General features: G+C 42.0%; 52 protein-coding genes and 5 pseudogenes (1 of these 57 cut by a window edge). 54 read left to right on the top strand and 3 right to left on the bottom strand.

Annotated features, from left to right (window positions below):
- From BN1067_RS14795 to BN1067_RS14660, 27 genes and pseudogenes are all read left to right on the top strand, one after another.
- Positions 1-407 carry the final stretch of an ABC transporter permease gene (locus BN1067_RS14795; protein WP_053219643.1) on the top strand. Its footprint begins 547 nt before the window's first position, so 407 of the gene's 954 nt are visible here — the last part of the coding sequence; its start codon lies beyond the left edge, outside the window; its stop codon occupies positions 405-407.
- 142 nt (positions 408-549) lie between these two features.
- The gene (gene yfmF / locus BN1067_RS14790; protein ID WP_053219603.1) at positions 550-1842 is read left to right on the top strand and encodes an EF-P 5-aminopentanol modification-associated protein YfmF; all 1293 of its coding nucleotides are present in this window, start codon (positions 550-552) and stop codon (positions 1840-1842) included.
- Positions 1835-3124, top strand: coding sequence for an EF-P 5-aminopentanol modification-associated protein YfmH (gene yfmH, locus BN1067_RS14785; protein WP_053219602.1), 1290 nt, complete (start codon positions 1835-1837; stop codon positions 3122-3124). The genes yfmF and yfmH overlap by 8 nt, the downstream gene beginning before the upstream one ends.
- Complete coding sequence (gene ymfI / locus BN1067_RS14780; protein WP_234400710.1) at positions 3125-3859, top strand: elongation factor P 5-aminopentanone reductase; 735 nt, start codon at positions 3125-3127, stop codon at positions 3857-3859.
- A gap of 90 nt (positions 3860-3949) precedes the next feature.
- Positions 3950-4210, top strand: a complete 261-nt coding sequence (locus BN1067_RS14775) for a DUF3243 domain-containing protein (protein ID WP_053219601.1) — start codon at positions 3950-3952, stop codon at positions 4208-4210.
- A 315-nt stretch (positions 4211-4525) separates the two neighbouring features.
- Positions 4526-5317 carry a YmfK family protein gene (locus BN1067_RS14770; RefSeq protein ID WP_053219600.1) on the top strand — a complete coding sequence of 264 codons (792 nt, stop codon included), beginning with the start codon at positions 4526-4528 and terminating at the stop codon, positions 5315-5317.
- A 20-nt stretch (positions 5318-5337) separates the two neighbouring features.
- Positions 5338-6267, top strand: a complete 930-nt coding sequence (locus BN1067_RS14765; protein ID WP_053219599.1) for a helix-turn-helix domain-containing protein — start codon at positions 5338-5340, stop codon at positions 6265-6267.
- Between the two features lie 119 nt (positions 6268-6386).
- Positions 6387-6965 carry a CDP-diacylglycerol--glycerol-3-phosphate 3-phosphatidyltransferase gene (gene pgsA / locus BN1067_RS14760; protein WP_053219598.1) on the top strand — a complete coding sequence of 193 codons (579 nt, stop codon included), beginning with the start codon at positions 6387-6389 and terminating at the stop codon, positions 6963-6965.
- Positions 6965-8206, top strand: coding sequence for a competence/damage-inducible protein A (locus BN1067_RS14755; RefSeq protein ID WP_053219597.1), 1242 nt, complete (start codon positions 6965-6967; stop codon positions 8204-8206). Before pgsA ends, BN1067_RS14755 begins: the two co-directional genes overlap by 1 nt.
- A 314-nt stretch (positions 8207-8520) precedes the next feature.
- Positions 8521-9126, top strand: a pseudogene (recA, locus tag BN1067_RS14750) (recombinase RecA); the annotation flags it as partial.
- 353 nt (positions 9127-9479) lie between these two features.
- Positions 9480-9935 (top strand): recombinase RecA family protein, encoded by a 456-nt coding sequence (locus BN1067_RS14740; RefSeq protein ID WP_407701373.1) that lies wholly within the window; start codon positions 9480-9482, stop codon positions 9933-9935.
- Between the two features lie 268 nt (positions 9936-10203).
- The gene (rny, locus tag BN1067_RS14735) at positions 10204-11769 is read left to right on the top strand and encodes a ribonuclease Y (RefSeq protein ID WP_053219595.1); all 1566 of its coding nucleotides are present in this window, start codon (positions 10204-10206) and stop codon (positions 11767-11769) included.
- A 157-nt stretch (positions 11770-11926) separates the two neighbouring features.
- Positions 11927-12724 (top strand): TIGR00282 family metallophosphoesterase, encoded by a 798-nt coding sequence (locus tag BN1067_RS14730; protein WP_053219594.1) that lies wholly within the window; start codon positions 11927-11929, stop codon positions 12722-12724.
- A gap of 107 nt (positions 12725-12831) precedes the next feature.
- Complete coding sequence (locus tag BN1067_RS14725) at positions 12832-13092, top strand: stage V sporulation protein S (RefSeq protein ID WP_026570294.1); 261 nt, start codon at positions 12832-12834, stop codon at positions 13090-13092.
- A 265-nt stretch (positions 13093-13357) separates the two neighbouring features.
- On the top strand, positions 13358-14275 hold the full coding sequence (locus BN1067_RS14720; protein WP_053219593.1) for a dipeptidase: 918 nt from the start codon (positions 13358-13360) through the stop codon (positions 14273-14275).
- Between the two features lie 179 nt (positions 14276-14454).
- A complete protein-coding gene (tdh, locus tag BN1067_RS14715; protein WP_199868536.1) occupies positions 14455-15495 on the top strand; it encodes an L-threonine 3-dehydrogenase in 1041 nt (346 codons plus the stop codon).
- A 21-nt stretch (positions 15496-15516) separates the two neighbouring features.
- Complete coding sequence (locus tag BN1067_RS14710; protein WP_053219591.1) at positions 15517-16695, top strand: glycine C-acetyltransferase; 1179 nt, start codon at positions 15517-15519, stop codon at positions 16693-16695.
- A 418-nt stretch (positions 16696-17113) separates the two neighbouring features.
- The gene (locus BN1067_RS14705) at positions 17114-18229 is read left to right on the top strand and encodes a BioF/Kbl family PLP-dependent acyltransferase (RefSeq protein WP_110943614.1); all 1116 of its coding nucleotides are present in this window, start codon (positions 17114-17116) and stop codon (positions 18227-18229) included.
- Positions 18230-18422: 193 nt separating this feature from the next.
- Positions 18423-20003: a tRNA (N6-isopentenyl adenosine(37)-C2)-methylthiotransferase MiaB gene (miaB, locus tag BN1067_RS14700; RefSeq protein ID WP_053219590.1), complete on the top strand. Its 1581-nt coding sequence runs from the start codon at positions 18423-18425 to the stop codon at positions 20001-20003.
- A 1-nt stretch (position 20004) separates the two neighbouring features.
- Positions 20005-20433 carry a RicAFT regulatory complex protein RicA family protein gene (locus tag BN1067_RS14695; RefSeq protein WP_053219589.1) on the top strand — a complete coding sequence of 143 codons (429 nt, stop codon included), beginning with the start codon at positions 20005-20007 and terminating at the stop codon, positions 20431-20433.
- A gap of 403 nt (positions 20434-20836) precedes the next feature.
- Entirely contained in the window at positions 20837-21400 is a 564-nt protein-coding gene (gene cotE, locus BN1067_RS14690) for an outer spore coat protein CotE (RefSeq protein ID WP_053219641.1), read from the top strand.
- A 173-nt stretch (positions 21401-21573) separates the two neighbouring features.
- Positions 21574-22566, top strand: a pseudogene (locus BN1067_RS14685) (MutS N-terminal domain-containing protein); the annotation flags it as partial.
- Positions 22563-22808: pseudogene (cotE, locus tag BN1067_RS14680) on the top strand (outer spore coat protein CotE); the annotation flags it as partial. The pseudogenes BN1067_RS14685 and cotE (BN1067_RS14680), both read left to right, overlap by 4 nt.
- A gap of 173 nt (positions 22809-22981) precedes the next feature.
- Positions 22982-25594, top strand: a complete 2613-nt coding sequence (gene mutS / locus BN1067_RS14675) for a DNA mismatch repair protein MutS (protein WP_053219587.1) — start codon at positions 22982-22984, stop codon at positions 25592-25594.
- A gap of 18 nt (positions 25595-25612) precedes the next feature.
- Entirely contained in the window at positions 25613-27493 is a 1881-nt protein-coding gene (gene mutL / locus BN1067_RS14670; RefSeq protein ID WP_053219586.1) for a DNA mismatch repair endonuclease MutL, read from the top strand.
- Positions 27494-28271: 778 nt separating this feature from the next.
- On the top strand, positions 28272-28961 hold the full coding sequence (locus BN1067_RS20525; RefSeq protein WP_324777915.1) for a Dps family protein: 690 nt from the start codon (positions 28272-28274) through the stop codon (positions 28959-28961).
- 490 nt (positions 28962-29451) lie between these two features.
- Complete coding sequence (locus BN1067_RS14660; RefSeq protein ID WP_234400708.1) at positions 29452-29943, top strand: Dps family protein; 492 nt, start codon at positions 29452-29454, stop codon at positions 29941-29943.
- 152 nt (positions 29944-30095) lie between these two features.
- Here the strand turns inward: BN1067_RS14660 and BN1067_RS14655 are convergent, their stop codons facing one another.
- Positions 30096-30347 (bottom strand): GlsB/YeaQ/YmgE family stress response membrane protein, encoded by a 252-nt coding sequence (locus tag BN1067_RS14655; RefSeq protein ID WP_053219585.1) that lies wholly within the window; start codon positions 30345-30347, stop codon positions 30096-30098.
- 234 nt (positions 30348-30581) lie between these two features.
- Between BN1067_RS14655 and miaA the strand changes: the two genes are divergently transcribed.
- The 11 genes and pseudogenes from miaA to BN1067_RS14595 all read left to right on the top strand — a co-directional run bounded on the left by miaA (position 30582) and on the right by BN1067_RS14595 (position 41953).
- On the top strand, positions 30582-31517 hold the full coding sequence (gene miaA, locus BN1067_RS14650; RefSeq protein ID WP_053219584.1) for a tRNA (adenosine(37)-N6)-dimethylallyltransferase MiaA: 936 nt from the start codon (positions 30582-30584) through the stop codon (positions 31515-31517).
- A gap of 36 nt (positions 31518-31553) precedes the next feature.
- Complete coding sequence (gene hfq, locus BN1067_RS14645) at positions 31554-31778, top strand: RNA chaperone Hfq (RefSeq protein WP_053219583.1); 225 nt, start codon at positions 31554-31556, stop codon at positions 31776-31778.
- A gap of 143 nt (positions 31779-31921) precedes the next feature.
- The gene (gene spoVK / locus BN1067_RS14640; RefSeq protein ID WP_053219582.1) at positions 31922-32836 is read left to right on the top strand and encodes a stage V sporulation protein K; all 915 of its coding nucleotides are present in this window, start codon (positions 31922-31924) and stop codon (positions 32834-32836) included.
- A gap of 97 nt (positions 32837-32933) precedes the next feature.
- Positions 32934-34181, top strand: a complete 1248-nt coding sequence (gene hflX / locus BN1067_RS14635) for a GTPase HflX (RefSeq protein WP_053219581.1) — start codon at positions 32934-32936, stop codon at positions 34179-34181.
- A pseudogene (locus tag BN1067_RS20740) lies at positions 34178-34870 on the top strand (methionine gamma-lyase family protein); the annotation flags it as partial. The gene hflX (BN1067_RS14635) and the pseudogene BN1067_RS20740, both read left to right, overlap by 4 nt.
- The gene (hflX, locus tag BN1067_RS20735) at positions 34847-35713 is read left to right on the top strand and encodes a GTPase HflX (protein WP_456119742.1); all 867 of its coding nucleotides are present in this window, start codon (positions 34847-34849) and stop codon (positions 35711-35713) included. The pseudogene BN1067_RS20740 and the gene hflX (BN1067_RS20735), both read left to right, overlap by 24 nt.
- Positions 35710-36957 (top strand): methionine gamma-lyase family protein, encoded by a 1248-nt coding sequence (locus BN1067_RS14625; protein WP_053219579.1) that lies wholly within the window; start codon positions 35710-35712, stop codon positions 36955-36957. Before hflX (BN1067_RS20735) ends, BN1067_RS14625 begins: the two co-directional genes overlap by 4 nt.
- 217 nt (positions 36958-37174) lie before the next feature.
- A complete protein-coding gene (locus BN1067_RS14620; RefSeq protein WP_053219578.1) occupies positions 37175-37570 on the top strand; it encodes a MerR family transcriptional regulator in 396 nt (131 codons plus the stop codon).
- Between the two features lie 23 nt (positions 37571-37593).
- The gene (gene glnA / locus BN1067_RS14615; protein WP_053219577.1) at positions 37594-38931 is read left to right on the top strand and encodes a type I glutamate--ammonia ligase; all 1338 of its coding nucleotides are present in this window, start codon (positions 37594-37596) and stop codon (positions 38929-38931) included.
- A gap of 563 nt (positions 38932-39494) precedes the next feature.
- Positions 39495-40337 (top strand): annotated as a pseudogene (glnA, locus tag BN1067_RS14605) (type I glutamate--ammonia ligase); the annotation flags it as partial.
- A 1358-nt stretch (positions 40338-41695) separates the two neighbouring features.
- Positions 41696-41953: a holin gene (locus BN1067_RS14595; RefSeq protein ID WP_053219576.1), complete on the top strand. Its 258-nt coding sequence runs from the start codon at positions 41696-41698 to the stop codon at positions 41951-41953.
- Positions 41954-42379: 426 nt separating this feature from the next.
- Here the strand turns inward: BN1067_RS14595 and lexA are convergent, their stop codons facing one another.
- Complete coding sequence (gene lexA / locus BN1067_RS14590) at positions 42380-43003, bottom strand: transcriptional repressor LexA (RefSeq protein WP_053219575.1); 624 nt, start codon at positions 43001-43003, stop codon at positions 42380-42382.
- Positions 43004-43295: 292 nt separating this feature from the next.
- Between lexA and BN1067_RS14585 the strand changes: the two genes are divergently transcribed.
- The 9 genes from BN1067_RS14585 (at position 43296) to BN1067_RS14545 (ending at position 50041) form a co-directional block, all read left to right on the top strand.
- Positions 43296-43973, top strand: coding sequence for a YneB family resolvase-like protein (locus BN1067_RS14585; RefSeq protein WP_053219574.1), 678 nt, complete (start codon positions 43296-43298; stop codon positions 43971-43973).
- Positions 43974-44073: 100 nt separating this feature from the next.
- On the top strand, positions 44074-44310 hold the full coding sequence (locus BN1067_RS14580; protein ID WP_053219573.1) for a DUF896 domain-containing protein: 237 nt from the start codon (positions 44074-44076) through the stop codon (positions 44308-44310).
- 135 nt (positions 44311-44445) lie between these two features.
- Positions 44446-46452: a transketolase gene (gene tkt / locus BN1067_RS14575; RefSeq protein ID WP_053219572.1), complete on the top strand. Its 2007-nt coding sequence runs from the start codon at positions 44446-44448 to the stop codon at positions 46450-46452.
- A 155-nt stretch (positions 46453-46607) separates the two neighbouring features.
- On the top strand, positions 46608-47066 hold the full coding sequence (sirA, locus tag BN1067_RS14570) for a sporulation inhibitor of replication protein SirA (protein WP_053219571.1): 459 nt from the start codon (positions 46608-46610) through the stop codon (positions 47064-47066).
- Between the two features lie 45 nt (positions 47067-47111).
- A complete protein-coding gene (locus tag BN1067_RS14565) occupies positions 47112-47333 on the top strand; it encodes a YneF family protein (RefSeq protein WP_053219570.1) in 222 nt (73 codons plus the stop codon).
- Between the two features lie 611 nt (positions 47334-47944).
- Positions 47945-48649: a cytochrome c biogenesis CcdA family protein gene (locus BN1067_RS14560; RefSeq protein WP_053219569.1), complete on the top strand. Its 705-nt coding sequence runs from the start codon at positions 47945-47947 to the stop codon at positions 48647-48649.
- Between the two features lie 66 nt (positions 48650-48715).
- Complete coding sequence (locus BN1067_RS14555; RefSeq protein WP_053219568.1) at positions 48716-49144, top strand: Na(+)/H(+) antiporter subunit B; 429 nt, start codon at positions 48716-48718, stop codon at positions 49142-49144.
- Between the two features lie 15 nt (positions 49145-49159).
- Positions 49160-49519 (top strand): response regulator, encoded by a 360-nt coding sequence (locus BN1067_RS14550; RefSeq protein ID WP_053219567.1) that lies wholly within the window; start codon positions 49160-49162, stop codon positions 49517-49519.
- A 45-nt stretch (positions 49520-49564) separates the two neighbouring features.
- Positions 49565-50041 (top strand): CcdC family protein, encoded by a 477-nt coding sequence (locus tag BN1067_RS14545; RefSeq protein WP_053219566.1) that lies wholly within the window; start codon positions 49565-49567, stop codon positions 50039-50041.
- Between the two features lie 18 nt (positions 50042-50059).
- On the opposite strand, the gene BN1067_RS14540 is transcribed toward BN1067_RS14545, so the two are convergent.
- Entirely contained in the window at positions 50060-50536 is a 477-nt protein-coding gene (locus BN1067_RS14540) for a DUF2621 domain-containing protein (protein WP_053219565.1), read from the bottom strand.
- Positions 50537-50864: 328 nt separating this feature from the next.
- On the opposite strand from BN1067_RS14540, the gene BN1067_RS14535 reads away from it, so the two are divergent.
- The 7 genes from BN1067_RS14535 to BN1067_RS14505 form a co-directional block, all read left to right on the top strand.
- A complete protein-coding gene (locus BN1067_RS14535) occupies positions 50865-51998 on the top strand; it encodes an ATP-binding protein (protein WP_234400707.1) in 1134 nt (377 codons plus the stop codon).
- 339 nt (positions 51999-52337) lie between these two features.
- Positions 52338-55052 (top strand): aconitate hydratase AcnA, encoded by a 2715-nt coding sequence (gene acnA / locus BN1067_RS14530; protein WP_053219564.1) that lies wholly within the window; start codon positions 52338-52340, stop codon positions 55050-55052.
- 272 nt (positions 55053-55324) lie between these two features.
- Positions 55325-55879, top strand: a complete 555-nt coding sequence (locus BN1067_RS14525; protein ID WP_053219563.1) for a TlpA family protein disulfide reductase — start codon at positions 55325-55327, stop codon at positions 55877-55879.
- 55 nt (positions 55880-55934) lie between these two features.
- Complete coding sequence (locus BN1067_RS14520; protein WP_234400706.1) at positions 55935-56084, top strand: FbpB family small basic protein; 150 nt, start codon at positions 55935-55937, stop codon at positions 56082-56084.
- Positions 56085-56160: 76 nt separating this feature from the next.
- The gene (locus BN1067_RS14515) at positions 56161-56304 is read left to right on the top strand and encodes an acid-soluble spore protein N (RefSeq protein WP_053219562.1); all 144 of its coding nucleotides are present in this window, start codon (positions 56161-56163) and stop codon (positions 56302-56304) included.
- A 13-nt stretch (positions 56305-56317) separates the two neighbouring features.
- Entirely contained in the window at positions 56318-56551 is a 234-nt protein-coding gene (tlp, locus tag BN1067_RS14510; protein WP_053219561.1) for a small acid-soluble spore protein Tlp, read from the top strand.
- Positions 56552-56683: 132 nt separating this feature from the next.
- Positions 56684-57671: AAA family ATPase (locus BN1067_RS14505; RefSeq protein ID WP_199868534.1), on the top strand; the 988-nt coding region annotated here is incomplete at its 3' end.

Here is a 57671-nt window from a genome sequence, read left to right as displayed (position 1 = left end):
GCGAACATCCGATGGCAGCCGATACGAACGGTATCAACGTCTATGCAATGCGCTACGTGGCTGTTCTGATATCAGGCGCTATGGGAGGATTGGGCGGATCCGTGTTCGCATTGACCATTGCCTTGAACTTCTCTCAGTCCACCATTGTCGGTCAGGGATTTATGTCATTAGCCGCCGTAATATTTGGTAAATGGCATCCGTTAGGAGCAATGGGAGCGGCATTGTTTTTCGGTTTTGCTCAAAGTCTGAGTGTGATCAGCTCCAGTATCCCTTTTCTAGAGGACGTACCGCAAATTTACCTGCTCATAGCTCCTTACGTATTGACGATTTTGGCTCTCGCAGGATTCATCGGCAGGGCAGAAGCACCAAAGGCAAATGGGGTACCATATATAAAAGGAAGCAGATAAAATTTGCAATTTACAAACCTGGTATTTGTTACCGGGTTTGTTTTTCGTTAAACTAACTATTACAGGGGAAATGATACATACGAGGATAGATTAAGGAAATAATCAAATGCTATATCTATATATCGCCAAGGGAGGAAAACGAATGGACAAAATAGAGGAAAAACTCATAGAAAAAAGTGGGTATCGTTTGCATGTCATTCCTAGCAAAAAATATAAGACAACCAATGTCGTTGTAAAATTAAAAGCACCATTGGAAAGGGACACGATAACGAGCAGGGCTTTGCTTCCTTACATTCTCCAGCAAGGAACCAACAAATATCCCAGTGCGCGGAAACTTCGTACGGCATTAGATGATTTATATGGCGCGGTACTCGGAGTGGATGGTGCCAAAAAGGGAGAAAATCATATCATTACGCTACGCCTGGAAACTGCCAATGAAACCTTTTTGGCAACAGAGGAACAAATACTGGAAAGCGCTGTAGAAATGCTTAGCGGTATATTATTCGATCCGAAATCAGATGGGGACAAATTTGACGCATCGATTGTCCAAAGGGAAAAGCAAACGTTGAAACAAAAAATCGACTCGATCATCGATGATAAAATGAGCTATGCAAATATGCGGTTAATCGACGAAATGTGCAAGGATGAGCCATATCGTCTGCACGTCCATGGTTATGCCGAAGATTTATCCGAAATAAATGAGACTTCCCTTTACCGTTATTATCAAAAGATGCTGTCCGAAGATCAAATGGACGTCTATGTCCTCGGTGATGTATCGGCTGAAAAAGCAGAGCGATTGATAGAATCTGCTTTCACAAAAAAACTTGGAGAAAGCAAAATCAATTCTCGGTCAGCGACTAAAAGTAAATCTGTGCAAGATATCAACACCATTGTCGAGGAACAAAATGTGCAACAGGCAAAACTGCATCTGGGATATCGGACGAATATCACTTTTGGCGACCCTTTGTATTATGGCTTGCAAGTATTTAATGGATTGTTCGGCGGTTTCCCAAGTTCTAAATTATTCATGAATGTAAGGGAAAAACACAGCCTCGCTTATTATGCCGCATCCCGATTCGAAAGTCATAAAGGATTGCTGCTCGTTTTCAGTGGAATTGCTCCAAAAGATTATGAACAAGCGAGAGATATTATCAATGAGCAAATGGCGCTGATGAAAGATGGGGAGTTTACGGAAGAACAATTAAAGGATACAAAAGAGCTCGTCGTCAATCAGCTATTGGAAACGATGGATCACCCTCAAGGACTGATTGAGCTTCTTTACCATCAAGTATTGGCTGATACGAGCCTCACACCGGATCAAATGATTGAGAGCGTGAAACAAGTATCCAGACAGGATGTCTTGGAAGTTGGCGAAAAAATAGAACAGGATACGGTTTATTTCTTGACAAGCAAAGGGGGTTACACCAATGAATAAAACTAGCTATGATCAATTAAAAGAAACACTTTATTCTGAGAGACTTGCCAATGGTCTGCAGGTATTCCTTCTGCCAAAGCAGGAAATGGCCAAGACATTCGGTATTTTTTCCACTGATTACGGTTCCATCGATCAGTCGTTCGTTCCGTTAGGTGAGAAAGACTTTATTACTGTCCCGGATGGCATTGCTCATTTTTTGGAGCACAAACTGTTTGAAAAAGAAGACCGGGATGTTTTTCAGGATTTCACCAAACAGGGAGCTTCAGCAAATGCTTTCACTTCTTTTACCAAGACTGCTTACTTATTCTCGGCTACGAGCAATATTAAAGAAAACGTAACGACCTTGCTTGATTTTGTCCAGGATCCTTACTTTTCAGAGCAGTCTGTCGAAAAGGAGAAAGGAATCATCGGCCAGGAAATTGAAATGTACAATGATCAGCCGGACTGGCGCTCATTTTTTGGCACGATACAAAGTTTGTTTAATAATCATCCAGTTCAAATTGATATTGCAGGAACTGTCAAATCAATAAGTGAAATCACGAAAGATGATTTGTACACTTGCTACAATACGTTCTATCATCCTTCCAACATGACTTTTTTCCTTGCCGGTAATTTCGAGCCGGAAGAAATGATGCAATTGATTAAGCAAAATCAAGACAGCAAGCAGTTCGATCCGGCTTCCGAATTGCAGCGGAAGTTTCCAGAGGAACCAGAACATGTCGCGATGAAAGAAAACATCATCGAAATGCCTGTTTCTGTTTCCAAATGCATGATCGGTATAAAGGAACAAGTAGATCGAAGCTCGGATGAAGCTTTCCTGAGAGACGAGTTGTTGACCGAAATGGTGCTTGATTATTACTTTTCTAAAAGTGGTGAATACTACCAGGAGCTTTATAAACAAGACTTAATCGACAACTCTTTTCAATTTGAGACCAATATCGAGCGTTCCTTCGGTTTTTCTGTTATCGGTGGTAATACCGCAAAACCAAAAGAACTTGCTGAAAGAGTCAAACAGATGTTGCTTGGTTTAAAGGAAAATAAATTAACCGAAAAAGAATTTAACACGATGAAACGGAAAAAAATCGGTCAATTCCTTCGGGCGATGAATTCTTTGGAATTTGTATCCAATCAGTTCATCCATTACCATCTGCTAGGCATTGATTTATTCAAAGTACTGCCTGCAATCGAATCACTTACCGTTGAGCAAGCAAACGAATTTATGGAACACTGGGTGGAGGAAGACCGTATTACTGTCTGTCAGATTGTTCCGGAACAAGGTTGAATGGATGATACAATGAGAAAACGGGGAAATTGTCTCATCATTGGAGCAAGTGGAGAAATCGGCAGAGCTATCGCCCAAAGGATGGTAGAAGAGGGATATCAAGTAATCTTGCATTATAACCGTAATCGTCAGGCGGTTGATGAACTTGCATCATCCCTCCCCCAGGAAGCGGTGCTTGCCATCCTTCATGGTGACTTGCAGACCAATGAAGGGATCTCGATATTTATACAAAGACTTGACCTGCATGTCGATGCCTTGGTATTTGCCAGTGGAACGAGTCATATCGGATTGTTCCAGGATACGGAAGAGGGTACGATGGACATCATGCTGACGATGCAAGTGAAGGCATTATGGATGATCAGCAGGCATGTGATACCGTCCATGATTGAAAAACAAACTGGATATATTGTAGTGGTTTCGTCGATCTGGGGAGCAACTGGAGCGAGTTGTGAAGTCGTTTATTCTTCCGTGAAAGGTGCTCAGAACAGTTTTGTGAAATCGCTCGGCAAAGAACTGGCACCAAGTGGGATTAACATCAACGGCATTAGTCCAGGGTTTATCGATACAAGAATGAATCATGGTTTTTCTTCTGAGGAAAGACAATCAATCTTGGAAGAAATACCGGCGGGCCGTGCTGGACATCCTCAGGATGTAGCCAATGCTGTCGCCTTTCTACTTGATCCACGTTCTAGTTATGTTCAAGGTGAAATCATTAACGTGACCGGGGCATGGTAAAGAGCAAAAATTTCTTCTTCATCTGAATGTATAAAGTTCTGCATAAATCAAATGCTAAGCTTGAAAGTTGAGATTGAAGGAGGAAAAAAGATGTCAGTTCTCGATAATTTTGAATCTTGGAAGGATTTTCTTGGTGACCGTCTACACCAGGCTCAAGGCCAGGGTATGGATCAAAATACCATTTCTGATCTTGCTTTTGAAATTGGCGGATACTTATCCAAGCAGGTGGATGCAGAAAATGATCAGGAAGCAGTATTACGCGACTTGTGGAACGCTGCTTCGAAGGATGAACAGCGTGCCATTGCTAATATTATGGTAAAAATGGTCCAAAATGAGGGTACAGGCAGATAAGCAAAAGTTAAGTAATATCAAAAAAGACTCCCGCTCACCAGCGGGAGTCAAAGCTTGTAGAGAAAACATATGTTTTTTTTCTACAAGCTTTTATTTTTTTCCAAAGGGAGAGATGGAGATTAATCGGCCGTTCAGCATGGAAGGTGAACGGATTTGTTTATCCAATATATTAGTTTAGTCTGAAAAAATTGTGGAATTTATACACAGTAAACCGAATAATGTCCTTTTCTAAAAGTGAAAAATCATTTATGATAAGATTAAAGCCATTTATTAACGGATACAACGGCTTCCTGATATAGGTGAAGGAGCTTTTCTATGGAAAAAACAGAATGGTATCTTGAATATGAAATACAGCATAATCGTCCTGGCTTATTAGGGGACATATCTTCTTTACTGGGGATGTTATCTATTAATATCATCTCGATCAATGGGGTGGAGGATTCCCGAAGAGGTATGCTGCTGTTGTCAAGAAAAGATGAACAAATTACCAGGTTGAAATCCATCCTGGATACGATGAAAACCATCAATGTGACCAAAATAAGAAAACCTAAGCTCAGAGACAGGCTGGCGGTCAGACATGGAAGGTACATACATAGTGATATTGACGATAAAAAGACTTTTCGCTTTGTGCGAAATGAACTAGGCCTTCTTGTCGATTTTCTGGCGGAATTATTTAAAAAAGAGGGGCATAAGCTAATAGGCATCAGGGGAATGCCTCGGGTCGGCAAGACAGAGTCGATTGTCGCCTCTAGCGTTTGTGCCAATAAGCGCTGGTTGTTTGTATCGAGCACGTTATTAAAACAAACAATCCGTAGCAAGTTAATCAAGGATGAATACAATGTGGACAATATCTATATCATTGATGGTATTGTCTCGACACAGCGCGCAAGCGAAAAACACTGGGAGCTTGTGCGGGAAATTATGCGGCTTCCCGCAGTGAAGGTAGTCGAACACCCTGATATATTTGTTCAGCAGACAGAATACAGCCTGAATGATTTTGACTACATTATCGAACTAAGGAATGATGAGAACGAAGAAATTAAGTACGAACCAATCGAAAGGTCCAAGTTTGGTGATAACGGGGGCTTTTCTATGTTTGATTTTTAGAATTGGAAGGTGTTTTGATTATGGCAATTGGTGAACGGCTGAAAGAAGCAAGGGAGGCTAAAAATCTCTCCCTGGAAGAAATACAGCAGATGACAAAGATTCAGACCCGTTATCTGCAGGCGATTGAAAAAGAAAATTTCAGTGTGATGCCTGGGAATTTTTACGTGCGGGCTTTTATCAAAGAATATGCTGCAGCTGTAGATTTAGATCCTGATGTACTTATGGAAGAGCACAAAAACGAACTTCCTTCTGCAAGTGATGAAAGTGCAGTACAGTACACAAGGGTGCAACGTAGCAGGAAAGAGAATACCGCTTCTTCTAAAAGTCCGGCTGTCTTTTCCTTTTTGCCGACTGTAATCGTGGCGATACTCGTGATCGGCATTTTGTTTACTGTTTGGTACCTATACCAGCAATCCCAAGAAGGGGATTCGGGGCAAACGAACCAGCAGACTGAGGACCAGGACGAAGTATATGTCGGTGACCCATCTTCCTCTGATACAGAGGAAGATGGCGACAGTAACAATGAAGCCGCTGATGATGAACAGTCAGAAGAAGAGGATCAACAGAATGCCACAGATGAAGAGGAAGAACAGGCAGAGCCTGAACTGAATGTAGTCGACCAAGGTACACAAGGGAATGATCAGGTGACAAATATTGAACTGGTCAATCCAGGAGAAGAGCTCGTTGTGGAAGTCTCTTCGGAAAGCGATCATTGGCTGGAAATAACAGAGGGAGAAGATAACGAATTATATAGTGGTATGTTTGGTGCGAGTAATTCTCCGTTGGAAGAGGATTTATCAGGGGCCGATCAGTTTATGATTCGTTTTGGAAACCCGGATCCGATTGAAATTACCATTGCAGGTGTTCCTTTGGAAATACCTGAGATGTCCGGTAACACTGTGCAGCGTGTCTTCATTGAGGTTGTGGACGAAACAGAACAGCAAGAGTAAGTTTTTTTTGAGTGTCGGGGCTGTTCCCAGTCAATAACTGTCAGTAGGCAGTTGTGGAAGGGAATGGTCCTTATTTTTGACTAAGGATTAAGGTTAAAGTTGAATTGGAGGATACCATTATGAATATACCAAATAAAATTACCATGTCACGCATTTTTTTAATCCCGATTTTCATCCTGTTATTGACGATCCCTTTCGAATGGGGGAGTTGGAATATCGGTAATCAGGAGTTGCCTATTTCCCATTTTACAGCTGGGCTATTGTTCATTCTGGCTTCCACTACAGATTGGATTGATGGTTATTATGCCAGAAAATATAACCTTGTCACCAATTTGGGAAAATTTTTGGATCCTTTGGCAGATAAACTACTTGTAGCTTCTGCTTTAATTCTTTTGGTCGAGATGGGGAGTGCCCCTGCATGGGTGGTCATTGTGATTATCAGCCGAGAGTTCGCTGTAACGGGCCTGCGGCTTGTTGCAGCTGGCGAAGGACTTGTTCTCGCTGCAAGCCAAATGGGGAAATTGAAGACAGTTTTGCAAATTGTCGCCATATCCGCTCTCCTGCTTCACAATTTTCCGTTTGCTTATCTAGGTTTCCCGTTCGGGGTGATTTGTCTGTATGCCGCCATGGTTGTAACGATTATATCTGGTTACGATTATTTCCTTAAAAACTGGCATGTGATGAGGGATTCTAAATAATGAAACAGGTGAACGCAGAAATAGTTGCCGTCGGAACTGAATTGTTATTGGGGCAAATATCGAACACGAACGGACAATGGCTATCTAAACGGCTTGCAGATCATGGTATCCATGTTTACCACCATAGTGTGGTGGGTGATAATTTGAACAGAGTGAAGCAGGTGTTTGCTATTGCCGGCAAACGATCGGATATCGTGATTGTCACCGGAGGACTTGGTCCTACCGAAGACGATATGACGCGCGATGCTTTCCAAGAGATCTATGGAGTAGATGTCAAAATAGATGAAGCTTCCCTTCAAAATATTACTTCCTATTTTGAAAGAAACAACAGGGAAATGACGCCTAACAATCGGAAACAGGCGTTGGTATTTAGCGGTTCGCGGGTTCTGCCTAACCGGGTGGGGATGGCACCCGGAATGGCAATCGAAATGGATGGTGTCACCTGGATTTTTATGCCAGGGGTTCCAAGAGAAATGAAACAAATTGCGGAAGAGCATGTTTTTCCTTATATTAAAGACAAATATGAGTTGGAAACCGTTATTCAATCACGTATGCTGCGATTTATCGGTATTGGAGAATCTCAACTCGAGCATCAGCTGCAGCCTCTCATTTCTGTACAAACAAACCCAACTATTGCCCCGCTTGCATCGGAAGGAGAAGTAGCTGTACGGCTGACAGCTAATGCACCTACCGTACAAGATGCAGAACAATTGATTGATAAAACGGAAAAAGACATTTTGGAAAGAGTCGGAGAATTCTTTTATGGGTATGACGAGGAAACCCTTGAATCAAAAGTCGTGGAGAAGTTAACAGATGGAAAACTCACAGTAGCTGCAGCCGAAAGTTTAACTGGAGGAATGTTCACCAGCAGACTAGTGTCTGTCCCAGGTGCTTCCCACGTCATTACCGGAAGTGTTGTCTGCTATTCCGCTGCTGTTAAACAATCTGCAGTACGGGTAAGTGCTGAGACCATTAACAAATTTGGGACCGTTAGCAGGCAGTGTGCAGAGGAAATGGCTGCTCATATTGCTTCTGAGTTTCATGCTGATGTAGGAATCAGCTTTACCGGTGTCGCTGGTCCGGACGAATCGGAAGGAAATCCCCCTGGCACGGTGTTTATCGGAATCTCTCAAAAGCAAAAAGGAACGTTCGTCTGCCAATATCAGTTCCAGGGAGATCGGGAGGCGATTCGGGCGCGAACCGTCAAAAAAGGATTAGAATTATTGTACCAACTAAAATAGCTATATGGTCATTCCTTCGAATCGAATGATCAACTTGCAGAAAACCTGGTTTTCTGCAAGTTTTTTGTTTTTCTTCAGGAACCTGCTCGCTGGTTCACTAGTACAGGTGAAATCTGGAAGGAAGCATTGCAAAAAATTAAATTTTTGTTTTAAGGTATGCGATTTGATGCAAATTTCCGTTTTATCCTTGGAAAACAACCTATTTAGCGACTAGTTCTTAACAGAAAAAAAGGGAACATTTATTCGCTTTTGACTTGTTAAATCTCATAAAACAAGTTATGATAATAATAGCTTACTATTAAGGAGGAAATAATTTGAGTGATCGTAAACAAGCCTTAGATATGGCGTTGAAACAGATAGAAAAACAATTTGGCAAAGGGTCTATCATGAAACTCGGCGAAAGGGCCGAGCAACAGGTTGCCACTGTACCGAGCGGTTCGTTGGCATTGGATGTGGCTCTTGGTGTTGGTGGCTACCCACGGGGACGCGTCGTAGAGATTTATGGACCGGAATCCTCTGGTAAAACGACTGTCTCCTTGCATGCCATTGCGGAAGCGCAGCGCCAAGGTGGACAAGCTGCATTTATCGATGCGGAACACGCCTTAGATCCCGTTTATGCTAGAAAGCTTGGTGTAAACGTCGATGAGTTGCTTTTATCTCAGCCGGATACTGGAGAGCAGGCATTGGAAATCGCGGAGGCACTAGTGCGGAGTGGAGCGGTTGATATGGTGGTTGTCGACTCGGTTGCGGCCCTTGTGCCAAAAGCGGAAATCGAAGGGGAAATGGGAGATGCACACGTCGGTTTGCAAGCCCGTTTAATGTCCCAGGCGTTGCGAAAGCTTTCAGGCGCCATCAACAAATCTAAAACAACCGCCATTTTCATTAACCAAATAAGAGAAAAAGTAGGAGTCATGTTTGGTGAGAATGCTGCTTAATTACCGGACAGCAGCAGGTGTATAGGCCTGCCGCCCAACCCGGAAAAAAGCAGTTTGCCGTCTGGAAAAGAAATTTTCCAGATTATCAATGCGGAATGAAACGGGGATGCTGAGAAGCAAATCCGAACCGAAGGCTGTAAGTAATATTACAGTCAGGGGCAACGCATAGAAGGTGAACCTGCCGCGGGCAGAATATAATCCTTCCACGAGTCCGCATCATCTTAACGAATAAGTCGAAGATGAAAAGATATGCTGAGCTGGGTCAGAAAGGACTGGCCGTATTCCTGGAAAGGATATGAGGGAAGGAAACCTCCAGAAACAAGAGATAAAAAACTCTTGTGATAACAAAACTGAATCCGGAAACGACTCCTGGCGGGCGTGCTTTGAAATTCTATTCTTCTGTCAGATTAGAAGTGCGCAGAGCTGAAACGTTGAAACAAGGAAATGACATGGTTGGAAACAAAACAAAAATCAAAGTTGTGAAAAACAAGGTAGCCCCGCCGTTTAAGCAAGCAGAGGTAGACATTATGTACGGTGAAGGTATTTCACGTGAAGGTGAATTGCTTGATATCGGTTCAGACTTGGATATTGTACAAAAAAGCGGTGCTTGGTACTCCTATAACGAGGAACGTCTCGGCCAAGGTCGGGAAAATGCGAAGCAGTTTTTGAAAGAGAATGAAGGGATTCGTATGGAAATTTACAATTCTATTCGTGCCCACTATAATATGGATACTGCGGCTCCGGAAGATTCCGAAGAAGCGGAAAACCAGGCAACCTTGGATATGGATATTTAAGAAGGCTTAACCCCCCAGTCACCAACAGGCTGGGGGGTTATCTTACTTGAATTTCGTTCTCAGCTTCATAGTTTGTCCAGTTCACAAAAGATTATGACATAAATTTGACGGTTCCTTGACAATATAAAATTCCAAGATTAAAATTGATATGTATAATTCTTCTTATTATTATACACTTTTTTGTAAACAAGTTATTTTTTTAATGAAAGACACTGTACATGCCGACTAAAAGTGATTGTACAAATTTATAGCAAGAGGAGGTGAACTCATGGAAATAGTTACCTTAATAATCATCTCCATTTTGCTTACCCTTATCGTCGGTATTGTTGTTGGTTATCTGATTCGTAAATCTATTGCTGAGGCAAAGATTTCTAGTGCGGAAGAATTGGCAAAGCAAATAGTAGAAGAAGGTCATCGGAATGCCGATGCAGCTAAAAAAGAGGCGCTTCTTGAAGCGAAAGATGAGAATCACAAGCTTCGTCAGCAGGCGGACCAGGAGCTCCGAGAGCGTAGAGCGGAGCTGCAAAGACAGGAAACTCGCCTGATGCAAAAAGAAGAAAATCTGGACCGAAAAAGTGAAACGCTGGACAAGCGTGAGCTCATGTTAGAAACAAGGGAACAAACGCTGACAGAAAAACAACAACAAATTGAAGAAATGGAAAGCAAAGTGGAAGCTATGTTAAGTGAACAGCAGGCTGAACTTGAGCGCATTTCCGGATACACTACTGACCAGGCGAAACAAGTGATCTTAGAACGAGTCGAGCAAGAAGTCACACACGAATCGGCAATCATGATCAAAGAAGCAGAAAACCGTGCGAAAGAAGAAGCAGATAAAAAGGCTAAAAGTATTTTATCACTCGCTTTACAGCGTTGTGCCGCAGATCATGTGGCAGAAACCACAGTTTCTGTCGTCAACCTGCCGAATGATGAAATGAAGGGCCGGATTATCGGACGTGAAGGTCGAAACATTCGAACGCTTGAAACGTTAACAGGGATTGACCTGATTATTGATGACACCCCAGAAGCTGTCATTCTTTCCGGTTTCGATCCGATTCGAAGAGAAACGGCTAGAATTGCTTTGGAAAAACTTGTTCAGGATGGACGGATTCACCCGGCCAGAATTGAGGAAATGGTTGATAAATCCAGAAGAGAAGTTGATGAGTACATCCGTGAAGTCGGTGAACAGACCACTTTTGAAATCGGAGTACACGGACTGCATCCAGACCTCATCAAAATTCTCGGCCGTTTGAAATATCGTACAAGCTATGGACAGAACGTGTTGAAGCATTCTACGGAAGTCGCGCACCTGTCCGGATTACTAGCGGCAGAGTTGGGTGAGGATGAAACCCTTGCTAAAAGAGCTGGTTTACTTCACGATATCGGAAAAGCTATCGACCATGAGGTGGAAGGCAGTCACGTGGAGATTGGTAAAGAACTGGCTATGAAATACAAGGAAAATGATGTAGTCATTAACTCTATTGCCTCTCACCATGGGGACGAAGAACCGACATCTGTTATTGCTGTTCTCGTTGCGGCGGCGGATGCTTTATCTGCTGCAAGACCTGGTGCAAGAAGCGAAACGCTTGAGAACTACATCAAGCGATTGGAGAAACTCGAAGAAATCTCCGAGTCATATGATGGCGTTGAAAAGTCATTCGCCATTCAAGCAGGTCGTGAAGTTAGGATTATGGTAAAACCGGATGAAATTGATGATCTGGAAGCATTGAAAATCGCAAGAGAAATCAGGAAAAAAATAGAAGACGAACTGGACTACCCGGGCCATATTAAAGTAACGGTAATTCGGGAAACACGTGCAGTTGAATATGCAAAATAAAGCGGCTTTCGGCCGCTTTATTTTTGTTCGTTTTTCTGTGAAACGGGCAGGATAAAGTATACATAAACCATGAAAATTAGCGGTATGAACTATTTTGACATGGATGCATATCTATGTGAAACTGAAACTAACTAACAAGATAGGATGGTTGAAACAAATGAGGATATTATTTATTGGCGACGTGGTTGGATCTCCTGGGAGAGAAATGGTGCGCGATTATTTGCCTCGATTGAAGCAAAAATATCAGCCCCATGTCAGCATAGTGAACGGTGAAAATGCAGCTGCAGGAAAAGGAATTACCGAAAAAATCTACAAACAATTTCTTGAGGCTGGTGCCCAAGCTGTCACTTTGGGGAATCATGCATGGGATAAGAAGGAAATTTTTGAGTTTATTGATGAGGCTGAATATATGGTAAGGCCCGCAAACTTTCCGGAAGGGACACCAGGTAGAGAAATCGTATACGTACGCAGCAACAAGGCTGAAGTGGCTGTCATCAATCTACAGGGAAGAACCTTTTTACCACCACTAGACGATCCATTTCGAAAGGCAGATAAATTGATTGCTGAAGCACGAAAAAGAACCAACCTTATATTTGTTGACTTTCATGCGGAAGCTACCAGCGAAAAACAGGCGATGGGCTGGTATCTTGATGGGAAAGTCAGTGCAGTAGTCGGCACCCATACACATACCCAAACGGCAGATGATCGGATTTTGCCGAAGGGAACGGGCTATATAACGGATGCAGGTATGACCGGTCCTTATGATGGCATTCTGGGTACGGATAAAGAAGCGGTGCTTAATCGTTTTCTTACCAATCTGCCTGTACGTTTTGAAGTGACCAAAACGGGAAGAACACAATTAAACGGTTTTATTGTCGATATTGATGAAAAAAGTGGGCTGGCGAAAAATGTAGAAAGAATTTTAATCAATGATGATCACCCGTATTTTGGATGATTATTTGAATTTTTAGAATAATTACCTCATAATAAAAGGGAATATCTATCATCTCCAAGAATATAGTAAAAGTGGAACAACTTTAGTAAACGAAGGAGGTACTAGGAATGGACATATTAAAAGTTTCAGCTAAATCAAATCCAAATTCAGTAGCAGGTGCACTCGCGAACGTGCTAAGGGAACGCGGTTCTGCAGAGATACAGGCAATCGGTGCTGGTGCATTGAACCAGGCCGTAAAAGCGGTTGCAATTGCCCGAGGATTTGTTGCCCCGAGTGGAGTTGATCTTATTTGTATTCCGGCTTTTACTGATATAATGATTGATAATGAGGAACGGACTGCTATTAAACTGATAATTGAACCTAGATAATCCTTTACCTGTTTGCGATAGCAAGCAGGTTTTTCATTAGAGGAAAAGGAAAATTGGTTCGAGTGGATAGGAGTGAACGACGCTTCTGAGTCCACTAAAGGCTCGCCAAACAGCGGGTTTTCTTTATTTTGACATACTCCGCTAAGGATGAAGGAAGGCATATAAATATGCAGATTGTATCTACAATCCTTATGAAAACCGGCTAATTCTCAGCACGTTGCAAGCATATATCTTTAAAGCTCATAGATACGGGAAGGAGGATAAAATGATCAACGATGCCCATTGTGATGCTCTATATAAGATGTGGAAATACGACCTTTCATTCGAATCAAGTGAACACCTGCAAGTGAATTATCAGAATTGGATAAAAAGCCCGGTCAAAGTGCAGTGCTTTGCTATATTTGTCCCGCCGGAGGTTCCGGAAGAGGCGCAATTCTCAGCAGCATTAAAGATGATCGATTTATTCTACGAACAAATCATCAACCCGTACCACCATATAAAACAAATCACTTCCTACCGCGATATGGAAGAATTAAAGGAACACGAAAAAGGTGCGATGCTAACATTGGAGGGTTGCCACCCAATCGGTTCTGACTTGGAAAAACTTAAAACTTTGTTACGTCTTGGAGTCAAAGCTGTTGGACTTACTTGGAATCAGGCAAATGCAGTTTGCGACGGTATTGAAGAGCCGAGAGGAGCCGGTCTGAGTTCGTTCGGACGAAAAGTAGTCCAATTGCTCAACAAAGAAAAAATATGGACAGACCTTTCTCATTTATCCTACCAGGGTTTTTGGGATGCTATCGATTTAGCTGAATTTCCGATGGCCAGTCACTCAAATGCTATCGCCCTGGCATCACACAGACGAAACTTGGACAAACGGCAAATCCAACAACTGATTAAAAAGAATGCCTGGATTGGCGTCACGTTCGTTCCGGATTTTTTGAATGATAAAATGGAGGCAAGTTATCTGGATGTCCTTCATCACATTACTTATTTTTTAGAGGAAGGCGCGGAGGACTGCCTTGGATTCGGCTCCGATTTTGATGGAACGACTGAATTTGTAAGAGGTCTTTATGATCCGTCGGATTATTATCCTTTTTATCAGCAGCTTTTACATAGATGGCCAAATCATATAGTTTGGAAGATCGCTAGCCAAAATTTTATAAAAAAATTTCCCCGTTAGGAATAGCGTGCTCCATTACCGTATTATCGTCCTGTATAGAACAGGAATCAGAAGGTGCTGCCGACTGTGTTCAAATGTCTATTCCAAGTGGACATAGATGATTGATTAATATTTTTAACATGTTAAAATATGATTATATCAATCTATAATGGATCTTCATGCGAGGAGTTGTGTTCACAGTGAATGGAACAATGAAGGCTTTAGTGAAAAGCAGACAAGATAAAGGAGCAGAAATTCAGCAGGTGGCAATCCCGCCTATCGGGGATCGCGAGGTGTTGATAAAAGTAAAGGCAACCTCTATTTGCGGAACGGATGTCCATATTTATAACTGGGACGAATGGTCGCAAAGCAGGGTCCGGCCACCGTACGTATTCGGTCATGAATTTGCAGGAGAAGTAGTGGAAACGGGAGATAAAGTGACAAAGGTAGCTGTAGGGGATTATGTCAGTGCAGAAACACATATTGTTTGCGGCCATTGTCCTCAATGTCTGACAGGGAAGTATCACATTTGTGAAAACACACAAATCATCGGTGTCGACCGGGATGGTTGTTTTGCTGAGTATGTTGCATTGCCAGAAGATAACTTGTGGAAGAATCCGGAAGATATGCCTGTCGAAATCGCGTCCGTTCAGGAACCGATGGGGAATGCCGTCCACACGGTGTTAAGCGGAGATGTCGCCGGTAAATCAGTCGCTATCATCGGCTGTGGTCCAATCGGGATTATGGCAGTAGGGGTAGCGAAAGCAGCTGGAGCTTCTCAAGTAATTGCCCTCGACTTAAATGATTATCGTCTTGATTTAGCTAATCAAATGGGTGCTACGACAATTATCAATTCTTCAAGAGAGAACCCGGTCGATCGGGTGAAGGAACTGACTCAAGGACATGGAGTGGATGTCGTTTGTGAAATGAGCGGCCATCCGACTGCGATCAACCAAGGTTTTAAAATGGTAACGAACGGAGGAAGAGTATCTATTCTCAGTCTTCCGACAAAACCAGTTGAAATCGATATTACGGATGATATCGTTTTCAAAGGGATCACCGTGCAAGGAATAACCGGTAGAAAGATGTTTGAAACCTGGCAGCAGGTATCCCGCTTGCTTGATTCCAAACAAGTAGACCTAAGTCCTATGATTACCCATCATTTTCCGTTGGAGGATTTTGAAAAGGGCTTTGACCTTATGAATGCAGGTAAGTGTGGTAAAGTGGTATTACACCCATAATATAACAGGGAGGCGTTTTAATTGAAAGGTTTTGAATATCTTCAAGAGCAATTGGAGGATATGAAGGCGGAGGGAACTTTCCGTAACTTGATTCCATTGGAGTCGGCCCAGGGGGCTAGAGTGAAGATAAAAGGGAAAGAGGTCATTCAATTATCTTCCAATAATTATTTGGGATTGACCTCGCATCCAAGAATGCAGCAAGCCGCTGAGGCAGCGATTGAAAAGTATGGTGTGGGTACCGGATCGGTGCGTACGATTGCCGGCACTTTAAAAATGCATGAGGAATATGAAGAAAAACTGGCAACGTTTAAGCATACGGAAGCGGCATTGGTTTTTCAGTCCGGTTTTACAACCAATCAAGGAGTACTGTCTTCGATATTGACTCAAGAGGATGTGGTCATTTCGGATGAACTTAACCATGCCTCCATTATTGATGGCATCCGCTTGACCAAAGCTGGCCGGAAAATATATAAACATGTCGATATGCAGTCGCTTGAACAGGCGTTGAAAGAAACACAGGATTATCGAACAAGGTTGGTTGTTACCGATGGGGTATTTTCCATGGACGGAAACATTGCCCCGTTACCGGAGATCGTCGAGCTGGCCGAAAAGTATGATGCACTAGTCATGGTCGATGATGCCCATGCTAGTGGGGTACTTGGCGAAAATGGCCGTGGCACGGTAAACCATTTCGGTTTAGATGGCCGGGTGCATATTCAAGTCGGAACGTTAAGTAAAGCAATTGGCGTTTTGGGGGGGTATGTCGCAAGTACGCAGACCTTAAAGGATTATTTGATTCATAAAGGCAGACCTTTCTTATTCAGTACGTCCCATCCACCTGCTGTAACAGCAGCCTGTGATGCCTCCATCGACGTATTACTGGAGGAACCTGAACTGATTGATAAACTATGGGAGAATACGAAATTCTTCAAGAACGGATTGAAGGATTTAGGTTTCGATATTGGTATTAGCGAGACACCGATTACTCCGGTAATGGTAGGAGACGATGCTTTAGCCCATCGTTTTTCTGATCAGTTATTTGAGGAAGGGGTTTTTGCGCAAGGCATCGCTTTCCCAACCGTGCAAAAAGGTAAAGCGCGTGTGCGGACAATTGTCACAGCGGAACATTCTCGTGATGATCTCCAGGAAGCATTGCATGCATTTGAAAAAGCAGGAAAAAAATTAGCGATTATTGATTAATGAGACTAGGATGGCGAAAAGGAACCCAAGGTGCTTTTTCGCCATTCGTGTAATTGCTTTTTCGTACAAAAGCTCTTTATTTTTAACCTTAGTAATTGATATAATAAATAAATTGGGGATACCTTTAAGGTCTTGGGTTCCGATAAATACATAAAACGGAACATCAGTTTTTTCAAGGAAGGAGCTTCTGTAAATGAATGAACAGCAGCGGAAAGAAATGAGTCAAATAAATCAGGAGAATCCAGCGGACATAAAATCCGAACAGGAGATGAACCTGTCTCGTTTAAAAAATATGGACTCCGACGAACTGATCGGAAAATATTTTCAGACAACATACGAACCTCCGAATTTAAAGAAGGCCAAGAAACGACGGAGAGAAGATGTCCAGATCCATTATGATTACCAAGTGCCAGAGGATATGCAAAACATCGGTAAAGATAAAAAGTTCTTGATTCGTACCTATGGCTGCCAAATGAATGAACATGATACCGAAGTAATGGCTGGCCTGCTGACGGATATGGGTTATCAAAGTACGGATGAAGCTTCTGAAGCGGATATTATCCTGCTGAACACATGNTCGGTGCGTACGATTGCCGGCACTTTAAAAATGCATGAGGAATATGAAGAAAAACTGGCAACGTTTAAGCATACGGAAGCGGCATTGGTTTTTCAGTCCGGTTTTACAACCAATCAAGGAGTACTGTCTTCGATATTGACTCAAGAGGATGTGGTCATTTCGGATGAACTTAACCATGCCTCCATTATTGATGGCATCCGCTTGACCAAAGCTGGCCGGAAAATATATAAACATGTCGATATGCAGTCGCTTGAACAGGCGTTGAAAGAAACACAGGATTATCGAACAAGGTTGGTTGTTACCGATGGGGTATTTTCCATGGACGGAAACATTGCCCCGTTACCGGAGATCGTCGAGCTGGCCGAAAAGTATGATGCACTAGTCATGGTCGATGATGCCCATGCTAGTGGGGTACTTGGCGAAAATGGCCGTGGCACGGTAAACCATTTCGGTTTAGATGGCCGGGTGCATATTCAAGTCGGAACGTTAAGTAAAGCAATTGGCGTTTTGGGGGGGTATGTCGCAAGTACGCAGACCTTAAAGGATTATTTGATTCATAAAGGCAGACCTTTCTTATTCAGTACGTCCCATCCACCTGCTGTAACAGCAGCCTGTGATGCCTCCATCGACGTATTACTGGAGGAACCTGAACTGATTGATAAACTATGGGAGAATACGAAATTCTTCAAGAACGGATTGAAGGATTTAGGTTTCGATATTGGTATTAGCGAGACACCGATTACTCCGGTAATGGTAGGAGACGATGCTTTAGCCCATCGTTTTTCTGATCAGTTATTTGAGGAAGGGGTTTTTGCGCAAGGCATCGCTTTCCCAACCGTGCAAAAAGGTAAAGCGCGTGTGCGGACAATTGTCACAGCGGAACATTCTCGTGATGATCTCCAGGAAGCATTGCATGCATTTGAAAAAGCAGGAAAAAAATTAGCGATTATTGATTAATGAGACTAGGATGGCGAAAAGGAACCCAAGGTGCTTTTTCGCCATTCGTGTAATTGCTTTTTCGTACAAAAGCTCTTTATTTTTAACCTTAGTAATTGATATAATAAATAAATTGGGGATACCTTTAAGGTCTTGGGTTCCGATAAATACATAAAACGGAACATCAGTTTTTTCAAGGAAGGAGCTTCTGTAAATGAATGAACAGCAGCGGAAAGAAATGAGTCAAATAAATCAGGAGAATCCAGCGGACATAAAATCCGAACAGGAGATGAACCTGTCTCGTTTAAAAAATATGGACTCCGACGAACTGATCGGAAAATATTTTCAGACAACATACGAACCTCCGAATTTAAAGAAGGCCAAGAAACGACGGAGAGAAGATGTCCAGATCCATTATGATTACCAAGTGCCAGAGGATATGCAAAACATCGGTAAAGATAAAAAGTTCTTGATTCGTACCTATGGCTGCCAAATGAATGAACATGATACCGAAGTAATGGCTGGCCTGCTGACGGATATGGGTTATCAAAGTACGGATGAAGCTTCTGAAGCGGATATTATCCTGCTGAACACATGCGCAATCCGGGAAAACGCTGAGAACAAAGTATTTGGCGAAATCGGTCATTTAAAAACATTGAAAACAGAAAACCCGGATGTGATTTTGGGTGTATGCGGTTGTATGTCACAAGAAGAATCGGTCGTGAATCGGATATTGAAAAAACATCCTTTCATCGACATGATCTTCGGCACGCATAATATCCACCGACTTCCGCAATTGCTCAAAGAAGCGATGTTCGGCAAGGAAATGGTTGTCGAAGTATGGTCAAAAGAGGGAGATATCATCGAAAATCTTCCAAAAGTTAGAAAAGGGAAAATTAAGGGCTGGGTTAATATCATGTACGGGTGTGACAAGTTCTGCACCTACTGTATCGTTCCTTACACACGTGGAAAAGAAAGAAGCCGTCGCCCAGAGGATATCATCCAAGAAGTAAGACAACTTGCAGCGCAAGGATACAAGGAAGTCACGCTGCTTGGCCAGAATGTCAATGCTTATGGCAAGGACTTCACAGATATCGAGTATGGTCTTGGAGATTTGATGGATGAAATAAGGAAAATCGACATACCGCGTGTACGTTTCACCACTTCACATCCAAGAGACTTCGATGACCGGTTGATTGAAGTTTTGGCAAAGGGCGGCAACCTTCTCGATCATATCCATCTACCCGTGCAATCCGGTAGCTCGGAAGTGTTGCGAGTTATGGCCCGGAGATATACAAGAGAAAGATATCTTGAATTGGTCGATAAAATTCGGACAGCTATGCCAAACGCAACGCTGACAACCGACATCATTGTCGGATTCCCGAATGAGACGGACGAACAATTTGAAGAGACACTTAGCCTGGTGGAAGAAGTCGGTTTTGAAAGTGCCTATACGTTCATTTACTCTCCGAGGGAAGGCACGCCAGCAGCACGCTGGGAAGACAATATTCCAATGGAAGTGAAGAAGGAGCGACTGCAGCGGTTGAACAAATTGATCAACAAGCAATCAGCAGAAGCGATGAAGAAGTATGAAGGGCAAATCGTCGATGTGCTTGTCGAAGGGGAAAGCAAGAAAAATCCAGAGGTGCTGGCAGGATACACCGAACGCAATAAATTGGTCAATTTCAAAGCGCCTAAGTCTGCAATCGGCAAGATTGTCAAGGTAAAAATAACAAATGCGAAAACCTGGTCTCTTGATGGAGAAATGGTTGAAGAAACTGCAGAGGTGAAATAATTTGGCTCAATATACAAAAAAACAAGTGTTGGAAGAAGCAAATAAACTAGCCCAAATGATGGCTAACACAGAAGAAATAGATCGTTTCAAACAGTTGGAGGCAAAGCTTAACGAGAATCAAAAGGTACAGATATTGATCAAAAAATTGAAAGCAATGCAAAAGCAAGTCGTGAACTTGCAAGCATACGGAAAAGAAGAAGCCCAAAAGAAAGCAGAGGCAGAATTAGAGAGAATCGAAAAAGAAATCGATGAAATCCCGATTGTACAGGAGTTCAAGGATTCTCAATTAGTGATCAACGACATTTTGCAGCTTGTTTCCAATACTATCGCCAGAGAAGTAACCAATGAAGTGATCCGTTCAACAGGCGGTGATTTGCTGGCAGGAGAGACTGGATCCAAAGTAGGTAATGGCTCTTCTTGCAGCCATTAAATCGGGAAAGGGCTATTCCGTAATCGGAATGGTCCTTTTTCGTTGCGGCGAAATGGAAACATTTCAAGGCCGAATATTTTCAAAGCACCAAACGATGGTGGGTCATCGGAAGTTTTTCTATCACCGGTCTACGGATTTTTCATACTGTACTGTTATGAGGTAAAGTGTTCGGTTATCCTTCTGAAATGGGAAGCATTTTATCGAATAGGAATGTACTAAGAAAAAGCCCGAAGGGACAGCATGGGACTTCCTCTTTTGGTTTATGTACATTTTAATGGGCGTCTGCATAGGATGTTGTAGAGCCTATCATGTCAGTCACCGATGAATCAATCGGAAAAAGGATGCACTATAGGTGATTGTCATGCATAAACTGACTATGAAAAAAGAGGAGGTTTTAGTTCTTATGTCATTTCTGGATCAGGAATATAGGGAAATCATAACAAAAGCCGTCATCGGAAAAGGCCGGAAATTCATCCAGGATACCAACACGATCACCCCTTCACATAGACCCTCCAGTATTCTAGGCTGCTGGGTGATTAACCACTTATATAACGCCCGGAAAAAAGGTGAAGAAACAGTAGAAATCAACGGCAGTTATGACGTGAATATTTGGTATTCCTACAACGATAATACCAAAACAGAAGTTGTAACCGAACGGATCACTTATTGTGATTTGATAAAGCTGTCCGTTAAAGACGACCAAACCTTAAATGACGATTACGAAGTGTTCGCGAAGGTTATCCAACAGCCTAATTGTCTAGAATGCAAAATTTCCAGTCACGACCATAAAATCCTGGTGGAAGTGGAACGGGAATTCTTGGTGGAAGTTATCGGGGAAACGAAGGTTTGCGTAAAAGTGGATCCAAATGGATATGTAGCTGACGATGATGATTGGGATTACGAGTTATCGGATGACGAATTCAAAGATATAAATCCAGACTTTTTAGCGACCGAAGAAGAAGAATAAATGGAAAACGAGGGAGAAATCTCTCGTTTTTTGTTTTGGAAAACGCACCAAATTGTTCCTGTTTCACCGTGCAATAAGGGCTGCCCGGATCATTTTCAGCTGCCTCTGGTTAAGGTGGGAAGGTGTATTGTGATATAATAATAGATAGATTTTGTAGTTGTGGGGGAAGAAATATGTCGACATATACACCAATGATACAGCAATATTTGAAGATAAAAGCTCAATATAAGGATTGTTTTTTGTTTTTCCGTTTAGGAGATTTTTATGAAATGTTTTTTGAGGATGCGCTCGCTGCATCCAGGGAGCTTGAAATCACCTTGACCAGCAGGGATGGGGGAGCTGAGGAAAGAATACCAATGTGCGGAATTCCTTACCATTCTGCGGAAAATTACATAAAAAACTTGGTTGAAAAAGGATTTAAAGTCGCCATTTGTGAGCAAGTAGAAGACCCTAAAACGGCAAAGGGTGTTGTGAAAAGAGATGTCGTACAGTTGATCACTCCGGGAACGGTGATGGAGGGATCGATGCTGGAAGAAAAAGAAAACAATTTTTTAGCCAGTATCAGTGAATTTCCAGGTCAAACGTTTGTCATTACCTATAACGATTTATCAACGGGGGAAACAAGCGTCGCCCGTGTGACATCTGGTTGGGAGTCGGTGTTAAGCGAGTTGTTTAATCAGCCCGTAAAAGAAATCGTTGTGTCACCGGACCTGCCGGAAAACTATCAAACCGATTTACAGCAAAGATTGCAAATCACTGTATCCTACCAGCTGGAATGCGGTGTGGACAACAGTTTTGCTAGTTTGACGGAACATATATGGGAGGACAATCAGCTGTTAGAAGGATTCGGAAGAATGCTCAACTATCTGCAAAATACCCAAAAGCGTTCCTTGGATCATTTGCAGCCGGCTAGGATCATTCAGTTACAAGAATACATGTCCCTAGACATGTTTTCGAAACGTAACTTAGAACTGACCCAGACGATTCTGCGGAAAGGGAAACAGGGAAGTCTGCTTTGGGTGCTGGATCAGACGGTGACTGCAATGGGAGCGCGAATGCTGAAAAAATGGCTGGAACGCCCGTTACTGAACAAAAAAGCAATAGAGCAACGTTTTGCCGTAGTGGAAGCATTTTTAGAACAGTATTTTGAACGGGAATCCANGAAGTGTTCGCGAAGGTTATCCAACAGCCTAATTGTCTAGAATGCAAAATTTCCAGTCACGACCATAAAATCCTGGTGGAAGTGGAACGGGAATTCTTGGTGGAAGTTATCGGGGAAACGAAGGTTTGCGTAAAAGTGGATCCAAATGGATATGTAGCTGACGATGATGATTGGGATTACGAGTTATCGGATGACGAATTCAAAGATATAAATCCAGACTTTTTAGCGACCGAAGAAGAAGAATAAATGGAAAACGAGGGAGAAATCTCTCGTTTTTTGTTTTGGAAAACGCACCAAATTGTTCCTGTTTCACCGTGCAATAAGGGCTGCCCGGATCATTTTCAGCTGCCTCTGGTTAAGGTGGGAAGGTGTATTGTGATATAATAATAGATAGATTTTGTAGTTGTGGGGGAAGAAATATGTCGACATATACACCAATGATACAGCAATATTTGAAGATAAAAGCTCAATATAAGGATTGTTTTTTGTTTTTCCGTTTAGGAGATTTTTATGAAATGTTTTTTGAGGATGCGCTCGCTGCATCCAGGGAGCTTGAAATCACCTTGACCAGCAGGGATGGGGGAGCTGAGGAAAGAATACCAATGTGCGGAATTCCTTACCATTCTGCGGAAAATTACATAAAAAACTTGGTTGAAAAAGGATTTAAAGTCGCCATTTGTGAGCAAGTAGAAGACCCTAAAACGGCAAAGGGTGTTGTGAAAAGAGATGTCGTACAGTTGATCACTCCGGGAACGGTGATGGAGGGATCGATGCTGGAAGAAAAAGAAAACAATTTTTTAGCCAGTATCAGTGAATTTCCAGGTCAAACGTTTGTCATTACCTATAACGATTTATCAACGGGGGAAACAAGCGTCGCCCGTGTGACATCTGGTTGGGAGTCGGTGTTAAGCGAGTTGTTTAATCAGCCCGTAAAAGAAATCGTTGTGTCACCGGACCTGCCGGAAAACTATCAAACCGATTTACAGCAAAGATTGCAAATCACTGTATCCTACCAGCTGGAATGCGGTGTGGACAACAGTTTTGCTAGTTTGACGGAACATATATGGGAGGACAATCAGCTGTTAGAAGGATTCGGAAGAATGCTCAACTATCTGCAAAATACCCAAAAGCGTTCCTTGGATCATTTGCAGCCGGCTAGGATCATTCAGTTACAAGAATACATGTCCCTAGACATGTTTTCGAAACGTAACTTAGAACTGACCCAGACGATTCTGCGGAAAGGGAAACAGGGAAGTCTGCTTTGGGTGCTGGATCAGACGGTGACTGCAATGGGAGCGCGAATGCTGAAAAAATGGCTGGAACGCCCGTTACTGAACAAAAAAGCAATAGAGCAACGTTTTGCCGTAGTGGAAGCATTTTTAGAACAGTATTTTGAACGGGAATCCATCCGGGATGCATTGAAATCAGTATATGATTTAGAGCGTCTGTCAGGAAGGGTTTCTTACGGCAATGTCAATGCCAGAGATTTGATTCAGGTGAAACACTCCCTTCAAAAGATACCGGTAATCAAACAGCTTTTATCCCAATTTAAAAGCGAGAGTGTCCGTTCTTTGGCGGAGGGAATTGACGACCTGCAGGAATTGGCGGCCTTGTTGGATGAAAGCATAAAAGAAGACGCACCACTGACGATTAAAGAAGGGGGAATCATCAAAGACGGCTTTAATCGTACGTTGGACGACTATCGGGATGCTTCAAGAAATGGGAAAAAGTGGATTACAGAATTAGAGCAGCGCGAAAAACAGGAGACGAATATTAAATCATTAAAAATCGGATATAACCGGGTGTTCGGATATTATATAGAAGTTACCCGGGCCAACCTGCATTTATTGCCTGAAGGCAAGTATGAGCGAAAACAGACATTGACAAATGCGGAGCGGTTTATCACGCCTGAATTGAAAGAAAAAGAATCACTTATCCTCGAAGCCGAGGAAAAAAGTGTTGATTTGGAATATCAATTATTTGTCGAGCTGCGGGAAAAAGTGAAACAATTTATTCCGGACTTACAGGCGCTGGCCGAAAAAATCAGTAATCTGGATGTGTTGCAGAGCTTTGCGACGATCAGTGAAATAAATAACTATGTAAAGCCTTCTTTCAATGAAAAAAGAGAAATCTCGATCGAGAAGGGAAGACATCCGGTCGTTGAAAAGGTAATGAAAAATGAATCATTTGTGCCAAACGACGTTAAGATGGATGAAGCTTCGGAAGTACTGTTGATCACGGGTCCTAATATGTCAGGAAAAAGCACGTACATGCGTCAGCTTGCTCTTACAGCGATCATGGCGCAAATCGGCTGCTTTGTACCATGCGAAAAAGCGGAGTTACCCGTTTTTGACCAGATATTTACTAGAATAGGGGCTGCAGATGATCTCGTTTCCGGCCAGAGCACGTTTATGGTCGAAATGCTGGAAGCAAGACACGCCATTACCCGGGCAACCGAAAACAGTTTGATTTTGCTGGATGAAATCGGCAGAGGGACAAGCACCTATGACGGAATGGCCCTGGCGCAGGCTATTATCGAATATGTACATGAGCATGTGAAAGCTAAAACATTGTTTTCCACTCACTATCATGAGCTGACAAGCTTGGAAAATACGTTGAAGTCTGTAAAAAATGTGCATGTTCGTGCTGAAGAGTACAACGGAAATGTCGTGTTTTTGCATCAAATCCAGCCTGGGGCAGCAGATGAAAGCTATGGGATTCATGTAGCGAAATTGGCAGAACTTCCTGATGAATTGATTACCAGGGCCTCCGAGATTTTAAAACAGCTGGAAACTGGACAAAATCAGGCAACTTTGCCAGAAAAATCGGAGCCTGTACATCAGGTAGCGAAAGAACCCGAACAACAGATGTCTTTTTTCGAAGTGAAAGAACAACGCCCTTCCAGTGACAAGCATCGATCAACCGAGGAAGGAGCACTTGTCAGGGAGCTAAGACATCTTAATATTTTGGAAATGACCCCGTTAGAAGCAATGAATGCACTTTATGAGCTGCAAAAGAAAGCGAAAAAGTAAGGGGAAAGGAGGAATAACATGGCTATCCAACTAATGCCGGATTCGCTAGCCAACAAAATAGCGGCGGGAGAAGTTGTCGAACGCCCGGCTTCTGTTGTAAAGGAACTAGTCGAAAACAGCATCGATGCGAACAGTAGTTTCATCAAAATAGAGGTATCGGAAGCTGGTTTGGAAAAGATAAAAATTACCGATAACGGAGACGGCATGAGTGAAACAGACTGTGAACGGTCCATTCTTCGACATGCTACAAGTAAAATCACGAGTGAAAACGATTTGTTTCATGTCCGCACACTTGGATTCCGCGGGGAAGCACTTGCCAGTGTGGCAGCGGTAAGCAGGCTGACAATCAAATCGTCGACAGGAGATGAGGCTGGTACGCTGCTCGAGCTTGAAGGGGGAAAGCTGATTAATAAAGCAAAAAGTGATGCCAGGCAAGGAACAGAGATCCTGGTGGAAAATTTGTTTTATAATACACCTGCCCGATTGAAATATATGAAGACAATCCATACCGAACTGGGCCATATTTCGGATGTAATCAACCGGATGGCCTTATCTCATCCGAATATCCGTTTTGAAGTGTACCATAATGAAAAACAGTTGTTTCGATCACCCGGCAGGGGGGATTTACTGCAAATCATTGCTCAGGTGTATGGTATAAATGTGGCCAAAAAAATGGTTCCAGTCGAACACACTACCCTTGACTTCTCCATTAAAGGATATATTGCCAAACCAGAAGTAACAAGAGCTTCGAGAAATTACATTTCGACAATCGTAAACGGAAGGTATATCCGAAGTGTGCCTTTGAGCAAGGCTATTGCCAAAGGTTATCATACGTTGTTGCCAATCGGAAGGAACCCTTTAGTCGTGTTGACGATTGACATGGATCCGATCCTTGTGGATGTAAATGTACATCCAGCCAAACTGGAGGTGCGCTTCAGTAAGGAGAAAGAGTTGTTTGAAGCGATTGAAGCTACTATAAGAGAGGCTTTTCGAAAAGAAACACTCATACCGGAAGCAAGTCAGCCTAAACCGAATCGTCCGCAAAGTGTCCAGAACAGCTTCGATTTTTACGAGCCTGCACCTCGTCCAGTGGTCAAAGAAAATCCTAACCATTTGTTTGAACCGCCACGACCTAATCCTGCTTATGAACAATTGGTCAGGACAGCAGAAGAAACAGCTGATATTTCTATGGAAGAGCGGTTGAAGGAATCTGCTGGGCTGGATGACCCGAATCAATACGAAAACGAAGACGAAAATACCAAGGACTGGGATGAAGCAGTTACTGTTATTGAGGAAGAGGAGAAAGAAGAGAAGGATCGGCTGCCTGTCATGTACCCGATCGGGCAGCATCATGGAACCTATATACTTGCGCAAAATGAAAATGGCTTGTATATTATCGACCAGCATGCTGCTCAGGAACGGATAAAATACGAATTTTTTAAAGAGAAAATCGGCGAGGTTCCGAATGAAGTGCAAGAGCTCCTGATGCCTTTGACCTTTGACTTTTCCAGGCAGGAGGCCTTGCTGATTGAACAGTACCAGGATGAATTCCGGAAAATCGGTTTATTCTTCGAACCGTTTGGGGAGCAAAGTTATGCTATTAGGTCGCACCCCCAATGGTTCCCGAAAGGTTTTGAGGAAGAAGTAATTCAGGAAATTGTCGAACAAGTAATTGCTGAAGAAAAAGTGAATATAAAAAAAATCAGGGAAGAAGCAGCGATTTTAATGTCCTGTAAACGGTCGATCAAAGCAAACCATTACCTGAACCATGATGATATGTTCCGGCTGCTTGAAGATTTGAGGAAATCGACCGATCCGTTCACTTGTCCTCACGGCCGCCCGATAATCGCCCATTTTTCCGCTTACGATATGGAAAAAATGTTCAAGCGTGTTATGTAATGAGTGGATAAGCGAGTGTAAGCTTGTAGAAAAAGTATTTTCTACAAGCTTTTTATTTACGGCCATTTTCTTACACATAAAGCACATTCTGCGACTGGAACAGAAGCATCGTCACCGGCGCCTTGCCTCCGTTGTTGGAAATACTTTCTCCGGCCTGGTTTCTGTGTTGTCAATTGCCGTTACAGGTCGAAAGTGAAGCCACATGAAAACGAGGAGAACTTCTTTATCCTTTTTATGCTGTTGGTGCGCCCCTGCCAATTCCGAAGAATAAAGTCACTCTTATGTTGATTTTACGTCTTCATTACTGTTTGGTATCAGTCAATAGAAAAATACGGTTCTATTCATCTGCTTGATCATGTGGAAATCAGACCAGGAAAACGTAGTGAAGGCAAGATACGGAGACTCCGACGAGAACAGCACGAGCTGAAAATCCCGCGGTTGGTGCTTTCTGAGGAAGTTGAAGGCGTGCCCGTGGAAAGCATAGTATCTTGCCGCGGCGATACGAACCACTTATCAAACAGGCTATGCTTTTGTCCCGGCCTCTTTTTTCTTCCGGCGGATTCGATTGTTAGCAGTCGCTTGGTTGTGCCTGATTGGTTATCTGCCTGAAGGTCTTTATGTTCCTTAAAAAGAATGACCTCTTTTTTGCTTGCACCCCTTTGACAGGTTAGGCCATGTTTGTTTTCCGAACTGGAAGGGTATTTGGTTAACAGCTAACTATTATGTATAATTCGCATACATAATAAAAAAATAAGCCTATAGAAAGGTGTGAAGCAACATGGCGGAAAAATTGAATGTACATGTAAATGAAAACATGCCGGAAAATCAGCGGTTGATCAATTTTTTAAATCAAGAACTTTCCAACTTTGCTGTATTGTATATTAAACTTCATCGCTACCACTGGTTTGTCACTGGCAAGCACTTCTTTAAACTGCACGAGGTTTTTGAAGAGCTTTATAACGAAGCGGCAGAGGACATCGACAACATTGCCGAGAGGATTCTTGCTATCGGGGGCAGACCTTTAGCAACCATGCATAAATATATTAAGGAAGCAACAATCCACGAGGCACAGGCGGACGACACGGAAGATGAGATCGTCACACAGCTTTCCCGCGATTACCAGACGATAATCGATGAAATCAAAGAAAAAGGCGGAAAACTAGCAGAAGAAGTAAACGACCAGCCGACGCTTGATATGTNAGCTTGTAGAAAAAGTATTTTCTACAAGCTTTTTATTTACGGCCATTTTCTTACACATAAAGCACATTCTGCGACTGGAACAGAAGCATCGTCACCGGCGCCTTGCCTCCGTTGTTGGAAATACTTTCTCCGGCCTGGTTTCTGTGTTGTCAATTGCCGTTACAGGTCGAAAGTGAAGCCACATGAAAACGAGGAGAACTTCTTTATCCTTTTTATGCTGTTGGTGCGCCCCTGCCAATTCCGAAGAATAAAGTCACTCTTATGTTGATTTTACGTCTTCATTACTGTTTGGTATCAGTCAATAGAAAAATACGGTTCTATTCATCTGCTTGATCATGTGGAAATCAGACCAGGAAAACGTAGTGAAGGCAAGATACGGAGACTCCGACGAGAACAGCACGAGCTGAAAATCCCGCGGTTGGTGCTTTCTGAGGAAGTTGAAGGCGTGCCCGTGGAAAGCATAGTATCTTGCCGCGGCGATACGAACCACTTATCAAACAGGCTATGCTTTTGTCCCGGCCTCTTTTTTCTTCCGGCGGATTCGATTGTTAGCAGTCGCTTGGTTGTGCCTGATTGGTTATCTGCCTGAAGGTCTTTATGTTCCTTAAAAAGAATGACCTCTTTTTTGCTTGCACCCCTTTGACAGGTTAGGCCATGTTTGTTTTCCGAACTGGAAGGGTATTTGGTTAACAGCTAACTATTATGTATAATTCGCATACATAATAAAAAAATAAGCCTATAGAAAGGTGTGAAGCAACATGGCGGAAAAATTGAATGTACATGTAAATGAAAACATGCCGGAAAATCAGCGGTTGATCAATTTTTTAAATCAAGAACTTTCCAACTTTGCTGTATTGTATATTAAACTTCATCGCTACCACTGGTTTGTCACTGGCAAGCACTTCTTTAAACTGCACGAGGTTTTTGAAGAGCTTTATAACGAAGCGGCAGAGGACATCGACAACATTGCCGAGAGGATTCTTGCTATCGGGGGCAGACCTTTAGCAACCATGCATAAATATATTAAGGAAGCAACAATCCACGAGGCACAGGCGGACGACACGGAAGATGAGATCGTCACACAGCTTTCCCGCGATTACCAGACGATAATCGATGAAATCAAAGAAAAAGGCGGAAAACTAGCAGAAGAAGTAAACGACCAGCCGACGCTTGATATGTTGAACGAACTGCAGGGGCGTTTAGAGAAGCACGTTTGGATGCTAACCGCATTTGAAGGACATCTTAAATAGACAGATTGCAAACACCGATAAATTAAGATAACTACTTAACTTGCAGAAAACAAATCGTTTTTCTGCAAGTTTTTTTGTATCTACGGTATTTCGTGATCGCCATCTTAAAGTGAAAGTAAAAGAGACGCCGCTCAAGCGGCGTCTCTTGTTTGTTATTTTCTTCTGACTGCGCGGATAATGAGGCTCAAGATTAGTACGAAAATAATGGCGCCAATTAAAGCAGGAATCAAATAAATTCCGCCTAATTGTGGACCCCATTCTCCGAACAGTTCACCACCTAACCATGCTCCGATGATACCGGCAATTATGTTACCGAAAATGCCTGCAGGTAAATCTTTTCCGACAATCAAACCGGCTAGCCAGCCGATAAGTCCTCCCACGATTAAATAAATGATAAATCCCATTTTCATAACCTCCTTGTATCTTTTCGCTATTTTGCTTATTGTGTAGAAAACATCAGCATTTTATTTACTGTGTTTACAAAGCATGTACCCGTACAAGTTAAAAACCAAACGTTTGCTTGTCTAAATCGTACAAGGTGGAGATTGCGAAATATTACAATTCATGTATAATGGTTTATCAAAAGGATGTTATAGTTGGAAGTTTAAACTATAAATTATACGTGTAGGAGTAAATGCATGAAACCAGTCGTAGTAGCAGTTGTCGGGCCGACAGCTGTCGGAAAGACCAGCTTGAGTGTGGAAATAGCCAGGCGTTTTGCTGGCGAGGTAATCAGCGGTGACTCGATGCAGATTTATCGAGGAATGGATATCGGGACAGCGAAAATAACCGACGAAGAAACAAGAGGAATTCCTCATCATTTGATTGATATAAAGCAGCCAGACGAGAGTTTCTCCGCTGCTGAATTTCAACAAAGGGTAGCAGACTGTGTAAGCACGATTACGGAACGTAACCATCTACCGGTTATTGCTGGAGGAACGGGCTTATATATTCAAGCTGCCTTGAACGGATATAATTTTGCTGATCAGAAACGGGATGATGCCTTTCACGAACAGCTTGAAAAAGAAATCAGTCAGGATGGAATTGCTGCCTTATATGCCCGGTTAGAAAAAGTGGACCCGGAACAAGCTGCAAAAATCCACCCGAATAATAAGCGCAGAGTTATCCGCGCGTTAGAGGTATTCGAAAAAACAGGTAAAACGATGAGTGAATACCAAGATGCCCAGCAGATAGAATCTCCTTATCGCCCCATTCTCATTGGTTTGGAAATGGAAAGGGAACAGCTTTACCAGCGGATAAACGATCGCGTGGATGAAATGATCAAAACAGGATTGGTAGAGGAAGTAAGAAATTTATACAACAAAGGCTTTGCAAATACCCAGTCCATGAAAGCGATTGGGTACAAAGAAATGATTCCCTATATTAAAGGGGAAATGGATTTAGATGAAGCAGTCGATTTGTTAAAACGCAATTCACGACGGTTTGCCAAGCGTCAACTCACATGGTTTAAGAATAAGATGAATGTTGACTGGTACACCATTACCCCCGAGCAAAAGGATAAACAATTTGAAACAATTTTAAATGACTTGGCAGGAATGCTGGAGAAAAAATAGAATTACATAGTACAGATAAAAAGAGGAGGAAATATTATGTCTCAATCGGTAAATATTCAAGATCAATATTTGAACCAGCTACGGAAAGAACGGATTCAAGTCACCGTTTTTTTGCTTAATGGTTTTCAACTGAGGGGAACCGTGAAAGCTTTTGATAATTTCACCGTTTTATTTGATACGGACGGTAAGCAGCAGCTGATTTTCAAACATGCCATTTCAACTTTTGCACCGGTTAAGAATGTCACGTTGGATAAGGAATGATTCCAAAGGCAAGAATGCAGCAATAAATTAGACAAAGGCGTTCAATCCGAACGCCTTTTTTTATTCCTGAACATGACTGAGTTGGGCGAATGTCACACTCCATCCCCCTTTTACGTATAATATCGTGAATAAGGGGTGGTAATGTGGAATCTCAGGTATCATTAAAACGAAATGGCCAAATAAATATTATTTTAAATGAAAGAGAAAAATTCTCAACCGCCAAAGAAACGAGTGAACAGAGGAGCTACGATCCTTTTGCAGACATCGACCATCAATTCTCCTCCTTTATCGGTTTAGACAATCTGAAGGATACGATGAAAGAAATATATGCTTCTATTACGATTAATCAAAAAAGGGAAAAAGCTGGTTTGAAGACGGAAAAACAAGTACTGCATATGCTATTTAAAGGGAATCCCGGAACTGGAAAAACCACCGTGGCAAGGCAGCTTGCCAAAACATTATTTGAGCTGAATGTTTTATCAAAAGGACATTTCATTGAGGCGGAAAGAGCAGACCTGGTCGGAGAATACATCGGACATACCGCCCAGAAAACGAGAGATTTGATCGAAAAGGCACGAGGCGGTATATTGTTTATTGATGAAGCCTATTCCCTGGGTCGTGGCGGTGATAAGGATTTTGGAAAAGAAGCGATCGATACGTTGGTTAAGCATATGGAAGATAGCCACAATGAATTTATTTTGATTTTGGCAGGCTATCCAAACGAGATGGAATATTTCCTTTCGCTAAACCCTGGATTGGTTTCCCGTTTTCCGATTGTCCTGGAGTTTGAAGATTACTCCATCAGCCAATTAATTGAAATCGCTAAGCAGATGGCTTCTGAAAGGGAATATCAATTTACAAAGGAAGCGGAATGGAAACTGCAGGATTATTTAATGAAGCAAAAGCAGAGTCGAAATGGTGATTTCTCCAACGCACGTTTGATCCGTAACCTCTTAGAAAAATCGATTCGGAAACATGCCGTCCGATTGATGAGAAAACAATCCTTTACTTCGAAGGATTTGATTACGATAACCAAAAGTGATTTACAGTTGGATTAAAATGGCGACTAGAACCTTGCTAAGGCTGGGTTCTAGTTTTTATTTGCCGGATATATCTGATATGATGAAAGCAGAATCAGAGAAAGAGGTTAAATAGATGCAGGAAAAAGTGCTAATCATTGCTGTCAAGCAACCAAAACAAGACGAGGAACGATTCCAATCCTCTCTCAGTGAATTACAGTCGCTCACTGAAACCGCACAGGGAAATGTCTTGAAAATCGTCACCCAGAATCGTGAAAAGGTACATCCTGCTCTTTATGTGGGAGAAGGAAAGGTACAGGAGCTGGATGAGTTCGTCAATGAAATGGACATTGACCTCGTGATTTCCAACGATGAACTTTCTCCCAGCCAGGCAAAAAACTTAAACGATCGGCTTGGTGTTCGCATAATTGACCGAAGTCAATTGATCCTTGATATCTTTGCCCAGCGGGCTAATACGAAAGAAGGAAAACTGCAGGTTGAACTGGCGCAGCTGGAATATATGCTGCCGCGTCTTCATGGCCAAGGAAAGTCATTATCACGTCTTGCGGGTGGCATTGGAACCAGAGGTCCAGGGGAAACGAAATTGGAATCAGACCGCAGGCATATCAGACGAAGAATCGACGACATAAAAGCAAAATTACAGGCAGTTGTGAACCAACGTGTCCAATACAGAAGCAGAAGAAAAGAAAATCAGGCATTCCAAATAGCGATTGTCGGTTATACGAATGCCGGGAAGTCGACCTTTTTTAATCGGATTACGAAAAGCGAATCGATGGAAAAGGACCAACTGTTCGCTACGTTGGATCCAATGACAAGACAAATCCAGCTTCCTTCAGGGTTTGCTGCGTTGATTACTGACACGGTGGGTTTTATCCAGGATCTTCCGACAACGTTGATTGCCGCTTTCCGGTCCACTTTGGAAGAGGTAACGGAGGCTGACTTTATCCTCCACATGGTAGATGTTTCCCATCCGGCTCTCGAGAATCACCAACGAACAGTCAATAGACTGCTGAAGGAGTTGGGGGCTGATAGTCTCCCTACATTAACTGTTTACAACAAAAAAGATATTTTGCAGGAGGACTACATTCCAGGTGTTCATCCTTCCGTGACAATCAGCGCTCATGATCCTATCGATCTGAAGCGGGTTTTGCATGAGGTAGAACAGATGCTAATCGAACAATGGGAAGCATACCGGACATTTATTCCGCCCAATGAAGGGAAATTGTTGCAGTCGTTGAGGAGAAGGACGATTATTACGGATCGTTATTATGATGAAGAAGCTGATGGTTACCGAGTCAGTGGTTATATTAGCCCGGACCATCCATTAAAATACAGGGTGAAGGAGCAGCACGAATCAGAATGATTGAATCAACCATCAAAGAAGTAGAGAAAGAGATAGAAAAACAGCTGAAAAGGGCAAATGAGATATCCGAAGAGAACCAAAGGAGAGTGCTGCACGCATTCCGTAACCAGCGTGTTAGTGATAGTCATTTCAATCCTACTACAGGCTATGGATACGATGACCTCGGTAGAGATGTATTGGAAGCAGTCTATGCCGAAGTTTTCGGGGGAGAGGATGCGTTGGTAAGACCGCAAATCGTTTCAGGAACCCATGCAATCACCACAGCCTTGTTCGGTATGCTGCGGCCAGGAGAAGAGCTTCTATATATAACTGGTAAACCATATGATACGCTGGAGGAAGTTGTCGGCAGCCGTGGAAGTACTGACAACGGCAGTCTTAAAGATTTTGGGATCGGATACAGCGCGGTAGAACTGACGGGTAATGGGATGATTGATTGGAATGAGGTAAAGCAATCAATTAAGGAAAATACGAAAGTGATAGCTATTCAACGGTCGAAGGGTTACCACGAACGTCCATCTTTTTCTATTGACGAAATAAAAGAAATGGTTCAATTTGTTAAGAACATAGACAAGCACTTACACGTTTTCGTCGATAATTGTTATGGCGAATTCGTGGAAACAAAAGAACCGCTTCATGTAGGTGCAGATTTAATAGCGGGTTCGTTAATCAAAAATCCAGGTGGCGGAATCGTAANAAAGTCATTATCACGTCTTGCGGGTGGCATTGGAACCAGAGGTCCAGGGGAAACGAAATTGGAATCAGACCGCAGGCATATCAGACGAAGAATCGACGACATAAAAGCAAAATTACAGGCAGTTGTGAACCAACGTGTCCAATACAGAAGCAGAAGAAAAGAAAATCAGGCATTCCAAATAGCGATTGTCGGTTATACGAATGCCGGGAAGTCGACCTTTTTTAATCGGATTACGAAAAGCGAATCGATGGAAAAGGACCAACTGTTCGCTACGTTGGATCCAATGACAAGACAAATCCAGCTTCCTTCAGGGTTTGCTGCGTTGATTACTGACACGGTGGGTTTTATCCAGGATCTTCCGACAACGTTGATTGCCGCTTTCCGGTCCACTTTGGAAGAGGTAACGGAGGCTGACTTTATCCTCCACATGGTAGATGTTTCCCATCCGGCTCTCGAGAATCACCAACGAACAGTCAATAGACTGCTGAAGGAGTTGGGGGCTGATAGTCTCCCTACATTAACTGTTTACAACAAAAAAGATATTTTGCAGGAGGACTACATTCCAGGTGTTCATCCTTCCGTGACAATCAGCGCTCATGATCCTATCGATCTGAAGCGGGTTTTGCATGAGGTAGAACAGATGCTAATCGAACAATGGGAAGCATACCGGACATTTATTCCGCCCAATGAAGGGAAATTGTTGCAGTCGTTGAGGAGAAGGACGATTATTACGGATCGTTATTATGATGAAGAAGCTGATGGTTACCGAGTCAGTGGTTATATTAGCCCGGACCATCCATTAAAATACAGGGTGAAGGAGCAGCACGAATCAGAATGATTGAATCAACCATCAAAGAAGTAGAGAAAGAGATAGAAAAACAGCTGAAAAGGGCAAATGAGATATCCGAAGAGAACCAAAGGAGAGTGCTGCACGCATTCCGTAACCAGCGTGTTAGTGATAGTCATTTCAATCCTACTACAGGCTATGGATACGATGACCTCGGTAGAGATGTATTGGAAGCAGTCTATGCCGAAGTTTTCGGGGGAGAGGATGCGTTGGTAAGACCGCAAATCGTTTCAGGAACCCATGCAATCACCACAGCCTTGTTCGGTATGCTGCGGCCAGGAGAAGAGCTTCTATATATAACTGGTAAACCATATGATACGCTGGAGGAAGTTGTCGGCAGCCGTGGAAGTACTGACAACGGCAGTCTTAAAGATTTTGGGATCGGATACAGCGCGGTAGAACTGACGGGTAATGGGATGATTGATTGGAATGAGGTAAAGCAATCAATTAAGGAAAATACGAAAGTGATAGCTATTCAACGGTCGAAGGGTTACCACGAACGTCCATCTTTTTCTATTGACGAAATAAAAGAAATGGTTCAATTTGTTAAGAACATAGACAAGCACTTACACGTTTTCGTCGATAATTGTTATGGCGAATTCGTGGAAACAAAAGAACCGCTTCATGTAGGTGCAGATTTAATAGCGGGTTCGTTAATCAAAAATCCAGGTGGCGGAATCGTAAGAACTGGCGGGTATATTGCCGGTAAACAGGAATTAGTCGAAAAGTGCGCCAATCGTTTGACTGCGCCTGGTCTCGGGAAGGAAACCGGAGCGAGTCTCGGCATGCTGCAGGAAATGTTCCAAGGACTGTTTTTGGCTCCTCATATCGTAGGTGAAGCTGTTAAAGGCGCTGTGTTTACTTCCCTCTTCCTGGAAAAGACCGGTTTTGAAACCAAGCCGGATTATCAAGCGAAGAGAACAGATTTAATACAGTCCGTGAATTTTGCAACAGCTGAGCAAATGGTAGCTTTTTGCCAGGCTGTTCAACAAGCATCTCCCGTCAATTCCTATGTGATACCGTATCCTTCTTCGATGCCTGGCTACGATAGTGAAGTGATTATGGCAGCAGGAACTTTTATTCAGGGAGCAAGCCTCGAACTTACGGCTGACGGTCCGATCCGACCTCCGTATACTGCGTATGTTCAAGGCGGTCTCACGTATGCGCATGTGAAAATTGCGGTGACGGAAGCCGTAAAATCCCTTGAGCAAAAAGGCTTTTTGCCAAAAATGTGATAAGAAGATCAGCTGCAAAATTAGGCGGCTGGTCTTTTTTTAATCCGTTTCCTTTTTCGGGAATCAACAGATAATACGGAGATGACACATAATCATTAATAGAAAATTCGAGCAGTTTTCATTTTTTTGATGTAAAGAAAGCTAACATACCTTGACAATAATTGTGCCGAATGTATAATGGGATTATGGAAAATTAATCGGAGAAAGGGGTTATAACATGAGTGACCTGGACAGACGTTCCATGCCGTTATTTTCCATAGGTATAGTGAAGTCCTTGACAGATTTGACAGCAAGGCAAATTCGTTATTACGAAGAACATAATCTGGTTCACCCTGCTAGAACAAACGGAAATCAACGACTGTTTTCCTTCAACGATGTCGATCGGTTGTTGGAAATCAAGGAATTGATTGAAAAGGGGATAAACCTGGCAGGAATTAAACAAGTACTTAACATTAAGGACCTTCCAACTACTAAACAGTTGAAGGAAAATGAAAAAGCCCCGGAACTGTCTGAAAAAGAATTGCGGAAAATGCTCCAAAAAGAACTGTACAGTACCGGCCGCATGGGAAAAACTTCGTTGCGCCAGGGAGAATTATCACGATTCTTCCATTAAATATATAGGAGGAGAGGAAATTAATGGCTGCTAAATTTACAAAAGAAGAGATAATGCAGAAAATCAAGGAGGAAAATGTTCGGTTTATTCGCTTGCAATTTACCGACATGCTCGGAACCATCAAAAATGTCGAAATTCCTCTGAGCCAATTGGAGAAAGCATTTGATAACGAAATGATGTTCGACGGATCTTCTATCGAAGGTTTTGTACGAATCGAAGAATCTGATATGAAATTGTATCCTGATCTTGATACGTTCGTCGTTTTCCCATGGACCTCTGAAAAAGGAAAAGTAGCCCGCTTTATTTGCGATATTTACAATCCGGACGGCACTCCGTTCGAAGGGGATCCACGTTATAACCTGAAGCGTAACCTGAAGAAAATGGAGGAACTTGGTTTTTCTGCGTTCAACATTGGTACAGAACCAGAGTTTTTCCTTTTCAAATTGGATGAAAAAGGAGAACCATCCCTTGAACTGAATGATAAAGGTGGTTACTTCGACCTTGCTCCGACAGATTTAGGGGAAAACTGCCGACGCGATATCGTACTGGAGCTGGAAGAAATGGGCTTTGAAATCGAAGCTTCCCATCACGAGGTAGCGCCTGGTCAGCATGAAATCGACTTTAAATATTCCGATGCACTGAAGCATTGTGATGATATTCAAACGTTTAAATTGGTTGTTAAAACCATTGCGCGGAAACACGGATTGCATGCAACCTTCATGCCAAAGCCATTATTCGGTGTGAACGGCTCCGGAATGCATTCCAATATGTCTCTATTCAAAGACGGTAAAAACTCTTTCTATGATCCGTCTGGAGAGTTGGAACTTAGTGAAACTGCTTATCAATTTATTGCTGGAATCATCAAGCATGCGACCAACTTTACGGCAGTGACAAACCCGACCATCAATTCCTACAAGCGTCTTGTACCTGGTTATGAAGCGCCATGCTATGTAGCTTGGTCAGGATTGAACCGAAGCCCGCTTATCCGTGTACCGTCTTCAAGAGGTTTAAGCACGCGTGTTGAGGTGCGAAGTGTTGATCCGGCCGCAAACCCTTATTTGGCTATGTCAGTCATGCTTGCTGCTGGACTTGACGGAATCAAAAACAAAATGGAAGCTCCAACAGCGGTTGACCGCAATATTTACGTCATGGATAAAGAAGAAAGAGAAGAAAACGGCGTGCAAGACTTGCCAGCCACTCTTTACAATGCTGTGGAACTGTTGAAAAAAGACGAAATCATTGTAGAAGCTCTTGGAGAGCATCTTTTCGAACATTTCGTTGAAGCAAAAGAAATCGAGTGGGATATGTTTAGAACCCAAGTACACCCTTGGGAACGCGAACAGTATCTGCAAACTTATTAATTTTTAATTCCCTTGGCGCTCTAGCGTCAGGGGAATTATTTATTTCTGTGTAATAAAAGGAATGATACTTTTTGGCTCTATACTGAATGTGGTGGTGTCCCCTGTTGTGATGGGTGTTCCTGCAGTGTGCAAAAAATACACTCATTCCCTCTCTTTGTTACCTTAAAGTTGCTGACACCAAAGGAAAAAGAGAGGACTGAGGGTTTGGAACCTTTCTCCTTCTACATCTCCTTTGAAGGAATGACCACCAACCGGTTACTCCGATTGTTTGATCAACAACAGCTAAAAACAAGAAAGGTTCTTCCTCGGGCAATAGCTATTGTTTAATAATGGGTATATTGAGGGGATAATCAATACGATAAAGGTTTTAAAACGAGATTCCTTATTAAAGCATTTATGGCAGCAAGCGGTTAAAAAGGCTCTGTAGAACGAAATAGCGTAGCAGAGGAAACAAGCAAGACTCCTGCGGAAAAACGGGCGGCCGAGACCCCACAGCGGGCTTTGCGAGGAGGCTCGGGCGTTCGTCCGCGGAAAGCGAGTTTATTTCCTCTGCGGTCTGANTAGGGGAAAACTGCCGACGCGATATCGTACTGGAGCTGGAAGAAATGGGCTTTGAAATCGAAGCTTCCCATCACGAGGTAGCGCCTGGTCAGCATGAAATCGACTTTAAATATTCCGATGCACTGAAGCATTGTGATGATATTCAAACGTTTAAATTGGTTGTTAAAACCATTGCGCGGAAACACGGATTGCATGCAACCTTCATGCCAAAGCCATTATTCGGTGTGAACGGCTCCGGAATGCATTCCAATATGTCTCTATTCAAAGACGGTAAAAACTCTTTCTATGATCCGTCTGGAGAGTTGGAACTTAGTGAAACTGCTTATCAATTTATTGCTGGAATCATCAAGCATGCGACCAACTTTACGGCAGTGACAAACCCGACCATCAATTCCTACAAGCGTCTTGTACCTGGTTATGAAGCGCCATGCTATGTAGCTTGGTCAGGATTGAACCGAAGCCCGCTTATCCGTGTACCGTCTTCAAGAGGTTTAAGCACGCGTGTTGAGGTGCGAAGTGTTGATCCGGCCGCAAACCCTTATTTGGCTATGTCAGTCATGCTTGCTGCTGGACTTGACGGAATCAAAAACAAAATGGAAGCTCCAACAGCGGTTGACCGCAATATTTACGTCATGGATAAAGAAGAAAGAGAAGAAAACGGCGTGCAAGACTTGCCAGCCACTCTTTACAATGCTGTGGAACTGTTGAAAAAAGACGAAATCATTGTAGAAGCTCTTGGAGAGCATCTTTTCGAACATTTCGTTGAAGCAAAAGAAATCGAGTGGGATATGTTTAGAACCCAAGTACACCCTTGGGAACGCGAACAGTATCTGCAAACTTATTAATTTTTAATTCCCTTGGCGCTCTAGCGTCAGGGGAATTATTTATTTCTGTGTAATAAAAGGAATGATACTTTTTGGCTCTATACTGAATGTGGTGGTGTCCCCTGTTGTGATGGGTGTTCCTGCAGTGTGCAAAAAATACACTCATTCCCTCTCTTTGTTACCTTAAAGTTGCTGACACCAAAGGAAAAAGAGAGGACTGAGGGTTTGGAACCTTTCTCCTTCTACATCTCCTTTGAAGGAATGACCACCAACCGGTTACTCCGATTGTTTGATCAACAACAGCTAAAAACAAGAAAGGTTCTTCCTCGGGCAATAGCTATTGTTTAATAATGGGTATATTGAGGGGATAATCAATACGATAAAGGTTTTAAAACGAGATTCCTTATTAAAGCATTTATGGCAGCAAGCGGTTAAAAAGGCTCTGTAGAACGAAATAGCGTAGCAGAGGAAACAAGCAAGACTCCTGCGGAAAAACGGGCGGCCGAGACCCCACAGCGGGCTTTGCGAGGAGGCTCGGGCGTTCGTCCGCGGAAAGCGAGTTTATTTCCTCTGCGGTCTGAGTAAAATAGCTGTTTTTAGAATGAGCCTTTCGATAAAGAGAGGGGGGAAGAAAAATCGCACCACCACATTTGACAGAGAACCTACTTTTTGAGCGAAACTTCCCCGATTTCGCGCCCCAAAAATACGTTTACCAGATAGAATTCAAACCTTTCCTTGTATTTTTCCTATATTATTTTTGAAACGTCATAGGTGATGGATCTAATCCCCATCTATACTTGCCTTTTTAGGAAAACCAAAACGATATACTTCAATATATAAAAAGTTTTCTAAATCAAAAAATTTGATTATGCAAGCAGCCTTAATAGGCACTAAAAATTACCTGTCTTGAAAGCATAACAAGAATGGCTATCCAATAAGCAGGCTTCACCGACTACGAAATAAAAAAATCGATACCTGGAGAGAATGCATCTTATGTATTTTTTGCATGTTTAAACACTTCTTTGAAGGTTTACACCTCATTTCATTTTTCGTTACAAAATCAACGTTCAATCTTTGAATAGCTGTTATAACAGAAAGAGACGGTTATATATTTTCTTGTTCAAGTTATAAAAAATACGATACAGATTATTGTTGTTTCCAAACATTCTTTTTCCGGATCTATTATTTTTTCTCATAACTTAAGTTTGACACAATTTGAATGGCGGTTTCATTAAAACCTCTAAAAAACTGTTAGAACAAAGTCGTTAAACCATATCCCTCAAAAGTACAGAGATGGAAAAACAGAACCCCTCCTTTAAATCCCATTTATTCTTCTAAAATCAAGATAAAGTCATACATATGATAATGGGGTGTATTTATTGGAAAATGTATTGATGTTTGCTACTGTTCTGTTTCCGATTGTCTCCGCATTGGTTGAGTTAGTGAAAAAGACCTTCAAGCTGCCTAAAAATATTATTCCTTCTATAAGCTTACTGATCGGAATGATAATCGGAACAATCGCTTATCCTTTTACGGAAATGGATGTGATATTACGGCTTTGGGCCGGGGGTATAGCCGGACTGGCAGGAACAGGGCTTTTTGAATTAGTGAAAAAAAGAGAAGGGAACACCAAATAAGACGCTCATGGAGCGTCTTATTTGGTGTTCCCTATTTTACATAGGCCTCCCACTCACAAAAGTGCTCAGTATTGATTTAGGAGTATGAAAGCAAGGGACAAAACAGGAAAAAACTTTGGACATTTGCTAAGAAATTTAATAAAATTATCAATGGGGAGGTGTTAGTTATCAAGTATGTAGGTTTTGTACTGATAGCCGCATTGGTTTTGGCCGTCACTAATAATTTTCAAGAAATATACGATTTTTCATCCATATGGTTATTCGTTTTGAATGTTTTATTGCTAGGGTATTTCGCATTCTTGGTAGTATTTCCGCTCCCTGAGAGCAAAAAGCGAAACACTGCAAACTAATATGATGGATAAAGTACGAAACATATAAATGAAAGATCAAAAAAACCAAATCTGATGATTTGGTTTTTTATTATATTTACTGTATATGCCGATAAAGACCTGCCACTTTTCCTAAAATGGAAACATTATTTAGAATAATCGGTTCCATTGTAGCATTTTCCGGCTGCAAACGGATGTGGTCTTTTTCCTTAAAGAAGCGTTTGACAGTAGCCTCTCCTTCTTCCGTCATCGCCACTACGATCTCTCCGTTTTGAGCTGTCTGCTGTTGTTTGACAATGACCATGTCCCCATCCAGTATTCCTGCTTCTACCATACTTTCCCCTTCGATAACCAAGACGAAAATATTTTCATCCGGGCCGGCTATTGTGCTTGGAAGCGGTACGTATTCCTCTATATTTTCAACTGCTGTAATAGGGATCCCCGCAGTTACTTTACCAATAACCGGAGCAAATGTCGCCTCGCCTGCAGGAATTTCGTTCGCTTCTTCTAAATCAAGCACCTCAATGGCCCGTGGTTTAGTAGGATCCCTTCTTATAAATCCCTTTTTTTCCAGTCGGGACAAATGACCATGTACAGTTGAGCTCGAAGCAAGCCCGACCGCTTCTCCTATTTCCCGGACAGAAGGGGGATAACCTTTATCTACTACTTGTTCTTTAATATATTCTAAAATTGCCTGCTGCCTTTTTGATAGTTTTGTCATTAATGTAACACCTCGGACATAGTATTTATTGTGAATATTATACCATGGTTGGCATACATATACAAACACTCGTTCGAAAAAAACCGTTGACAGGAACGAATGTTCGTATATAATGGAATTTAGAAATACGAACACAGGTTCTAATTTATTAGGAGGCGTGTAGAATGTTTCAAAAACTCTCAAAACTAGATTTTTTCTATTTAACCCTGTTTATTTTGACTTTAGGTTTAATGTATTATTCAATGGTCACTATATAAAAAATGAGAATCAGTAGCATAAGAGGTGTCAGCAAGTGGAGACGACAACACAGCAAAATGCAGTTATTTATTGCAGGGTGAGTACGGCTAAGGAAGAGCAGGAGACTTCACTGCAACGGCAAAGACTGGAATTAACCGAAATGGCCGCCGATCAGGGCTTCGAAATTGTAAAAGTGATAGAAGAGCAAAAAAGTGGCTATGAAATAGATCGGGAGGGCGTTTTTCAAATGCTCGATCTTTTTTCATCAAAGCAAGCCGACTGTCTGCTCATACAAGATGAAACACGTCTCGGAAGGGGCAATACGAAGATCGCGTTGTTTCATCAGCTCAACAAATTGCAGATTCCTGTTTATTCTTTAACGCACCAGGGGCGGTTGCAATTGTCTGAATCAGACTCCATGGTTCTGCAAATCGTCGGTATTGTCGAAGAATACCAAAGAAAAATCCATAATCTGAAGATTAAGCGGGGAATGCGGAAAGCAATGGAACGCGGCTATGACCCGAGTCAAAATTTAGCTAATCAGCATCATGCATCGGGGAGAGAGAGAATTGACTTTCCGATTGACGAGGTAGTCAGACTGCGAGCTAACAAGCTGACATTTGAAGAAATAGCGGCTACTTTGAAAGGGCTTGGTTATCCGGTTTCAAAAGCTACTGTCCACAGAAGGTTTCAAGAGTATGTTTCGCTTGATTCCGATTCAAACAAACGATAAGATAAAGACGAAGACAAGTTCGAACCTGTCAGAACTTGTTTTTTTGTTTCCTAATTATTAGCATGAAACCATTAGGAAAAAATAAATAAAGGAGTATTTTATGCTTTCAAAAGATAAGCTGAACCGAATAAATATTCTTGCCAAAAAAGCAAAAGCAGAAGGATTGTCTGCAAAGGAAAAGCAGGAACAGGCAGCCTTGAGGGAAGAATACCTGAAAAATGTAAGAAAATCTTTTAAAAACCAATTTAAAAGTATGACGGTGGTAGACCCTGAAGGGAAAGATGTAACACCACAGAAGGTAAAAGACTTAAAACACCGTGAGAAAAATAACCACTAACTAAATGAGACCTTTTGACAAGCATTCCAGCATGAATTTATAATGGACGTGCTGGAATGCTTGTTTATTTTATGTTTTTTTTATAGGATATGGATAATGATTCATATCCTAATCAGAAAGGGGTTACATAAATACATGGTAAACCAAACAGAAAAACTATCCATTAATACAATACGTACATTATCAATCGATGCTATTGAAAATGCCAATTCCGGACATCCTGGACTCCCGATGGGGGCAGCTCCGATGGCCTATGCATTGTGGACAGACTTCATGACGCATAACCCGAAAAACGCTCATTGGTTCAACCGGGACAGATTCGTTCTTTCCGCTGGTCATGGATCCATGCTGCTGTACAGCTTGCTCCATCTTTCCGGATATGGGCTGTCCATCGACGATTTAAAAGGATTTCGTCAATGGGGATCTAAAACTCCCGGCCACCCGGAAGTGCATCATACCGAAGGGGTGGAAGCAACTACCGGGCCCCTTGGACAAGGTTTAGCTATGACTGTTGGGATGGCAATGGCAGAAAGGCACCTGGCTGCTAAATATAATAAAGAAGGCTATCCGGTTATTGACCACCATTCATTCGCTCTTGTCAGTGACGGGGATTTAATGGAAGGAATCTCGCACGAGGCAGCTTCTCTTGCAGGTCACTTAAGACTTGGTAAACTGATTGCTTTGTATGATTCTAACGATATTTCTTTGGATGGAGAACTGTCACAATCATTCTCTGAAAATGTGGAAGACAGGTTCAAGGCGTATGGCTGGCAGGTAATCAGGGTAGAAGACGGCAATGATTTGTCCGCTATCCGAAATGCCATTAAAGAAGCTAAAGCCAATACAGACCAGCCCACCTTGATCGAAGTGAAAACGGTCATTGGTTACGGCTCACCGAACAAATCTGCTTCATCAGCATCGCATGGTGCTCCACTTGGTGCAGATGAGATCGTCTTAACCAAACAGGCGTATGAGTGGGAGCATGAAGAATTTCATGTACCAGATGAAGTATACCAGGATTTCGAACAAAAGATCGTACAACAAGGCAAGCGTGCAGAAAGTGAATGGAATGCATTGTTTGAAAAGTATAAATCGGAATACCCGGAACTAGGCAAAGAACTGGAAGAGGCCATTTCAGGAGAATTACCTGCTAATTGGACCGATGAGCTTCCGGTTTATGAGCCGGAAAAAGATAAACTGGCAACTCGTGCTTCTTCCGGAGAAGTTATTAATGCTATTTCCAAAAAAGTTCCTTATTTCTTTGGTGGAAGTGCAGATTTAGCAGGCTCCAATAAAACGGCTGTAAAAGAAGCTGGTGATTTCTCAAGAGATAATTATGCAGGCAGAAATATTTGGTTTGGTGTGCGTGAGTTTGCCATGGCGGCTGCACTGAACGGAATGGGACTTCACGGCGGATTAAAGGTTTATGCTGGGACTTTCTTCGTATTTAGCGATTATCTGCGCCCTGCGGTAAGATTATCCGCGCTCATGAATCTTCCGGTCACGTATGTTTTGACGCATGATTCCATTGCGGTGGGAGAAGACGGACCAACGCATGAACCTATCGAACAGCTTGCCTCTCTTCGTGCTATGCCAAATTTATCTGTCATTCGCCCTGCTGATGGAAATGAAACGAGTGCCGCCTGGAGGTTGGCATTGGAGTCAACCAAAACACCAACAGCGCTTGTTTTAACCAGACAGGGACTTCCTACTTTGCCTGGTACAAAAGAGCATGCATATGAAGGAGTTAAAAAAGGAGCGTATATCATCAGCCCTGCTGATGGCGAATTACCAGACGGTCTTCTTCTAGCTACAGGCTCTGAAGTACAACTGGCTGTCAGAGCGCAAAAGGAATTGAAGAACAAGGGAATCGATGTAAGTGTTGTCAGCATGCCTTCTTGGGATCGCTTTAAACAACAAGATAAATCCTATCAGGAAAAAGTTCTTCCTTCTTCTGTCAAAAAACGCCTGGCAATAGAAATGGCTTCTCCTTTCGGTTGGGAACGATATGTAGGAGATGAAGGTAAAGTGATGGGTATTGATACCTTTGGAGCTTCGGCGAACGGAGACAAGATTTTGGAAGAGTATGGTTATACTGTGGAAAATGTAGTCAAGCAGGCAGAGAACCTAATAAAAGGTTAATTGTCCATCCCCCCAGCCAATATAAACGGCCGGGGGGTCAATTTTGGATTTGGAAATTGCGTCTTCGACAATATTCGTGTTTTTCACTCCTACCGTTTGACAATCGTTTCATTTGGCATGGTGTATAATTGTTCCAAGCAAGGAGGGACAAGCCAATGCCTAATTACTCCATTTTTTTAGTGAACAGTGAATTTGCGAGTCATTACTTTTATCGTTCTGAAATTTTATATCGTTTTTTAAGCAAGTATGATGTTTATCCAATTGATAGTGTTGCATATAAACAATCCAGGTACGTAACGGCTGAAATTCCTGTTCAACAATTAATGGACTATCTGGCATTTTGCCATCCCGGAGAAAATACCTTTCAGACAGGCACGAATAAATTGCGACTCGAAACGCAATCGGATTTTGCGGAGCTATTGATAGATAGGTCTTGCTTGCAAGGGAGATCTTCGAGCTTTGCGGGAGCGGAAAATGTTTTGTTTCAATACTTGAGGCGGTTTGATAGCCGTTTTTTCATTATTGAATACGAATCAGAAAAATATGGATGGATCTCTCCGATAGGTAAACGAAATAAAGACTTGAACAAGCAGCTATTGTATTCTCTATTATGATTTACTATACTGTATGAGAGACAACTTGAAGGAGGAAAACGTGACATGGGCACGATTTGGGTAGTATTGATTGCTATTTTAGCATTAATTGCCGGTGTTGCTTTAGGTTTTTTCATTGCAAGGAAATATATGATGAATTACCTTAAGAAGAACCCGCCGATTAATGAACAGATGCTTCGTACATTGATGATGCAAATGGGACAAAAACCGTCACAGAAGAAAATCAATCAAATGATGCGGGCAATGAACAACCAGCAGACAAAATAATGGATGAATCCAACTCATTAGTCTTCGATAGAATTTGTTATAGATTCTATTTGATAACTATACATATAAATCCCTTGCCGCTCAAGTGGCAAGGGATTTATATGTAAGGAAATAGTAAGGGATCAATAATGGTTTTATACCAAATGTCGTGGTCCCCCTGTCGTAACCTGAGTTCGTCCAGCGTGCTTTGTGAGGAGTACCGGGCATTTTTCCGAGGACTAAGCGCCTGATTTTAATCGCTTTTTTTCGGGATGAGTCTTTCAATAAAGGGTTGACGAAGTGAAAATCAACCTGCTACATAACGCAGAGAACTAAAAATTCACTCCATTGTCACAATGACGCTTTTATATTTTGCTACACTTAAATAGATGATTTCGCGACCTGCTTTCGGTATATAACAAAAGAATAGCCCTAGAGAGTTAGGTCATGCATTAACAGATTTTAATGGAATGGGAATTATTCTTTTAGTTTGTCGTACTTCTTATGGACGCTTTTCCTTACTTGAAAGCGGGTAAGCAAAAGCGCGAGAAGCAATTATTGTAGCTGCGACAGTGAACAAGCCATAAAGGGAAAGATATTAAATGAAATGATTGATTGAAGGAGGGAAAAAGATGGCGGAGTTAAATATATTCATTGCATTCGGGGCGGGTTTCTTATCGTTTATCTCTCCATGTGTTTTACCCTTATACCCGGCATTTTTATCCTACATAACCGGGATGAGTGTGAACGATATTAAAGAAGAAAACGGAATGCTTAATAGCAAAAGTATTATCCATACGATTTTGTTTTTGCTTGGATTTTCGAGTGTGTTTGTTTTGCTCGGTTTTTTCACTACATTTATTGGTGAGTTTTTGTATACCTGGCAAGATGCAATTCGGCAGTTAGGGGCAATCTTAATTGTATTTTTCGGATTGGTTATCATAGGAGTATTCAATTTTCAATTTTTAATGAAGGATCATAAAATTGTTTTTCGAAACAGACCAAGTGGATTCATTGGATCCTTTATCATTGGAATGGCGTTTTCAATGGGCTGGACGCCATGTACAGGTCCGATACTGGGAGCGGTCATCTCCTTATCAGCAGACCAGCCGGATTTGGGTGTCGTCATGATGAGTGCTTATTCACTGGGATTCTCTGTTCCCTTCCTAATCCTTTCCTTTTTTGTGGGGAAATTGAAATGGATAAAGCGAAATGGGCCAAGGCTGGTGAAAATCGGCGGCTATGTGATGATCTTGATGGGGATTGCTTTGTTCTTCGACTGGATGACAGCATTAACATCCTATCTTGCAGGCTGGTTTAACTTTTACGGGTTTTAACCAATGGAAATCCCATGTTATTTATATTATGATAGAATTACGCACAATGAAAAGGAGTTACAGAAAATGCATGGCACAAATGACTTAATTTTTAGAACGGCGACTGTATTGATATCTTTCATTTTGTTCGCCTTTTCCATTTATTTATTTTTGGCAGGCCATAACGCTCCTGGCGGTGGATTTGTCGGCGGGTTGATGACTGCTTCAGCAATCGTGCTAATGTACATGGCATATGGTGAGCGAGCTGTCAGTAAGATTATCCCAGTGAATTTTCGTTTCCTTATACCGGCTGGACTTATGATTGCATTGTTGACAGGGGTAGGATCATTTATTTTTGGCGAGCCTTTTTTAAATCAAACTTTTGGCCATTTCCACATTCCTTTGCTTGGAGATAAAGAATTGGCCACTGCACTTTTATTTGATTTGGGTGTGTATTTAACGGTCGTAGGGGTAACCATGACGATTATTCTTTCCATTGCGGGTGACCGTGACTAGTAAGGGGGAAATTTGATGGCAAATATTTTGGTGGTCGATGATGCAAAGTTTATTCGAGTAACACTAGCGGGGATTTTGGAACAAGGCGGCCATACCGTTATAGGGGAAGCGGAAAATGGAGAACAGGCAGTCAATGTGTACAAGCGGCTTTCACCAGACTTAGTCACCATGGATATTACCATGCCGGAGAAAAATGGCATGGATGCGCTTGAAGAGATTAAAGCTTATGACAGTCAGGCAAAAGTGATCATGTGTTCTGCTATGGGGCAACAAAAGCTGGTAGTTCAAGCTATTGAAAAGGGTGCAAAAGATTTTATTGTAAAACCATTTGATGAAAACAGGGTGCTTGAAGCGGTTAATCGGGTGCTAAGTTAAGTAACATCAATACATACATTTAGACAAGATGGAAGAGTTGATAATATGCTGATCACGGCAACTACAATCCTAGGAATTCTGATGGCAGTGACCATGGTTTTTATCCGTATGAAGGCTTCAAGGAGACCGGCAAGCAAAGCAAGAATTATTTTGCCGCCCTTATTTATGAGTACCGGTGCTTTTATGTTTTTCGTGCCTGCTTTTCAGGTTTCCTGGCAGCAAGTACTGGAAGCCTTCTCTGTCGGAGTGATTTTTTCTATCTTTTTAATCAAAAGCTCCAATTTTGAAGTGAGAAACGGAAATATTTATTTAATTCCTTCAAAAGCATTTATTTTTATTTTATTTGGATTATTGATCGTTCGGATTATTCTTAAGCTCATCATAGGAAAGACCATTTCTCTGGGAGAAACGAGCGGCATGTTTTTTTTACTTGCTTTCGGGATGATATTATCATGGAGGATTGCCATGTTGTGGAAATTTTCGAGGATTGAAAAACGCGTAAATGACTCGTTAACCTCTTGATTAAACAACCCGCAGCCGTTATAAAGGGCTGCGGGTTGTTTTTTTATGTTCCGGCGAAGAAACTTTATCCACTTCAAACAAGTCAGCATACGGTTGCATATCAATCTGTTTTTCATTAAGCTTTTTCTTTAAAAATTTATGGTCACGTTTAGGGGTAGCAATAATGTATCCTTCGATCAAGATATCCTGTGTAATTTTTTTTCGTTTCTTTTCAAGAGCAAGTTCCCCAATTTTTCCCGCAATCTTTTGACGTGCAATGTCTCGAAATAATTCCGGGACTGGAGAAACGAGTTCTTCCAATAAATTCAATTCTTTTTTTCCCCACATGTGACGGGTTCTATTTACATAATATTCTTCCCAGTCAAGAGTGGACTTGCCGTCTTCTTTAGGAAGTCTCTTAAGAAATTTTCGAAACATAAAGAAGCCACCGATAGCCATCAGTGCTACCAGTAAAAACACCCAGGCAACGATAAAATAAGCAAAAACACCTGTCATGCTCATCACCTATCTTTCCGATTTTGTCATAATATTTAACAAAAGAAATATCGTATAGTTAGAGAAATAATAGTGGAAAAGTTTAATTTTTTTGATATTTATAGTAATATTACTAATAATTGTTTAATGAATTTGGAGACCGAAAAAAGAGCAGGGCTGATTCCGAATTTATTCGAAATCAGCCAATAAGCTCAGCAATAATTATTATAAAAGGATATGATTATAAATACAAGTTTCCTGCTATATATAGGAAAAAGATAGAAGAAAGGCGGACTTTTTGAGATAATTATTTTAGTAGTAAGGTTTATGAGATAGGGGGACTAAAGGAATGGATTCAGAGCAAAGAAATAAAGAGACAAATATCCATCTCACGCATACTACGGAATTAAGCGATCATCATCATCCTGCTATTGATTTTATGCTGACCAGCCTTCCGGATAACATGCTCAAATGGATTGAAGAGAACGGATACGATTTAATTACGGTATGCAATTTAGATGGCCGCGTTCTATATATTTCAAAATCAGTACAAGATATGCTTGGGTATAATGCAGAAGAATTGATTGGAATTTCTGCTTTAGAACTTATATCACCATACGATCAAAGCATGCTTAAAACAAAATTCAGTAATTACTCCGATGAATCGCAAAAGTTTCATTTGAGCATCCGCAATAAGGAAGGAAAATATATTTGGGCGGAAAGCGTAATCGGCTTTTTGCGGGATGAAGAGAATGCTGTCGATTTTTTGGTTTCTGTCACAAAGGATATCCAGGACAAAAAGGAAGCGGAAGAAATGATGATCCGCTCTGAAAAAATGTCGATAGCTGGACAGTTGGCTGCCGGGGTAGCGCATGAAATCCGCAATCCTCTTACATCGATCAAAGGGTTTCTGCAATTACTGCAGGCTGGTATTGATCGGAAGGAAGAGTATTATAAAATCATGGTGGATGAAATAGAAAAAATAGAAACCATCACCTCTGAGTTACTGTTTATTTCGAAGCCGATGACCGATGACAAGAAAATGGAGCTGATTTCAGAACTGTTGAACGATGTCGTGGTCCTGCTCCGTTCACAGGCAAAGCTAAAAAACGTCGATATTTATATCGATTTAGATAAAGAACAGTATATATTTTGTGACCGGTCCCAAATTAAACAAGTTTTTATTAATTTGATTAAAAATGCAGTGGAAGCGATGAAAGACGGTGGAAATGTCTATGTGAAAGGGAGAACAACGAATGGATCGGTAGAAATTGATATCATCGACGATGGTCCGGGCATTCCGGAAAACATCCTGCATAAATTAAAAGAACCTTTTTTCACGACAAAAAAGGATGGAACAGGGCTTGGATTGATGATATCCAACCAAATCGTCGAAAAACATCATGGCAGATTGGAAATCTATTCAAATCCTGATAAAGGAAGTACATTCTGTGTCATCCTACCAATTGGTAAAGACCGTTAAACAAGGCATCGAATTCCTGTAGAAAGTATGTGTTTGATCAAAGATTGGTGACTTTCTACAGGAGGTCCAGGATAACAGACGTTCTCAGGATAGTAGATAAAATTGTGAACTATTGAACGTCATGATGTCCCTACCTATCTATCCCTCCGAAATTTTCTAACAATCTTCAAAACTTAAAACCTTTTCTAAAAATATGTTCAAATGTTTTACTTATAAATCGATTTCATTTAAAATAAATGATGGATTCAATCACTAGATTTTGTCGAGGGTTGTATTAAAAAGGGGATTGGAGAACCCTTCGGCGATTCATAATCTTTAAAGGGGGTAACATAAAGTCTTATGGTAGCAAACAATACTTATAACGCAAAAAAGCAGTTTGAACTGAATGGTAAAACGTATAACTATTACCAATTGAAAGCCCTGGAAGATGCAGGGCTAGGTGAAATTACCCGCCTTCCTTTTTCTATCCGTGTGTTGCTTGAATCCTTGGTTAGACAACACGATGGCTTCGTGATTAAGGATGAGCATGTTGAAAGCCTTGCAAAATGGGGGGAAACCGAAGGGAAAGACGTTCCTTTCAAGCCTTCTCGCGTTATTTTGCAGGACTTCACCGGGGTACCCGCAGTAGTTGACCTGGCTTCTTTACGGAAAGCGATGGTGGACATGGGAGGAACTCCTGACAAAATCAATCCTGAAGTTCCAGTTGACCTTGTCATCGACCATTCTGTCCAGGTAGATAAATATGGTACACCTAATGCGCTAAAAGCCAATATGGATTTGGAATTTGAACGGAACATAGAACGTTACGAATTTTTAAACTGGGCTCAAAAAGCATTCGATAACTATCGCGCTGTTCCGCCTGCGACGGGTATCGTCCATCAGGTGAACCTTGAATATATTGCGAATGTCGTTCATGCACTCGAAAATGAAAGCGGTGAATATGATGCATTCCCGGATACGTTAGTAGGAACCGACTCTCACACAACCATGATTAATGGTTTAGGCGTACTTGGCTGGGGAGTTGGCGGTATCGAAGCGGAAGCAGGAATGCTGGGGCAGCCTTCTTATTTCCCTGCACCTGATGTTATCGGTGTCAAATTCACTGGAAGTTTCCCGAATGGGACAACAGCAACCGATTTGGCATTGAAGGTGACACAAGTATTAAGAGAACGGAATGTAGTAGGCAAATTTGTGGAATATTTCGGGCCAGGATTGAAAGACATGCCTTTGGCTGACCGAGCCACTATTTCCAATATGGCTCCTGAATATGGTGCTACTTGCGGATTTTTCCCTGTTGATGAAGAAGCGTTAAATTACTTGCGTTTGACAGGTAGAAGCGAAGAACATATCGCTTTAGTAGAAAAATATTGCAAAGAAAACAACCTTTGGTACTCTCCTGATCAACCGGATCCTGAATTCACCGAATTGGTTGAAATCGACCTGTCTGAACTGGAACCGAATTTGTCTGGTCCAAAACGTCCACAGGATTTAATACCGCTTTCCAAAATGAAACAATCGTTTAACGAGGCGGTTACTGCACCAGCAGGCAACCAGGGCTTTGGCTTGGACGAAAAAGAATTTGAAAAAGAAGCGGTAATTGACCATCCGGAAGGAAAATCCTCCGTGATGAAAACTGGGGCTGTGGCCATTGCAGCGATCACTTCCTGCACCAATACTTCCAATCCATATGTCATGCTTGGAGCCGGTCTATTGGCGAAGAAGGCTGTGGAGAAAGGTCTTGAAGTTCCGGCTTATGTCAAAACTTCCCTTGCACCAGGCTCCAAAGTAGTTACCCGTTATCTGGAGGATGCCGGGTTGATGACTTATCTGGAGAAATTAGGGTTTAGTCTAGTGGGATATGGCTGTACAACTTGTATTGGTAACTCTGGTCCATTATCACCGGAAATCGAGGATGCAATCGTTAACAATGACTTGACAGTATCTTCGGTACTCTCCGGAAACCGTAACTTTGAAGGCCGTATTCACCCACTCGTTAAAGCGAATTATTTGGCATCCCCACCTCTGGTAGTTGCCTATGCACTAGCAGGCAGTGTCGATGTGGATCTATACAATGATCCAATCGGCAAAGACCAAGATGGAAATGCTGTTTATTTCAATGATATTTGGCCATCGATTGATGAAATCAAAGAAGAAGTAGCGAAAGTAGTAACACCGGAAATCTTCCGTAAAGAATATGAAAAAGTATTTGATTCCAATGAGAAATGGAATGCTATTGATACTACAGACCAACCTTTATATGAGTGGAACGAGGAATCTACTTATATCGCAAACCCGCCATTCTTCGAGGGATTATCTAAGGAAGCGGGAGAGGTGCGCCAGCTAAATAACTTGCGCGCTATCGGAAAATTTGGCGATTCTGTAACTACCGACCATATTTCTCCTGCTGGTGCGATTGCTAAAGATATGCCAGCTGGGAAGTATTTGCAGGAAAAGGGTGTTTCTCCAAGAAACTTCAACTCCTACGGATCACGTCGTGGTAACCACGAGGTGATGATGCGGGGAACATTCGCCAACATCCGTATCCGTAACCTTCTCGCTCCTGGTACGGAAGGTGGATACACAACATACTGGCCAACAGAAGAAGTAATGCCGATTTATGATGCGGCAATGAAATACCAACAAGATGAAACCGGCTTGCTCGTCATTGCTGGTAAAGATTATGGCATGGGAAGCTCTCGTGACTGGGCTGCAAAGGGTACAAACCTGTTAGGGATCAAAACAGTTATTGCAGAAAGCTTTGAACGAATCCACCGTTCTAACCTAGTCATGATGGGCGTACTACCTTTACAATTTGCCAAAGGCGACAGTGCTGAATCCCTAGGATTGACAGGTAAAGAAACATTCGATGTAGAAATCGATGAGTCTGTCAAACCGCATGATCTGGTAAAAGTGACAGCAACTGATGAACAGGGCAATAAAACAGAATTTGAAGCAATCGCTCGTTTCGATAGCGAGGTTGAAATTGACTATTATCGTCACGGCGGTATTTTACAAATGGTGCTTCGTAATAAGCTTAAATCAAATGAATCTTAATCAAAACAGCCCGGTAATCCCGGGCTGTTTTTTAGTTTTCCGGATTTTTTGGCAAAAGAGCGTATAGGTAGTTGCTAAGATTCCATAAAGCGAGCTTTCTTTTCTTGCCTTTCCTGAAAAGAAAGTTATCTAACAATAGTATGAACAATTTACCATAATTCTTTACATCTTATTAGAAACAAATTAAGATTACAGAGTAATCAGAGCTACTAAATCACGGGATTCTTACATAAACATAAACAAGCTGTAAATATATCCAAGGAATGGTGAATATGATTAAAAAAGTGACCGCCTCCATTTTGTTGCTAACCTTAATTGTGGTTTTCATCTATAATGTGACGGCTCCCGAACAAGAAAACGAAATGGAGCAAGTGGCCAATGAAGCTGCATCTGCAAACAGTTTGAAAGCAGGACAGGCTGCTCCTGATTTGTCATTGCCAACACTGGATGGAAAGGAAATAAGTTTGTCGGAGTTAAAAGGAAAAAAAGTATTATTGAATTTTTGGGCAACGTGGTGCGGACCATGCAAAGAAGAAATCCCAGCCTTGGAGAAGTTACACCAGGAGTACGGAGAAGAAGTGGAAATTTTGGCGGTCAATGCTACTGCGACAGAATTGGATGGCGTTGAAAAAGTAAAGTCGTTTAAAGAACAGGCAAATGTGTCCTTCAGTATTCTGTTGGACAAAGAGTCGAGTGCGGTGGAATCCTACCGTGTCTTGAACATTCCGGCATCTTACTTTATTGGGAGCGACGGAATAATCAAACAATCGATAACAGGACCGATGTCTTATGAATTCATGGAAAACACCATAAAGTCGATGCGTTAGCTTATATTTTTTGAAAAGTTTGGCAATCCTCCTATTAATGATATAGGAGGAGGGATTGACCATTTCCTTGAGAAAGCGTAAGTCGCTGGAAGATTTAATTAAAGAAAACAGGGAAGCAATTTTAAATGACAGTAAATTGCTGGATCAAATCGAAGCCAGGATTGACAGTAGAAGGAACAGTTTTTTGGCAAAACAGGGTGACTAGCTTCGGTCCCCTGTTTTCGTATAACCGCCATTATTTAGCCAATAATAACTGTATCCTTTTGAAAGGGGGACTCGAAATGGGTAATCCCAAAAGGGACAGTAAACATTTTAGGCCGAGACAACTAGGTACACAGCCTCTGGAAGCCGGTGGAAACAAAGGGAAACAAATGCAAGTGAAAGGTGACCGAAAGCCTCAAGTGATTCAAACAAAAGGCGAATAGGAGGACTTGTAAAATGACGAAACATCAACCACAACCGAATCCAGATGATCGTTCCGACAACGTGGAAAAGCTTCAGGATATGGTTCAAAATACAATTGCCAATCTAGAGGCAGCTCATGAAACCATGAAATTTGCATCTGGAGAAGAAAAGGAACAAATAAAGGCGAAGAATGCTCGCAGGGAAGAATCAATCCGCGGTTTGCGGGAGGAAATAAAAGACGAATACCGAGACAGACAGCAACACTAAGAAAAGAAGCCCTTACAGGGCTTCTTTTTATTGGAACGATTATTTTGGCCTATAAACAGTGAAGGCGTGAAAATCAACAAGCAAGAATCGCCTGTGTTAAAATGAAGTTTGGATAGAAGGGAGCAGATCGAATTGGCATATATCGAGAAAGATAATAGATCAATTACCCAACAACTAGAACAATGGACAACGATCAGTCAACCGCCCCCATTTACTGAAGTAGAGGTACTTCGAATCATAAATGATTGGCAGCAGGGAGAGCAGGAGATTTCAACATATCATAAAGCAATTGCTTATATGAATGTTGCCTATTATCGTTTGCAACGGAATAAGGAAGATGATCACATTGTCGATCTTCTTCTGAAAGAAACAGCTTCAGTAAATGAGCAGCCACAGGTTTTGTATGAATTAAAAAATATCAAAGCCTATTTGAATTTTCATGCAGAGTTGGAAAAACTTCCTTTGGCGGAGTGGGCTATTCGGGAAACCGATTTTGATCCCGCCAAATTAAAAAAGATACGCGAACTCGAAGAGAACATAGAAGAATTTTTGGAAACAAGTCGTTCGATTCAGGAGAAAAATGATGGGGAATCTTTTCAGCAGATTGGATCACAAATCGTGGAGCGATTACAGCAATTGCTGGACATGCTAAAAGAGTCCGGGTATGCGATTGAAAATAAAAAAACCGGTCTTCCGGTTCATCAATTAAACCAGCAAGTGAAAGAGATTGTTGAATGGAGGATAGAGTTATCCACCCATTTTCCTGATGTCTTTAAAAGGGATAAGCAACAGGATCCCTTGAAAATACTGGATGATTTAATTGGGTTGAAAGAAATAAAACGATATATTCACCAATATTATCATTATTTAAAATACCAAAAAGAGCGAAAACAGCTTGGCTTCCATATGGTAGATGAACCGGGTTTGCATATGATCATTAGTGGAAATCCGGGAACTGGCAAGACAACAATCGCCAGACTTCTGGCGGCAATATATCATGAACTGGGATTGCTGGAAACAAACCATGTCACAGAAGTAAACAGAGCACATCTGGTCGGTTCCTATGTCGGACAAAGCGAGGAAAATACAATCAATTATGTACGTCAATCGATAGGCGGGG

This window comes from Virgibacillus senegalensis (assembly GCF_000821245.2).
Classification (GTDB): domain Bacteria; phylum Bacillota; class Bacilli; order Bacillales; family Amphibacillaceae; genus Sediminibacillus; species Sediminibacillus senegalensis.
Note: the sequence above shows the minus strand (reverse complement) of the source record. Positions and strands in the feature narration are given on the sequence as shown.

Excerpts from the sequence above, each read along its gene's own strand:
- yfmF (WP_053219603.1), top strand. The coding sequence starts at position 550 with ATGGACAAAATAGAGGAAAAACTCATAGAAAAAAGTGGGTATCGTTTG.
- yfmH (WP_053219602.1), top strand. The coding sequence starts at position 1,835 with ATGAATAAAACTAGCTATGATCAATTAAAAGAAACACTTTATTCTGAG.
- ymfI (WP_234400710.1), top strand. The coding sequence starts at position 3,125 with ATGGATGATACAATGAGAAAACGGGGAAATTGTCTCATCATTGGAGCA.
- BN1067_RS14775 (WP_053219601.1), top strand. The coding sequence starts at position 3,950 with ATGTCAGTTCTCGATAATTTTGAATCTTGGAAGGATTTTCTTGGTGAC.
- BN1067_RS14770 (WP_053219600.1), top strand. The coding sequence starts at position 4,526 with ATGGAAAAAACAGAATGGTATCTTGAATATGAAATACAGCATAATCGT.
- BN1067_RS14765 (WP_053219599.1), top strand. The coding sequence starts at position 5,338 with ATGGCAATTGGTGAACGGCTGAAAGAAGCAAGGGAGGCTAAAAATCTC.
- pgsA (WP_053219598.1), top strand. The coding sequence starts at position 6,387 with ATGAATATACCAAATAAAATTACCATGTCACGCATTTTTTTAATCCCG.
- BN1067_RS14755 (WP_053219597.1), top strand. The coding sequence starts at position 6,965 with ATGAAACAGGTGAACGCAGAAATAGTTGCCGTCGGAACTGAATTGTTA.
- rny (WP_053219595.1), top strand. The coding sequence starts at position 10,204 with ATGGAAATAGTTACCTTAATAATCATCTCCATTTTGCTTACCCTTATC.
- BN1067_RS14730 (WP_053219594.1), top strand. The coding sequence starts at position 11,927 with ATGAGGATATTATTTATTGGCGACGTGGTTGGATCTCCTGGGAGAGAA.
- BN1067_RS14725 (WP_026570294.1), top strand. The coding sequence starts at position 12,832 with ATGGACATATTAAAAGTTTCAGCTAAATCAAATCCAAATTCAGTAGCA.
- BN1067_RS14720 (WP_053219593.1), top strand. The coding sequence starts at position 13,358 with ATGATCAACGATGCCCATTGTGATGCTCTATATAAGATGTGGAAATAC.
- miaB (WP_053219590.1), top strand. The coding sequence starts at position 18,423 with ATGAATGAACAGCAGCGGAAAGAAATGAGTCAAATAAATCAGGAGAAT.
- cotE (WP_053219641.1), top strand. The coding sequence starts at position 20,837 with ATGTCATTTCTGGATCAGGAATATAGGGAAATCATAACAAAAGCCGTC.
- mutS (WP_053219587.1), top strand. The coding sequence starts at position 22,982 with ATGTCGACATATACACCAATGATACAGCAATATTTGAAGATAAAAGCT.
- mutL (WP_053219586.1), top strand. The coding sequence starts at position 25,613 with ATGGCTATCCAACTAATGCCGGATTCGCTAGCCAACAAAATAGCGGCG.
- BN1067_RS14660 (WP_234400708.1), top strand. The coding sequence starts at position 29,452 with ATGGCGGAAAAATTGAATGTACATGTAAATGAAAACATGCCGGAAAAT.
- BN1067_RS14655 (WP_053219585.1), bottom strand. The coding sequence starts at position 30,347 with ATGGGATTTATCATTTATTTAATCGTGGGAGGACTTATCGGCTGGCTA.
- miaA (WP_053219584.1), top strand. The coding sequence starts at position 30,582 with ATGAAACCAGTCGTAGTAGCAGTTGTCGGGCCGACAGCTGTCGGAAAG.
- hfq (WP_053219583.1), top strand. The coding sequence starts at position 31,554 with ATGTCTCAATCGGTAAATATTCAAGATCAATATTTGAACCAGCTACGG.
- hflX (WP_053219581.1), top strand. The coding sequence starts at position 32,934 with ATGCAGGAAAAAGTGCTAATCATTGCTGTCAAGCAACCAAAACAAGAC.
- BN1067_RS14625 (WP_053219579.1), top strand. The coding sequence starts at position 35,710 with ATGATTGAATCAACCATCAAAGAAGTAGAGAAAGAGATAGAAAAACAG.
- BN1067_RS14620 (WP_053219578.1), top strand. The coding sequence starts at position 37,175 with ATGAGTGACCTGGACAGACGTTCCATGCCGTTATTTTCCATAGGTATA.
- glnA (WP_053219577.1), top strand. The coding sequence starts at position 37,594 with ATGGCTGCTAAATTTACAAAAGAAGAGATAATGCAGAAAATCAAGGAG.
- lexA (WP_053219575.1), bottom strand. The coding sequence starts at position 43,003 with ATGACAAAACTATCAAAAAGGCAGCAGGCAATTTTAGAATATATTAAA.
- BN1067_RS14580 (WP_053219573.1), top strand. The coding sequence starts at position 44,074 with ATGCTTTCAAAAGATAAGCTGAACCGAATAAATATTCTTGCCAAAAAA.
- tkt (WP_053219572.1), top strand. The coding sequence starts at position 44,446 with ATGGTAAACCAAACAGAAAAACTATCCATTAATACAATACGTACATTA.
- sirA (WP_053219571.1), top strand. The coding sequence starts at position 46,608 with ATGCCTAATTACTCCATTTTTTTAGTGAACAGTGAATTTGCGAGTCAT.
- BN1067_RS14565 (WP_053219570.1), top strand. The coding sequence starts at position 47,112 with ATGGGCACGATTTGGGTAGTATTGATTGCTATTTTAGCATTAATTGCC.
- BN1067_RS14560 (WP_053219569.1), top strand. The coding sequence starts at position 47,945 with ATGGCGGAGTTAAATATATTCATTGCATTCGGGGCGGGTTTCTTATCG.
- BN1067_RS14555 (WP_053219568.1), top strand. The coding sequence starts at position 48,716 with ATGCATGGCACAAATGACTTAATTTTTAGAACGGCGACTGTATTGATA.
- BN1067_RS14550 (WP_053219567.1), top strand. The coding sequence starts at position 49,160 with ATGGCAAATATTTTGGTGGTCGATGATGCAAAGTTTATTCGAGTAACA.
- BN1067_RS14545 (WP_053219566.1), top strand. The coding sequence starts at position 49,565 with ATGCTGATCACGGCAACTACAATCCTAGGAATTCTGATGGCAGTGACC.
- BN1067_RS14540 (WP_053219565.1), bottom strand. The coding sequence starts at position 50,536 with ATGACAGGTGTTTTTGCTTATTTTATCGTTGCCTGGGTGTTTTTACTG.
- BN1067_RS14535 (WP_234400707.1), top strand. The coding sequence starts at position 50,865 with ATGGATTCAGAGCAAAGAAATAAAGAGACAAATATCCATCTCACGCAT.
- acnA (WP_053219564.1), top strand. The coding sequence starts at position 52,338 with ATGGTAGCAAACAATACTTATAACGCAAAAAAGCAGTTTGAACTGAAT.
- BN1067_RS14525 (WP_053219563.1), top strand. The coding sequence starts at position 55,325 with ATGATTAAAAAAGTGACCGCCTCCATTTTGTTGCTAACCTTAATTGTG.
- BN1067_RS14515 (WP_053219562.1), top strand. The coding sequence starts at position 56,161 with ATGGGTAATCCCAAAAGGGACAGTAAACATTTTAGGCCGAGACAACTA.
- tlp (WP_053219561.1), top strand. The coding sequence starts at position 56,318 with ATGACGAAACATCAACCACAACCGAATCCAGATGATCGTTCCGACAAC.